This is a genomic window from Streptomyces sp. NPDC048258 (genome assembly GCF_043201995.1).
Lineage (GTDB): Bacteria > Actinomycetota > Actinomycetes > Streptomycetales > Streptomycetaceae > Streptomyces.
Genome location: NZ_JBICZH010000007.1, coordinates 1 through 53,468, shown reverse-complemented (window position 1 = coordinate 53,468; position 53,468 = coordinate 1). Strand labels below are relative to the sequence as shown.

General features: G+C 71.0%; 58 protein-coding genes and 2 pseudogenes (1 of these 60 running past the window's edge). 28 read left to right on the top strand and 32 right to left on the bottom strand.

The features are described 5' to 3' along the window. Together ACGFYQ_RS17900 and ACGFYQ_RS17895 are read right to left on the bottom strand one after the other, a co-directional pair. A protein-coding gene (locus ACGFYQ_RS17900; protein WP_393744841.1) for an STAS domain-containing protein crosses the window boundary here: on the bottom strand, window positions 1-301 show its 5' portion. Its footprint begins 98 nt before the window's first position; the window shows 301 of its 399 coding nt (coding positions 1-301); it begins with the start codon at window positions 299-301; its stop codon lies beyond the left edge, outside the window. 74 nt (window positions 302-375) lie between these two features. After that, window positions 376-1,038 carry an HSP18 transcriptional regulator gene (locus ACGFYQ_RS17895; RefSeq protein WP_393744839.1) on the bottom strand — a complete coding sequence of 221 codons (663 nt, stop codon included), beginning with the start codon at window positions 1,036-1,038 and terminating at the stop codon, window positions 376-378. Between the two features lie 129 nt (window positions 1,039-1,167). Between ACGFYQ_RS17895 and ACGFYQ_RS17890 the strand changes: the two genes are divergently transcribed. From ACGFYQ_RS17890 to ACGFYQ_RS17880, 3 genes are all read left to right on the top strand, one after another. Beyond that, window positions 1,168-1,602 carry an Hsp20/alpha crystallin family protein gene (locus ACGFYQ_RS17890; RefSeq protein ID WP_393744837.1) on the top strand — a complete coding sequence of 145 codons (435 nt, stop codon included), beginning with the start codon at window positions 1,168-1,170 and terminating at the stop codon, window positions 1,600-1,602. Between the two features lie 100 nt (window positions 1,603-1,702). Next, complete coding sequence (locus ACGFYQ_RS17885; protein ID WP_393744835.1) at window positions 1,703-2,098, top strand: DUF2267 domain-containing protein; 396 nt, start codon at window positions 1,703-1,705, stop codon at window positions 2,096-2,098. A 51-nt stretch (window positions 2,099-2,149) separates the two neighbouring features. Beyond that, on the top strand, window positions 2,150-2,593 hold the full coding sequence (locus ACGFYQ_RS17880; RefSeq protein WP_393744833.1) for a DUF2267 domain-containing protein: 444 nt from the start codon (window positions 2,150-2,152) through the stop codon (window positions 2,591-2,593). Between the two features lie 151 nt (window positions 2,594-2,744). Here the strand turns inward: ACGFYQ_RS17880 and ACGFYQ_RS17875 are convergent, their stop codons facing one another. After that, window positions 2,745-3,104: a hypothetical protein gene (locus tag ACGFYQ_RS17875; RefSeq protein ID WP_393744831.1), complete on the bottom strand. Its 360-nt coding sequence runs from the start codon at window positions 3,102-3,104 to the stop codon at window positions 2,745-2,747. A gap of 899 nt (window positions 3,105-4,003) precedes the next feature. Here ACGFYQ_RS17875 and ACGFYQ_RS17870 point away from each other — a divergent pair. The 3 genes and pseudogenes from ACGFYQ_RS17870 (at window position 4,004) to ACGFYQ_RS17860 (ending at window position 5,784) form a co-directional block, all read left to right on the top strand. Next, window positions 4,004-4,345: a MerR family transcriptional regulator gene (locus ACGFYQ_RS17870; RefSeq protein WP_393744829.1), complete on the top strand. Its 342-nt coding sequence runs from the start codon at window positions 4,004-4,006 to the stop codon at window positions 4,343-4,345. A gap of 80 nt (window positions 4,346-4,425) precedes the next feature. After that, window positions 4,426-5,125 (top strand): annotated as a pseudogene (locus ACGFYQ_RS17865) (sensor histidine kinase); the annotation flags it as partial. Next, the gene (locus ACGFYQ_RS17860; protein ID WP_393744827.1) at window positions 5,122-5,784 is read left to right on the top strand and encodes a response regulator; all 663 of its coding nucleotides are present in this window, start codon (window positions 5,122-5,124) and stop codon (window positions 5,782-5,784) included. The pseudogene ACGFYQ_RS17865 and the gene ACGFYQ_RS17860, both read left to right, overlap by 4 nt. Before the next feature lie 85 nt (window positions 5,785-5,869). Here ACGFYQ_RS17860 and ACGFYQ_RS17855 read toward each other — a convergent pair whose 3' ends face one another. From ACGFYQ_RS17855 to ACGFYQ_RS17845, 3 genes are read right to left on the bottom strand one after another with little or no spacing between them, the layout of a single operon-like run. After that, window positions 5,870-6,148: a hypothetical protein gene (locus ACGFYQ_RS17855; RefSeq protein WP_393744825.1), complete on the bottom strand. Its 279-nt coding sequence runs from the start codon at window positions 6,146-6,148 to the stop codon at window positions 5,870-5,872. Continuing rightward, window positions 6,145-6,513 carry a hypothetical protein gene (locus ACGFYQ_RS17850; protein WP_393744823.1) on the bottom strand — a complete coding sequence of 123 codons (369 nt, stop codon included), beginning with the start codon at window positions 6,511-6,513 and terminating at the stop codon, window positions 6,145-6,147. Before ACGFYQ_RS17850 ends, ACGFYQ_RS17855 begins: the two co-directional genes overlap by 4 nt. Next, window positions 6,510-6,776 (bottom strand): hypothetical protein, encoded by a 267-nt coding sequence (locus ACGFYQ_RS17845; RefSeq protein ID WP_393744821.1) that lies wholly within the window; start codon window positions 6,774-6,776, stop codon window positions 6,510-6,512. The genes ACGFYQ_RS17850 and ACGFYQ_RS17845 overlap by 4 nt, the downstream gene beginning before the upstream one ends. Window positions 6,777-7,636: 860 nt before the next feature. On the opposite strand from ACGFYQ_RS17845, the gene ACGFYQ_RS17840 reads away from it, so the two are divergent. Then, the gene (locus ACGFYQ_RS17840) at window positions 7,637-8,194 is read left to right on the top strand and encodes a DUF5994 family protein (RefSeq protein WP_393744819.1); all 558 of its coding nucleotides are present in this window, start codon (window positions 7,637-7,639) and stop codon (window positions 8,192-8,194) included. Between the two features lie 231 nt (window positions 8,195-8,425). Here the strand turns inward: ACGFYQ_RS17840 and ACGFYQ_RS17835 are convergent, their stop codons facing one another. The 3 genes from ACGFYQ_RS17835 to ACGFYQ_RS17825 all read right to left on the bottom strand — a co-directional run bounded on the left by ACGFYQ_RS17835 (window position 8,426) and on the right by ACGFYQ_RS17825 (window position 11,091). Then, window positions 8,426-8,953, bottom strand: a complete 528-nt coding sequence (locus ACGFYQ_RS17835; protein ID WP_393744817.1) for a SixA phosphatase family protein — start codon at window positions 8,951-8,953, stop codon at window positions 8,426-8,428. Continuing rightward, the gene (locus ACGFYQ_RS17830) at window positions 8,950-9,780 is read right to left on the bottom strand and encodes a hypothetical protein (protein WP_393744815.1); all 831 of its coding nucleotides are present in this window, start codon (window positions 9,778-9,780) and stop codon (window positions 8,950-8,952) included. The genes ACGFYQ_RS17835 and ACGFYQ_RS17830 overlap by 4 nt, the downstream gene beginning before the upstream one ends. A gap of 612 nt (window positions 9,781-10,392) precedes the next feature. After that, window positions 10,393-11,091 carry a hypothetical protein gene (locus tag ACGFYQ_RS17825; RefSeq protein ID WP_393744813.1) on the bottom strand — a complete coding sequence of 233 codons (699 nt, stop codon included), beginning with the start codon at window positions 11,089-11,091 and terminating at the stop codon, window positions 10,393-10,395. A 492-nt stretch (window positions 11,092-11,583) separates the two neighbouring features. On the opposite strand from ACGFYQ_RS17825, the gene ACGFYQ_RS17820 reads away from it, so the two are divergent. After that, on the top strand, window positions 11,584-12,246 hold the full coding sequence (locus ACGFYQ_RS17820; protein WP_393744811.1) for a response regulator: 663 nt from the start codon (window positions 11,584-11,586) through the stop codon (window positions 12,244-12,246). Next, on the top strand, window positions 12,243-13,502 hold the full coding sequence (locus ACGFYQ_RS17815) for a sensor histidine kinase (protein ID WP_393744809.1): 1,260 nt from the start codon (window positions 12,243-12,245) through the stop codon (window positions 13,500-13,502). The genes ACGFYQ_RS17820 and ACGFYQ_RS17815 overlap by 4 nt, the downstream gene beginning before the upstream one ends. Here ACGFYQ_RS17815 and ACGFYQ_RS17810 read toward each other — a convergent pair. From ACGFYQ_RS17810 to ACGFYQ_RS17770, 9 genes are all read right to left on the bottom strand, one after another. After that, window positions 13,444-14,502 carry a hypothetical protein gene (locus ACGFYQ_RS17810; protein WP_393744807.1) on the bottom strand — a complete coding sequence of 353 codons (1,059 nt, stop codon included), beginning with the start codon at window positions 14,500-14,502 and terminating at the stop codon, window positions 13,444-13,446. The two genes, ACGFYQ_RS17815 and ACGFYQ_RS17810, sit on opposite strands and share 59 nt — an antisense overlap. Further along, complete coding sequence (locus ACGFYQ_RS17805) at window positions 14,499-15,329, bottom strand: ABC transporter ATP-binding protein (protein WP_393745322.1); 831 nt, start codon at window positions 15,327-15,329, stop codon at window positions 14,499-14,501. The genes ACGFYQ_RS17810 and ACGFYQ_RS17805 overlap by 4 nt, the downstream gene beginning before the upstream one ends. A gap of 83 nt (window positions 15,330-15,412) precedes the next feature. Then, the gene (locus tag ACGFYQ_RS17800) at window positions 15,413-15,691 is read right to left on the bottom strand and encodes a hypothetical protein (RefSeq protein ID WP_393744805.1); all 279 of its coding nucleotides are present in this window, start codon (window positions 15,689-15,691) and stop codon (window positions 15,413-15,415) included. Window positions 15,692-15,756: 65 nt separating this feature from the next. Continuing rightward, on the bottom strand, window positions 15,757-16,182 hold the full coding sequence (locus ACGFYQ_RS17795; protein WP_393744803.1) for a hypothetical protein: 426 nt from the start codon (window positions 16,180-16,182) through the stop codon (window positions 15,757-15,759). Between the two features lie 68 nt (window positions 16,183-16,250). Next, window positions 16,251-16,589 carry a helix-turn-helix transcriptional regulator gene (locus ACGFYQ_RS17790; protein WP_393744801.1) on the bottom strand — a complete coding sequence of 113 codons (339 nt, stop codon included), beginning with the start codon at window positions 16,587-16,589 and terminating at the stop codon, window positions 16,251-16,253. Window positions 16,590-16,914: 325 nt separating this feature from the next. Beyond that, complete coding sequence (locus tag ACGFYQ_RS17785) at window positions 16,915-17,370, bottom strand: iron chaperone (protein WP_393744798.1); 456 nt, start codon at window positions 17,368-17,370, stop codon at window positions 16,915-16,917. Between the two features lie 175 nt (window positions 17,371-17,545). Then, complete coding sequence (locus tag ACGFYQ_RS17780; RefSeq protein ID WP_393744796.1) at window positions 17,546-18,010, bottom strand: helix-turn-helix transcriptional regulator; 465 nt, start codon at window positions 18,008-18,010, stop codon at window positions 17,546-17,548. Window positions 18,011-18,067: 57 nt separating this feature from the next. Then, window positions 18,068-18,478 carry a VOC family protein gene (locus ACGFYQ_RS17775; protein WP_393744794.1) on the bottom strand — a complete coding sequence of 137 codons (411 nt, stop codon included), beginning with the start codon at window positions 18,476-18,478 and terminating at the stop codon, window positions 18,068-18,070. 60 nt (window positions 18,479-18,538) lie between these two features. Beyond that, window positions 18,539-19,384, bottom strand: a complete 846-nt coding sequence (locus ACGFYQ_RS17770) for an SDR family oxidoreductase (RefSeq protein ID WP_393744792.1) — start codon at window positions 19,382-19,384, stop codon at window positions 18,539-18,541. A gap of 80 nt (window positions 19,385-19,464) precedes the next feature. Here ACGFYQ_RS17770 and ACGFYQ_RS17765 point away from each other — a divergent pair, with 80 nt between their 5' ends. After that, window positions 19,465-20,100, top strand: a complete 636-nt coding sequence (locus ACGFYQ_RS17765; protein ID WP_393744790.1) for a TetR/AcrR family transcriptional regulator — start codon at window positions 19,465-19,467, stop codon at window positions 20,098-20,100. Here ACGFYQ_RS17765 and ACGFYQ_RS17760 read toward each other — a convergent pair. Continuing rightward, on the bottom strand, window positions 20,081-20,380 hold the full coding sequence (locus ACGFYQ_RS17760; RefSeq protein ID WP_393744788.1) for a hypothetical protein: 300 nt from the start codon (window positions 20,378-20,380) through the stop codon (window positions 20,081-20,083). The genes ACGFYQ_RS17765 and ACGFYQ_RS17760 overlap by 20 nt on opposite strands. A gap of 136 nt (window positions 20,381-20,516) precedes the next feature. Between ACGFYQ_RS17760 and ACGFYQ_RS17755 the strand changes: the two genes are divergently transcribed. Next, a complete protein-coding gene (locus ACGFYQ_RS17755) occupies window positions 20,517-21,257 on the top strand; it encodes a PP2C family protein-serine/threonine phosphatase (RefSeq protein ID WP_393744786.1) in 741 nt (246 codons plus the stop codon). Between the two features lie 72 nt (window positions 21,258-21,329). Here the strand turns inward: ACGFYQ_RS17755 and ACGFYQ_RS17750 are convergent, their stop codons facing one another. From ACGFYQ_RS17750 to ACGFYQ_RS17720, 7 genes are all read right to left on the bottom strand, one after another. Next, window positions 21,330-22,598 (bottom strand): ATP-grasp domain-containing protein, encoded by a 1,269-nt coding sequence (locus ACGFYQ_RS17750; RefSeq protein ID WP_393744784.1) that lies wholly within the window; start codon window positions 22,596-22,598, stop codon window positions 21,330-21,332. Beyond that, window positions 22,591-23,793: an MFS transporter gene (locus ACGFYQ_RS17745; RefSeq protein ID WP_393744782.1), complete on the bottom strand. Its 1,203-nt coding sequence runs from the start codon at window positions 23,791-23,793 to the stop codon at window positions 22,591-22,593. The genes ACGFYQ_RS17750 and ACGFYQ_RS17745 overlap by 8 nt, the downstream gene beginning before the upstream one ends. A 10-nt stretch (window positions 23,794-23,803) precedes the next feature. Then, entirely contained in the window at window positions 23,804-24,373 is a 570-nt protein-coding gene (locus ACGFYQ_RS17740; RefSeq protein WP_393744780.1) for an RBBP9/YdeN family alpha/beta hydrolase, read from the bottom strand. A 4-nt stretch (window positions 24,374-24,377) separates the two neighbouring features. Then, window positions 24,378-25,175, bottom strand: coding sequence for an arylamine N-acetyltransferase (locus ACGFYQ_RS17735; RefSeq protein ID WP_393744778.1), 798 nt, complete (start codon window positions 25,173-25,175; stop codon window positions 24,378-24,380). A 35-nt stretch (window positions 25,176-25,210) separates the two neighbouring features. After that, entirely contained in the window at window positions 25,211-26,143 is a 933-nt protein-coding gene (locus ACGFYQ_RS17730; RefSeq protein ID WP_393744776.1) for a 2Fe-2S iron-sulfur cluster-binding protein, read from the bottom strand. Then, a complete protein-coding gene (locus ACGFYQ_RS17725; protein WP_393744774.1) occupies window positions 26,140-27,141 on the bottom strand; it encodes a diiron oxygenase in 1,002 nt (333 codons plus the stop codon). The genes ACGFYQ_RS17730 and ACGFYQ_RS17725 overlap by 4 nt, the downstream gene beginning before the upstream one ends. Window positions 27,142-27,414: 273 nt before the next feature. Next, entirely contained in the window at window positions 27,415-28,221 is an 807-nt protein-coding gene (locus tag ACGFYQ_RS17720; protein WP_393744772.1) for a helix-turn-helix domain-containing protein, read from the bottom strand. A gap of 276 nt (window positions 28,222-28,497) precedes the next feature. Here ACGFYQ_RS17720 and ACGFYQ_RS17715 point away from each other — a divergent pair, with 276 nt between their 5' ends. From ACGFYQ_RS17715 to ACGFYQ_RS17705, 3 genes are all read left to right on the top strand, one after another. Continuing rightward, complete coding sequence (locus ACGFYQ_RS17715) at window positions 28,498-29,844, top strand: beta-ketoacyl-[acyl-carrier-protein] synthase family protein (RefSeq protein ID WP_393744770.1); 1,347 nt, start codon at window positions 28,498-28,500, stop codon at window positions 29,842-29,844. Then, complete coding sequence (locus tag ACGFYQ_RS17710; RefSeq protein WP_393744768.1) at window positions 29,841-30,230, top strand: MazG nucleotide pyrophosphohydrolase domain-containing protein; 390 nt, start codon at window positions 29,841-29,843, stop codon at window positions 30,228-30,230. Before ACGFYQ_RS17715 ends, ACGFYQ_RS17710 begins: the two co-directional genes overlap by 4 nt. Window positions 30,231-30,557: 327 nt before the next feature. Continuing rightward, window positions 30,558-32,393, top strand: coding sequence for an ice-binding family protein (locus tag ACGFYQ_RS17705; protein ID WP_393744766.1), 1,836 nt, complete (start codon window positions 30,558-30,560; stop codon window positions 32,391-32,393). 128 nt (window positions 32,394-32,521) lie between these two features. Here the strand turns inward: ACGFYQ_RS17705 and ACGFYQ_RS17700 are convergent. Further along, a pseudogene (locus ACGFYQ_RS17700) lies at window positions 32,522-33,423 on the bottom strand (helix-turn-helix domain-containing protein). A gap of 589 nt (window positions 33,424-34,012) precedes the next feature. On the opposite strand from ACGFYQ_RS17700, the gene ACGFYQ_RS17695 reads away from it, so the two are divergent. The 3 genes from ACGFYQ_RS17695 (at window position 34,013) to ACGFYQ_RS17685 (ending at window position 35,243) form a co-directional block, all read left to right on the top strand. Next, window positions 34,013-34,618 carry a DUF5994 family protein gene (locus ACGFYQ_RS17695; protein ID WP_393744764.1) on the top strand — a complete coding sequence of 202 codons (606 nt, stop codon included), beginning with the start codon at window positions 34,013-34,015 and terminating at the stop codon, window positions 34,616-34,618. 73 nt (window positions 34,619-34,691) lie between these two features. Beyond that, window positions 34,692-34,958: a hypothetical protein gene (locus tag ACGFYQ_RS17690; protein ID WP_393744762.1), complete on the top strand. Its 267-nt coding sequence runs from the start codon at window positions 34,692-34,694 to the stop codon at window positions 34,956-34,958. A 12-nt stretch (window positions 34,959-34,970) separates the two neighbouring features. Further along, window positions 34,971-35,243 carry a hypothetical protein gene (locus ACGFYQ_RS17685; RefSeq protein WP_393744760.1) on the top strand — a complete coding sequence of 91 codons (273 nt, stop codon included), beginning with the start codon at window positions 34,971-34,973 and terminating at the stop codon, window positions 35,241-35,243. A 29-nt stretch (window positions 35,244-35,272) separates the two neighbouring features. On the opposite strand, the gene ACGFYQ_RS17680 is transcribed toward ACGFYQ_RS17685, so the two are convergent. Next, complete coding sequence (locus ACGFYQ_RS17680; RefSeq protein WP_393744758.1) at window positions 35,273-35,662, bottom strand: SHOCT domain-containing protein; 390 nt, start codon at window positions 35,660-35,662, stop codon at window positions 35,273-35,275. A gap of 117 nt (window positions 35,663-35,779) precedes the next feature. Here ACGFYQ_RS17680 and ACGFYQ_RS17675 point away from each other — a divergent pair, with 117 nt between their 5' ends. Genes ACGFYQ_RS17675 through ACGFYQ_RS17665 form a run of 3 tightly spaced genes read left to right on the top strand, consistent with a single transcriptional unit; the run spans window position 35,780 to window position 38,492 of the window. Further along, window positions 35,780-36,478 carry a GAP family protein gene (locus ACGFYQ_RS17675; protein WP_393744756.1) on the top strand — a complete coding sequence of 233 codons (699 nt, stop codon included), beginning with the start codon at window positions 35,780-35,782 and terminating at the stop codon, window positions 36,476-36,478. Window positions 36,479-36,537: 59 nt separating this feature from the next. Next, on the top strand, window positions 36,538-37,158 hold the full coding sequence (locus ACGFYQ_RS17670) for a potassium channel family protein (protein WP_393744754.1): 621 nt from the start codon (window positions 36,538-36,540) through the stop codon (window positions 37,156-37,158). Beyond that, entirely contained in the window at window positions 37,155-38,492 is a 1,338-nt protein-coding gene (locus ACGFYQ_RS17665; protein WP_393744752.1) for a chloride channel protein, read from the top strand. The genes ACGFYQ_RS17670 and ACGFYQ_RS17665 overlap by 4 nt, the downstream gene beginning before the upstream one ends. 24 nt (window positions 38,493-38,516) lie before the next feature. Here ACGFYQ_RS17665 and ACGFYQ_RS17660 read toward each other — a convergent pair whose 3' ends face one another. Further along, complete coding sequence (locus ACGFYQ_RS17660) at window positions 38,517-38,945, bottom strand: type IV pili methyl-accepting chemotaxis transducer N-terminal domain-containing protein (protein WP_393744750.1); 429 nt, start codon at window positions 38,943-38,945, stop codon at window positions 38,517-38,519. A 166-nt stretch (window positions 38,946-39,111) separates the two neighbouring features. On the opposite strand from ACGFYQ_RS17660, the gene ACGFYQ_RS17655 reads away from it, so the two are divergent. Continuing rightward, window positions 39,112-39,471 carry a trypco2 family protein gene (locus tag ACGFYQ_RS17655; protein WP_393744748.1) on the top strand — a complete coding sequence of 120 codons (360 nt, stop codon included), beginning with the start codon at window positions 39,112-39,114 and terminating at the stop codon, window positions 39,469-39,471. A 96-nt stretch (window positions 39,472-39,567) separates the two neighbouring features. Further along, on the top strand, window positions 39,568-42,561 hold the full coding sequence (locus ACGFYQ_RS17650) for a trypsin-like peptidase domain-containing protein (RefSeq protein ID WP_393744746.1): 2,994 nt from the start codon (window positions 39,568-39,570) through the stop codon (window positions 42,559-42,561). Between the two features lie 70 nt (window positions 42,562-42,631). Here ACGFYQ_RS17650 and ACGFYQ_RS17645 read toward each other — a convergent pair whose 3' ends face one another. Further along, window positions 42,632-44,251, bottom strand: a complete 1,620-nt coding sequence (locus ACGFYQ_RS17645) for a PKD domain-containing protein (RefSeq protein WP_393744744.1) — start codon at window positions 44,249-44,251, stop codon at window positions 42,632-42,634. A 518-nt stretch (window positions 44,252-44,769) separates the two neighbouring features. Between ACGFYQ_RS17645 and ACGFYQ_RS17640 the strand changes: the two genes are divergently transcribed. The 6 genes from ACGFYQ_RS17640 to ACGFYQ_RS17615 all read left to right on the top strand — a co-directional run bounded on the left by ACGFYQ_RS17640 (window position 44,770) and on the right by ACGFYQ_RS17615 (window position 51,474). Continuing rightward, a complete protein-coding gene (locus ACGFYQ_RS17640; protein WP_393745320.1) occupies window positions 44,770-45,033 on the top strand; it encodes a MerR family transcriptional regulator in 264 nt (87 codons plus the stop codon). 315 nt (window positions 45,034-45,348) lie between these two features. Then, complete coding sequence (locus tag ACGFYQ_RS17635) at window positions 45,349-45,552, top strand: cold-shock protein (protein ID WP_030011983.1); 204 nt, start codon at window positions 45,349-45,351, stop codon at window positions 45,550-45,552. A gap of 364 nt (window positions 45,553-45,916) precedes the next feature. Continuing rightward, window positions 45,917-47,401, top strand: coding sequence for a DEAD/DEAH box helicase (locus ACGFYQ_RS17630; protein WP_393744742.1), 1,485 nt, complete (start codon window positions 45,917-45,919; stop codon window positions 47,399-47,401). Window positions 47,402-47,468: 67 nt separating this feature from the next. Further along, window positions 47,469-47,777, top strand: coding sequence for an SCO5918 family protein (locus ACGFYQ_RS17625; protein ID WP_393744740.1), 309 nt, complete (start codon window positions 47,469-47,471; stop codon window positions 47,775-47,777). Window positions 47,778-47,799: 22 nt separating this feature from the next. Next, complete coding sequence (locus ACGFYQ_RS17620) at window positions 47,800-48,177, top strand: hypothetical protein (protein ID WP_393744738.1); 378 nt, start codon at window positions 47,800-47,802, stop codon at window positions 48,175-48,177. A gap of 81 nt (window positions 48,178-48,258) precedes the next feature. Beyond that, window positions 48,259-51,474: a BTAD domain-containing putative transcriptional regulator gene (locus ACGFYQ_RS17615; protein WP_393744736.1), complete on the top strand. Its 3,216-nt coding sequence runs from the start codon at window positions 48,259-48,261 to the stop codon at window positions 51,472-51,474. Here the strand turns inward: ACGFYQ_RS17615 and ACGFYQ_RS17610 are convergent. Together ACGFYQ_RS17610 and ACGFYQ_RS17605 are read right to left on the bottom strand one after the other, a co-directional pair. Next, on the bottom strand, window positions 51,458-52,249 hold the full coding sequence (locus ACGFYQ_RS17610; protein WP_393744734.1) for an ABC transporter permease: 792 nt from the start codon (window positions 52,247-52,249) through the stop codon (window positions 51,458-51,460). The two genes, ACGFYQ_RS17615 and ACGFYQ_RS17610, sit on opposite strands and share 17 nt — an antisense overlap. Continuing rightward, window positions 52,246-53,247: an ATP-binding cassette domain-containing protein gene (locus tag ACGFYQ_RS17605; protein ID WP_393744732.1), complete on the bottom strand. Its 1,002-nt coding sequence runs from the start codon at window positions 53,245-53,247 to the stop codon at window positions 52,246-52,248. The genes ACGFYQ_RS17610 and ACGFYQ_RS17605 overlap by 4 nt, the downstream gene beginning before the upstream one ends. Window positions 53,248-53,468: the final 221 nt, after the last annotated feature.

The following is a 53,468-nucleotide window of genomic DNA, read 5'->3' as shown; positions in this document are numbered from 1 at the left end:
GGAGGCGCTGGAGCTGGCGGTTGGGGGCGGCCAAGCGGATGACGGTGCCGGTCTCTTGCGCTGCGCGTCGTGCGGCGAGGAGTGCGTTGAGTGCCGAGGAGTCGCAGAAGGTGAGGCGGCTGCAGTCGACCGCCACCGGCTTGGCCGGTGAGGCGTAGGTGAGAGCTTCGGAGAGGGCGAGCTGCAGGGAGTGCGCCGTCTCGAGGTCGATCTCGCCGGTGGGCCTGACCGCGACGGTGTGGTCCAGGACCTCTACGGCGACGTCGTTACCGTCGGCCGTCCGGGGAGGGTGTTCGACCATGGTGATCACTCCTTGCATCTACGGGCGTGGCCCTCCCGACGCCCGTTGGCCAGTCGATAGTTCGCGGTTCCGTGTCACGTGTTGCGCTGGTCATGGGTGTCCTGGCGGAGCTGGTCCGTGTGCTGGGCCAGGGCGTCGATACGTTCGGCGAGCTCGGCGTCCTCGGGCCGCAGATGGGCCCGGGTGGCGGTCAGAGGGCGAACGAGACGGGCAGCGTCGTTGTCGGCGAGGGCCAGGTTCAGGTCGCCGATGGCGCCCTGGGCGTTGGTGGGGAGGCCGGTGAGGGCGGTGACCTGCCCGGCGAGTCGGCGCAGGTCGGCCGCGTTGTCGCGGGCCCAGGCGGTAACGGTGCGGTCGGCGGCGCGGGTGTCACGGGTGGCCTGGACGCGCTGTTCCCCGGTGGTTCCGGCGGTGCCGGGGCGCAGGCGCAGGTAGCGGCGTTCGGCGGCCTGCCGACTGGCGACCCCGAGCGGTCCCGCGAGATCGGCCCAGCTCGCCCCGTGCCCGCGGGCGGTTTCGATCAGGCCGCTCTCCCAGCCGGCGAGCTGCTCACGGACCTCGCGCAGCCTCAGCAGTGCAGCCAGAGCCGGGTGCGGGCCCGAGTCCGGCGCGGGCGGCGAAGCGGCTGTTCTCGCGAAGGGTTGCTGCGCGTCCTTGACGGCCTGGTTGATGGCCTCCAGTGCCGCGGCGGCAGCCAGGAAGGGGACTGGTGTGGTCGGCTCGGCGGCCTCGTTCATTGCCTTCTCCGTGACTCTGTCATCCTCCAGATGACTCCTTGCTTGTCATCGTTTCGATGACATGTTACAACGGGAGCACGTTGAAGCGCATTGGCAGTTCCTGCCTGAACCAACTGGAGGTGTTTCGCGATGTTGATGCGCACTGACCCGTTCCGCGAGATGGACCGGATCGTTCAGCAGCTCTCGGGTGCGTCGGGCACGTGGTCCAAGCCGTCCGTGATGCCGATGGACGCCTACCGCCAGGGCGACGTGTACGTGATCGCCTTCGACCTCCCCGGCGTGAGCACCGAGGCGATCGACATCGACGTCGAGCGGAACATGCTGACGGTGAAGGCCGAGCGCCGGCCCGCGGAGAAGTCCGACGGCGTGCAGATGGAGCTCTCCGAACGACCCCTCGGCGTCTTCTCCCGCCAGATCGTGCTCGCCGACACCCTCGACACCGAGCACATCGAAGCCGACTACGACGCGGGTGTCCTGACCCTGCGGATCCCGATCGCCGAGCGCGCCAAGCCGCGGAAGATCAGCATCGGCGGCGAATCCGGCCGCAAGCAGATCTCCGGCTGAACAGCCCGGCACCAGCGGCGGAGGACGGGGAACCGATTCCCCCTCCGGCACCCCGTCCTCCGCACCCCTCGCCCCTTCACCCCTATCCGGAGGTGACGTGATGACGATGCGCCGGGAGGCGTTCCTGGACCACGTCCAGGAACGCGGCGAGTATCAGACTCGGGAGGAGGCCGAACGGGCGGCCCGCGTCGTCCTGGCCCTGCTGGGCGCACACCTGGTCGGCACCGTGCGGGCCGAGCTCGCCGCCCGGCTCCCCGAGACGTACGCCCTGATCCTCCTCAACCCCCTGCAGGCCGCCGAACCGCTCTCACCTGAACGCTTCATCCGCGCGACTGCGGCCTGGATCGAAGGCGCCACCGAGAAGACGGCCCTGTGGGACATCGGCGCGGTCCTCTCCACCGTGGCCGCCGCGGCGGGAGACGTCCTCATGCGCGAGGTCCTGCTGCAGCTCCCGCCCGGCTACGACCTCCTCTTCGGCCACCCCCAGCCCACCTGACCGCGGCCGGCATGAAACCGAGCCCTCGAAGAGAAAGGCAACCTCAGCACCATGTACGACCAGCCTCGAGCGAACCCGTCCCTCGCGGCCATGACGTTCGACCAGATGCTGGAACGCGTGCGCTACGAAGGCGCCTATCCCACCCGCGAACGCGCCGAGGAAGCCGTCCGCACTGTCCTCGCCGCCCTCGGCCGGCAGATCACCGGAGACGAACGCGTCGACCTCGCGCAGTGCCTGCCCGTCGAGGCCGCCCTCACCCTGACCGCCCAGATCCCTGACACCGAACAGCTCACCGGCTGGGGCTTCGTCAAAGACCTGGCCGCCCGCACCGGGGGCACCCCGGCCACCGCGCGCTGGGACACCGGCGCCGTGCTCGCCGTCGTCTCCCGCCTCGCAGGCCCCGACCTCCTCGCCCGAATCCTTCACCAGCTCCCCGGCGGCTACGCACTCCTCTTCGGCCAGGCAGAGCTGCGGCAGCCCCAGCCCGCCGCCTGATCCCGCCCCACCCCGTTCCAGGACTTCCGCAACGCCTGACCGCAGGGGCGGGCGCGGCTGTCGGCACACCCGTACAGGAGTGAGGGCCCGACCGGCTCGTCTCGGTCGGGCCCTCACCTCTGTGAGGGCGGGTTCTGGTCGTAGTGGCGGGTCAGTGGTCGGAGTAGCTGAAGTCGCCCACGGTCCAGGCGCTGACATCCTCGATCGAGACGCGGTACATCCCGCCCGTCTCCGGGATACCCACGGTTCCCTGCAAGATCCGCGCCACATGAAAGTGCAGATGCGTGGGCGGCCCCTCCATACGCGGCATGGCGGTGAACACGGCGGAGAACTCGCCCAGACGGGCGGAATCCGTCAGCACCTCCGACACCCGCTGCCTCCACACGGCTTCGGGAGCCAGCCGACCGGTGATGACAGCACCGCCGGTGACCACGGTCAGGGACATCTGGTTGCTCTGCCCGGACTCCACCAGGGCGGCGACGTTCACGAGCAGCTCGTCAGGCTTCGACATAGAAGCCGACTCTATTCTTCGCTCCACCCCCCTGGCGGTCCGGCGCCTACGATCCGCGCACTCGGCCCGCCGAGGCGCCGAGGCTCTGGGACGGCTGGAGGCGGTAGCACCTGCTGGCTGCCAGCGCGCGGATACAGGGTTGTGTTCGACCTCGTTTACCTCCTCGTCGAACACGCGAAAATCTACGATGGCCGCAGTAGACATTCGATTGCGGTGTGGTTATGGTTTCTCTCGTAGCCGAGATCGAGCAAGGCCCGGAGAGACGAACTGCCGGGCATCAGTACACGCAGTGCGCAGGGCGGTGCGGTGGTGGAGTTCCGAAGCCAGGGTTGTTGCAGGACGGCGACGGGACTGACGACCGGACCGGGCGGCCCGCAGTGATCAGGGGCTGCAGTTAACGCAGTGGCAGTTCAGTAAGTGCAGTTCGAAGTACCAGCAGTGCAGTCAGTGAGCGGTACCTCGGTAAAGGCGTCGGCTGCGGGCGCGCGTACCGGGAAGTTCGGCAGTGGGGTTCTAAGCCAGAGCAGACGCAGGATGGGCGACGGGGCTGGCTGCCGGAGAGTGGCGCTACCGCAGGCCACTGAGTAGTTCGCATCAACAGCAGTACGTAGTCCCCCGTTTGGCAAGTGATCGGTCCAGAGGGAAGAACGGAGGAGTTGACCGCCATCAGGATCGCCCGGGTCGAAAGGCTGAGCCCGGGTACCGCAGGACATCGATAGTGAGGTGGTCTCCGGTCAAGCAACCGCGATCCCCGCGCCCCCGGCCGAGTGCAGGTCAGGTCCGCGGAAACAGAAGGCCGACGCAGTACTAGGGTCGGCAGATGGTGTAGCAGTTCCTTCGGGGCCCTGGTGCCGTACGGCACCAGGGCCCCTCCACGCGTTCCACAGAGAGAGGTGCAAATGACAGCACACGACTCGTTCGACGATCGTCTCGACGACGACGACTACCCCGCGTACACCATGGGCCGGGCCGCAGCCATGCTCGGCACCACCCAGAGCTTCCTCCGCGCCATCGGAGAAGCCCGCCTCATCACCCCGCTCCGCTCAGAGGGCGGACACCGCCGCTACTCCCGTTACCAGCTGCGCATCGCCGCCCGCGCGCGGGAGCTCGTCGACCAGGGCACCCCCATCGAGGCCGCTTGTCGCATCGTCATCCTCGAAGACCAGCTCGCGGAAGCCCAGCGCATCAACGCCGAATACCGGCGCAACCCCGAAACACCCAATCCACCAGCCGCAGTGTGACGACTGCGCCTGCGAGGCAAGGGTGCCGTGGGCCGGGGCGTTTCATAGCGGGAGCGACCGAGGCCGTGTGCCGTACCCCGGCCGCCGGGGCCGCCGGCGAGGCGCTGCGGCAGGCCGAGCGGCGGGCGGACGAGGCCGAGCGCACCCGGGAGGAGACCGCGCGGCGCCGCGCCGACGAGGAGCGCCTGCGCATCGCGCGGGAGCTGCACGATTCACTCACCCACCAGATCTCCGTCATCAAGGTGCAGGCCGAAGTCGCCGTGCATGTGGCCCGCAGGCGGGGTGAGGAGGTGCCGGAGGCCCTGCTGGCAATCCTAGACGGCCGGTCGCGAGACGAGCCGGGAGCTGCGCGCAACGCTGGAGGCGCTGCGCGACGACGACACGGCCCCGCCGCGTGGGCTCAACGATGTCCCGGAGCTGGTGGAACAGGCCCGTACCTTCGGTCTGGACGCGACGCTGACGATCGAGGGACGGCGCCACGAGGTGCCGACCGCGGTGGACCGGACCGTCTACCGGATCGTTCAGGAGTCGCTCACCAACATCGCCCGCCACGCGCACGCCGCAACGGCATCGGTAGGGATCGACTGGCGTTCGGATGCGATTGCGGTACGCGTCGATGACGACGGCAAGGCCTCGCCGGGCACGGCTCCCGCTCCCGGCTTCGGGCTGCTCGGCATGCGCGAGCGGGTCACCGCCCTCGGTGGCCGGCTGCGCGCCGAACCGCTCCCGGGCGGCGGTTTCACCGTCCAGGCCGAACTCCCCGTGGACCGGTCGTCGTGATCCGCGTCGTGCTGGTGGACGACCAGCCGCTCATCCGCAGCGGATTCCGCGCCCTCCACGATCTGGAAGACGACATCGAGGTGGTGGCCGAGGCCGGCGACGGACGGGAGGGCCTGGCCCTGGTCAAGGCGCACCTGCCCGACATCGCGCTCATCGACATCCAGATGCCGGTCATGGACGGCATCGAGGCGACCCGGCGTATCGCCGCGGACCCGGTCCTGGCCGGAGTGCACGTCGTCATCCTCACCAACTACGGCTTCGACGAGTACGTTTTCGACGCACTGCGCGTCGGCGCGACCGGATTCCTCGTCAAGGACATCGTGCCGGAGGACTTCCTCCACGCCGTACGCGTCGCCGCGCGCGGGGACGCCCTGCTCGCGCCGTCGATCACCCGCAAACTGATCAACCGGTACGTCGCCCAGCCGCTCGACACCGCTGCCCGCACGGGGCTGGAAGAGCTGACCAACCGGGAACGCGAGGCCGTCGCCCTGGTCGCGCAGGGCCTGTCCAACGACGAGATCGCCGACCGGATGGTGATCAGCCCGATGACCGCGAAGACCCACGTCAACCGGGCCATGACCAAGCTCCACGCCCGCGACCGCGCCCAGCTCGTGATCCTCGCCTACGAATCCGGCCTGGTGATCCCGCGTAACTCCTGACCTTGATGATCCGTGCCGGTCGGCCCTCGTCCAGCTTCGGTGGAGACGCCAGATCTGTGCGCGAAACACTCCGGCAGGAAGACGATCAGAGCATGTGCAGTGGCGGTACGACCAGGACCACGGCGAGGAGGCGTGGCCTCATTCTCGGGAGCGCCTGGGTCTCGAACCATCCGCCGGAGGGGAGCATGTGACGGCGAGCCGTACCGGGGGTGGGATCGCCGAGTTCGGCCGGGTCGATGCCGAGGTTGGCGAGCTCGACGATCTGGTCGACGACGGCCGTCACCTCGTCGCGCACGACCTTCGGGTAGCCGACCTCGTCCTCGGCGTGGAAGGCGTACTCCCACACCCAACGGTCGTCGGTCACTGCGCGGCCTCGCCGACGGTACGGATGCCTGCCTCGGCGGCGGCGGCGTTGCGAATGCGGCTGATCTCGGCAGCGACGTCGCGCGCCTCGCCGAGGTCGCTGACCTCTCCGGCGCGGGCTTCGAGCGCGCGGAGCCGGGCGGCGGTCTCCGGGTGCCGGGCGATGGCCACCTCGACGGCCCACGCCTCCGTGAAGGTGCGGAGGGGAACTGCGGACACCTCGGCGCGCGCGCGGGCGGTGCTGGCCGCGCGGTCGCGGTCGAAGTCGGCGAGCAGGTGCGGGGCAACCTGGGCGAGGGCGGCGCGGATGGCCTCGGGTTGGGCGGGCGGCTGCGGGACGGCGGACGGCTGGGGCGCGGTACTCATGCGGCTTCGGTCCTCTCCTCCTGATCCGGTTCGCCCGCCTGGTAGGCGTTGGCGAGGGTGGTCACATGCTGGCGGGACCATCCGACGCGGCGGCCTACCGCTGCCTTCTGCCCGTAGCGGTCGGCGGAGCCGATGCGGCCTGCCGTGCGGTTGAGATGAGCCTGCGCCCGCGCGAGAGCCTGCTCGGCCCGCCGGACGGCTTTGAGGGCCGCGTCCAGGTCGGTCTTCTCATCGTCGGTCAGGGGGTCACTCATGGCTCGCACAGCCCGAGCATAAACCGTCACCTCTCCCTGACGCTATGAAGCCATCTCGAAAGACATCCAAGCCGAAGGCGCCAGGGCTCCTGGAGACGGCGGGCCGATCCGTGATCCGTGCGGCGCAGCCACCCGCGCAAGGGATTCTCCCTGCCTGACAGGAACGCGTGAAGTCGGCGGCCGTGCCACAACGTGCCGGTAAAGGCGGTAAACAACGGTCAGCAAGGGATCGGACGCGGCAGCCCGACCGGCGCCTTTGGCATCCGTTTCTGCAGGTCAGAGGCCATCCGTGCGCCCAAGTACCGAGTGGTTCCCAAGCTTATAGCGCGGGTTCGATTCCCGTCATCCGCTCTTGAATGAAGGCCCAGGTCAGCGACCTGGGCCTTCTTCGTCGTCAGTGGCGACGTCACGGGAGCGCGGCCACCACACGCCGTCGAGGGCCTCTTCACGTGACTGCGTCGTCTCCAGTCGGACCAGTGCCGTGCCGGGCCTGACCGCTTGGTGGATCTCGTCCGGGAGGCGCTTCGGAGGAGTGGGGCTGTCGGATACGGCCATGGCGGCTTCGCCTGTCTGCGAGGTGCGGCGACACGTCGTCCGATGCCGGCAGCGGCATCGGGATGGCTGTTGACCGGCAAGATGGCGCCGCGGATTCACGGTAGTCCGTGTGCCTGCGGTGATGCTCGTGGCCACACGCCCTGGGACGCCTCGCCGATACCGGAAAATACCTGGTCAGAGGCGGGTTCCGGGGCCGCGGACCGGAGTAGGGTGAAGGAACCGGGAGTATTTCGTACGCCCGTTCCATGCGGACGTCATTTCCGGCGATCAAGGCACCGGGCCGTACTCGGACGGCTCGGGGACAGGTCCGCGCCATGACTCCGACCATTGACCGCGCGGCGTCCCGCGTACTGGCTCCCGCTCTCCCGGCGCGCCTGTCTCTCACGCCGAAGACCGCACTTGCCGGCCAGTTGGACGGCGCCTGGTGGCCACGCTCCCGTGACCTCGACGCCGAGCTTCCGGCGCTGGCCGACGCGCTGGACGAACCCTGGGGACGGATGACTCACGTCACGGTGAACCCCACCCGCTGGCCCGTCATCCCGCACAAGGTTCCCGTCGCCGGGCACACCGTGCACGTGGGCTGGTTCACCGAACAGGATCCCGACAAGCTGATTCTGCTCTCCGGCACCGTCGGACGCTGGGACCTGCTGGTGATCCCGCCCGACACCCAGCCCGCCGCCGCAGCCCGGCTGATGGCCGCCGCCGCGATCCCGGGGAGCGTCCTCACCGCTCGCGCGCTGATGGCAGCCGAAGCCGCCATCGGTGGTGGCATGCGGGACGCGCGAAGCCGCGTAGAGGACTGGGAGAGCGAAGGCGGGGCGTGCATGTCACCCTTCGGCGACCTGCCGGGGCGACGGTCCACCTGGAGGTGAGCACCACGGGCGGGCGCCAGGAGCCCCCGGTCAGCCGGACGACACCAGTCGTCGAGCCCACCGCACGGATGCCGACCGGTGAGGGGCGTGGCTCCCTCCGACCGGGGCAGCGGGCGGGACGCGAAGGCGTCCCGCCCGCCGATTTCTCACCCCGCCCAGGAGGCAGCACGCCGTCTTGAAACACACCCAGACAGACATGCTGCCGTCGGTCGGACACGCCGAGATCCCCCGTCAGGGGTTCGCGCCGCGGGGCACGGCCATGTCGGTCAGCCGGGCGGCACCAGGTTCGACGAACGCCCAGGGCCCCGGCACGCGCAGCACGGCGATCGCGGATGTCGGAAACTTCGCACGGGTCTGCTCCAGCGCGTAGCCGCCCGTCTCACCGGCAAGCAGCAGGACCAGCTCCTGCACGCCGGGGTTGTGCCCGATCAACATCAGCGTCCGTACGTGCGCGGGGATCTCTCGTACGACGTCGAGCAACTCCCCGGCGCTCCCCCCGTAGATGCGCTCCTCGCGGATCACCGCAATGCCGGCGCCGAGCTCGGCCGCGACGAGGTCCCACGTCTGGCGGGTGCGACGGGCGGGGGAACACACGACGAGGTCGGGAACACAGTCGGCCTCGCGCAGCCAGCGGCCGGCCGCCGGGGCGTCGCGGCAGCCGCGCGGGGCGAGCGGCCGCTCGGAGTCCGCCACGTCCTGCGGCCAGGCGGACTTGGCGTGCCGCAGGACGACCAGGCGCCGCAAGGTGCCCGGAGTCATGGCGTCGCCGGGTGCTGGTGGCCGACCTCGCGCGCGAGGTCCAGCCCGAGGACGCGGTCGAGAAAGGCGAACGTCTCGAACTTGGCACCGGTCGGCACGTCGGCGCGCTTCGCCACGCTGTCCAGCACGTCCAGGACAGCGGGGACGCCGAGATCATCGGCGAGCGCGGCATGGGCCTGTCGCAGCACGTCGGCGGGGATCGGCCTGGACGGCTCCTGCGCCCAGTCGGCCACCTGCTGCCGCCAGCGCGTCAGCATCCGCCGGGCCTCGGCGAGCGCGGCGCTGGTGACCGTGACCGGCGTGCGGTAGGCGTGGCCGAGCAACAGCATCCTCACAGCCAGCGGATCGGTCCCCTCTCGGGCGAATGCGTCCGGGAGACCCGAGACGAGAAGGTGGCCAGCGTCCGGGACGCCCCCGTCCGGTGGTACTGCGCCGACCTGGCCCACGTCGATCCGGACCCCGCCGATGGCATCCTGCACGGCGGTGCCGTACGCGAGCACGTGCACGTCGGCAGCAGCGCACATCGTCTCGGTCAGATGGTGAACGCCGACGGTGGCGGGCGGGTGGATGCCGAGAACGGCCATGGCCCGTTCGAGCGTCCGGGCCGGCTCAGGCGGCAGGTCCGGCGTACTGAGGACCGTGACGGACTGCAGCCCGTGCAACTCCGCGGTGCGCGCCAGTACGTCACCGACCAGTGGCGCCCGCACGTGCACCGCGCCGATCCCGGTGTCGATGACCGGCAGGTGGACGCAGATGCGCAGCAGGTGGCGGTGTGCGGAGGGGATCTCCGCGAGGCGGCCGGTGCGGGTGTCGGCGATACGCAGCATGATGCGGAGGCTAGTCGCGGAAACCTCCGGTTCGGGGGAGGACCTGACCCAGGATGCCGACGTTGTGGAATACCGGGCGTCGCACGGTCGTGGGGTCGCAGTCCTGTCGGTCGAGGTGCGCTGACCGTGTCGGCTGTCTGGCCTGTATCGCCGCGAAACGTCACTGGTGCCGGAGAAACGCCAGGGGCATACCATGATGAATGGGTCGGTGCACTCTCACGTGCAGCGCCCGGAAGGGCGGCCCCGGCGTGTGAATGTGCCGGGGCCGTTGTGTCACCCTCGTCGCGTTTGCAGGGAGCGGGGCATGATCCATTCAGCCGATGTCCGCGAGTGGCGCGACTGCGACGTCGTCGACCCGAAAGGACACAGGATCGGCTCGCCTACCAGCCGGGTGCCAGCGGCGAACGGCAACTCGCTCGCCGCTGACCGCCCCGGGCCCCGTGCCGGAGGAGGTGTTCTCCCCATGGCGGTCAGTTCATCGAGGTCGTCCTCGGTACCCGGGTGGATCCGCGGTGGAACCACGGTTGAGGAAGATCGCTTGAGCCGGCATCGGACCACCGCTACTCGGCCTGTGCGCCGGGCGGTGCACAGGCCGAGGCGGTCGGGGCCGGGTCAGGTTCCGGTCTTGCACTTGAGCGTGAAGTTGAGCGAGTCCGTCGCGTCACCCGCGGTGAGGGACACGGTCACGGACGGGGCCGGATTCCCAGGTGCAGCGCGCGGAGCGGCCCTCACGGTGAAGGAAGCGGTCGCGGTCGAGGGCTCGGTGAACTTGACCGTGGGCGTGCTCGTCTTGCCCACGCCCGACCACTTGTACTTCACGTTCCCCGTGCCCGTTCCGGTGATCTTCCCCTGGAAGGTGACGTTCTGCGCCACGGAGCAATCGACGTCCACCGCGGGGGTGGTCGACGCACCCGTGACCTCCACGTCCGATATGTCGGCGGCAGTGGTAGCGGGCGTCCTGGGGGGCTTGCTGCAGCCGACCGCCGGGTTGTTTCCACCACCGGTACCCCTCGCGGTGTAGGAGCCCTTCTTGACGTCCTCCTCCGTGACGGCGCCCTGCTGGTTCGCGGTGCGGGTGAAATTCTCCGGACCCGTGACCCTGACCTGCTGGCCGGCCTTGAAGTCGGTCAGTACGAGGTCGAACTCGACGGGGTTCGTACCCGGGGCCACGACGAGCTTGCAGGTCGCCTGCGGGGCCGCGGCGGGCGCCGCCGGCATGGCATGGGCGGCCATCGCTGGTGTCAGGGCAACCGCGGAAGCAACGAGCGGGGCGAGCGGGGCGAGCAGTGCGTATCGAACGTGCCGATTCATGCGTTCCCTCCTAGCTGGGAAGGCATTGCTGGAAGTTGAGTCGAGCCACAGGGGGCACGGGACGCGTGCGGCGGCCTCGCGGGCCCGCTCCCCGTGCCGGGCGTGCGCGGCCTGCCCCATCGACCTGTCGGCCGGCAACCGGCTTCCTGCCCGTCCGGATTCCTGGGCCATGAACGTCCTTTTCACCGTAGCGCCGCATCCCCACCACGGCGCGCCGAGCGAAACGAACGCCGTAACGGGTGCTGCGTACCGTCGTGGGATGAACGCAAGAGCGAGCGAGACCTGCCGAAGGGACGTGTGATCTCTTCCCGGATGACCCCTGAGCGGCCTGCTCGACGGCCTTCTTCCGGGCAGCCCGCACCATCCGGTTCGATCACGGCTTCGAAGTCCGCGAAGCTGGCGGTGGCGGCTGGATCCCGCTCTGGCGAACGACCGGGACGGACAGGCGTTGTTATGGTCGAAGGGATGGACCGGCCAAAGGGGGATGGTTCAGTGATCCGGGTCCTGATCGTCGACGACGAACGGCTGCTGCGCACCTGTATGCAGCAGATTTTGGAGTCCGAACCGGACATCCAGGTGCCCGCGACCTGTGACGGTCCCGAGGCCCTTTCGGCGGTCGCGGTCCACCGCCCCGACGTGGTGCTGCTCGACCTGCGGATGCCGGGCACCGACGGCCTGGCGGTGCTGGAGGCACTGCGGGCCGAGCAGGCGCCGCCCGCCGTCGCCGTGCTGACCACCTTCTCCGCCGAGGAGGACGTCACACGCGCGCTGAGTGCCGGGGCCTCGGGGTTCCTGCTCAAGGACACCGCGCCCGACGAGCTCATCCACTCGGTGCGGCTGATCGCGGCCGGGGGGACGGTGCTGTCGGCGCCGGTCGCGCGGTCCGTCGTACAGGGCTACCTCGCACAGGGTTCGGCGAGTCCCGGGCCCGCGATGCCGGACTCCCTGACGGCACGCGAGCGCGAGGTCCTGGCGTTACTCGCGGACGGGCTGGCCAATGCCGAGATCGGGCGACGGCTGGGGCTGAGCTCGGCCACGGCGAAGGACCACGTCAGCGCGATCCTCGGCAAGCTCGAGCTGGAGAACCGGGTCCAGGCCGCCGTCTTCGCCCACCGGGCGGGGCTGGCCCGGACGGATCCCCGGCCGGCCGCGTGAGGTTTCCGCCGGTCGCGCAGGCGGCCGTCGTCCTCGCGGTCTCGGGCGCGGAGGTCGTCACGGTGTGGGGCGAGAGCGATCCATCGGACCTGGTGCTGTACGGCTTCACCCTCGCGGCGGTCGCGGTCTGCACGCGGTACCCGGTCCCGGCGCTGCTGGCCACGCTGCCCGTCGCGTACACCGGCTACCTCGTGCTCGCGCCCCTGTTCGCGATGTACCAGGTGGCGGTCGCGGCGCGGTCCCGAAGAGTGATGCTGGCCTGCTCCGGTCTCCTCTTCCTGGCCACCCTCGCCTACTGGCACCCGGCCGAGCTTCCGGAGGGGTGGACACCCGAGTACGGCCTGATGGGGCTGGTCTCCGCCGCGCTGGCCAGTGCCGGCCCGACCGCACTGGGTTCGCTCACGCGGGCGAGGCGGGAATTGTCCCTGCACATCGCCGGGCTGGTCGCGGCGCAGGAGCGCGAGCGGGGACTCCATGCCCGCACCGCGGCCGCCGAGGAACGGGCCCGGCTGGCCCGGGACATGCACGACTCGGTCTCGTACCACGTCAGCCTGATCGTGGTGCGGGCCGGGGCGCTGGAGCGGACCGCCGGTGAACGGGAGAGCCGGGAGGCAGCCGCGTCGATCCGGCAGCTGGGCGCCGCGACGATGACCGAACTACGGCGCGTGGTCGGCCTGTTGAAGGAGGGGCCGGGCGGCGACGGGCCGGAGCTGCGGCAGGTGCCCGCGCTGATCGAGGAGAGCGGGCTGGACGTCTCGGCGGACCTGGAGGACGCGCTGGCGCGCCCGTGGCCCGCGGCCGTGCAGGAGGCGGCGTTCCGGATCGTGCAAGAGGCGCTGACCAACGTACGCAAGCACGCGTCCGGAGCGGCCACGGCGGTACTGGCCGCCCCCGCGCCGGGGCCCGGCCCGGAGGGCCTGCTCGTCGAGATCCGCAGCCGTGCGCCGGCGCGCGCCGCCCGGCCGACGCCGGGGCCGAAGCCGACGCCGACGCCGACCCCGTTGAACGGCGGGGGGCACGGGCTGACCGGGCTGCGCGAGCGGGCTCTGGCCCTCGGCGGCAGCCTGGAGGCCGGCCCTACACCGGACGGCGGCTTCCTGGTCCGCGCGTACCTCCCCGCCCGGGTGCTCTCAACGGAGCCGGAAACAGAGTCGGAACCGGAGTCGGAGCGGCTCGGTGAGGGCGGCGGGACACCCCCTACGGGGCGTCCCGCCTTCGGTAGGCCCAGGCGCCGGCGGCAGCCAGGGCCAGGGTGAACAGGACGTACACCAGCAGTCCGGTCCCGGGGCCGAGGTCGCTGCCGAGCATGGCCTGCGCGAAGGCGGCGTCCCCGTCGTCCTGCGCGTTGTCCGGGGCACCCGACATCGCGGCCCGCGCGGCCGCGAAGGGCAGCCATCCGCCGAGCCCCTCGACGCCGAGGAGCCGTCCGAGGAGCAGGCCCGTCAGCCGCTCGGCGATCAGCGGCCACACCACGAGGACCAGTACGGTTCCCGCCCGGTTGCGCACGAGCGCCGCCACCGAGCCGGCCACCACCGGCCAGCAGGCCATCACCGGCACGAAGCGCAGCAGCGCGGGCAGCGCCTGCCCCCAAGCGGGCTGGGGCAGCCCGGACACGGCGAGGGCCAGTGCCCCGGCAGCCCCGGCGAGCAGGGCGGACGCGGCGGCGACGGCGGCGGCCGACACCGCCGCGACGCCGAGCTTCGCGGCGAACGCCGTCCCCCGGGAGGCGGCGGTCAGCCAGGTCGTACGGGCCGCTCCGCGCGCGAGGTCGGTGCTGACGGAGCCGGTGCCGAGCGCGATGAGCAACAGGGCCAGCATCGGTACCTGGGTGGCGGCCGGAGACCACTGCAAGGCGTCCGCGACCGCCGCGGGCGTGGGGGCCGCGCTCGCGTCGGCGACCAGCAGCAGGGCCACCCCGTTGCCGATGGCCAGGAGGGCCACCACAGCGAGCAGGATCCAGGTGGAGCGCAAGCCGCACAGGTGGTGCCATTCGTAGGCCGCGGCCCGGCGCAGGGCGGTGGCGGCGGACGGCGTCTGCGGCCGGGGGCGCGCCGGGACGGCGTACGCGCCCAGCGCCCCGTCCGCCCGCGCCGTGTGCGCGTGCGCCGCCATCTCCGCCGCCGTCTCCGTCTCCGTCTCCGTCTCCGTCTCCGTCTCCGTCTCCGTCTCCGTCTCCGTCTGCGTCTGCGTCTCCGTCTCCGTCTCCGTCTGCGTCTGCGTCTGCGTCTCTGGAGGGTCCGTCATCGGGGTGCTCATCGGATGTGGAACTCCTCGTGCGCGACGGAGAGGTAGAAGTCCTCGAGGGAAGGCGGTCGTTCGTCCAGCCAGCTGAGCGCCAACGACTCGGCGGCCGCCAGTGCCCCGACCTGGAAGCGGTCCAGTCCGCTGATCGCGATCAGGTCTCCCTCGAGCGGCCTCGTCGTGCCGCCCGCCCTCGCTACGAGCTGCGTCAGCCGATCGGGGTGCGGACTCTGCGCGGTGACGGTCCCGGTCCGGGCGGCGATCTCCCGCACCGTGGTCTGCGCGACCACCCGGCCCCGTGCGAGAACGATCACCCCGTCGGCGAGCTGCTCCATCTCCCCCAGGAGGTGGCTGGAGACAAGGATGGCCCGCCCCTCCGCGGCGAGGCCGCGCAGGAACGTACGCAACCAGCGCAGGGAGTGCGGATCGAGGCCGTTCCCCGGTTCGTCGAGGATGAGTACGGGCGGATCTCCGAGCATCGCCTGGGCGATGCCGACCCGCTGGGCCATGCCCAGGGAGAGGGCCCCCAGCCGCAGCCCGGCAGCCTCGCGCAGGCCGACCAGGTCGAGGACCTCGTCAACCCGTCGGCCCGGCAGGCCCATGCCGGCGGCGACCATCCCCAGGTGGGTACGGACCCGGTGACGGGGGTGGCCGGCGACGCCGCCGAGAACGGCCCCGACCACATGGCCCGGGGAACTCCAGGACGAAAGGGGCCGGCCGAGGAAGAGGGTCTGCCCCTCGCCCCTGAGCAGGCCGAGCACGATCCGGATGGCGGTGCTCTTTCCGGCTCCGTTGGCCCCCAGGAATCCGGTCACCGAACCGGGGGGAACGCGCAACGACACGTCGTGCAGAACGGTTTTCGAGCCGAACGCACGGCTCAGGGAACAAGCGGTCAGGCCACTGTCGGCGGGGGCTCCCGAGGAATTCACCAGGGCCACCCGTGGATGTTCCACGCGATCAGGCCGATGACGGCGGCGCCGACGACGCAGCTCGCCCCGCCCCAGCTCGGGCTCTTCCGGGAAAGGCCGCAATAGAGCAGACCGCCGAGGGTCAGAAGTATCCCCGCCCCGTAAAGCAGCCATCCGACGGTCCGGCCGGTGTCCCCGGACAGGAAGAAGAAAACCGGGAATGTAAGGGCGAGCAGAACCATGGGTGCCGCGAAGAATGAGTCCACCGGAGTGGATCCGGACTTATCTGTGGTCATGCCGCGCCTTCCGTTCGTTGAAGAGGGGCCGCCCCCCTGAGTTGCCCAGGGGGGCGGCCGGAGTTTTAGCCGATCCAGTTCAGCAGCTGCTCGAACACCCAGGTCTGGGTGCCGCCGCTGAGCAGCCACCAGGCGCTCTTGACGGACCAGTGCTGGTCACCCATCCAGTTGTTGAACGCGGCCCGGCCTTCCTTGGCCTTGGAGACGGCCTTCGAGAACAGGCCGCCCGTCCGCTTCAGGAGCTCCATGAAAGCCTTGCCCTTGCCGTTCGCGGCGGCTTCCTGCACGGCGGCCACGTCGGCGGGGCTGGCGGCCGGCGCCTGCGCGCTGCCGCCGAACTGCCCGGCGGTGGTCACCGCGCCGGAGGGCGAGTGGGAGGCGACGGAGACGACCGGGGAGGCGGTCTGGGCGGCGCTGGCAACAGGGGCCGCGACACCGATCGCCAGGGCCGCGACGATCGAAGCGGCGGCTATACGGGCTGACTTCGTCATGCTGTTCTCTCTTTCAGCGACACGATCACTTGACGAAGACAACTCTCGCCAGCCCAACGCCCTTGTTTCTACTGTCCGTTAGGGAGGCCCAGGCTTCTGTGGACCTCGGCATGGCGAAGTATCGACAAGGCCGTCGCATCGCCGCGCGAACGCAACTCGAGCTTCGTGATGATGCTGGACACATGGGCCTTTACGGTGCGTTCGGCGATTCCCATCCGCCGGGCCAGCAGGCGGTTGCTCTCACCCAGTGCGAGCATGTGCAGCACTTCCCTTTCCCGGCGGGTGAGCCGGGATAAATCGGGAGTGGCCACGTTCATCACGTGCGATGCCCCCAAGTCGCAGTCGTGGAAGGGATCGAGCACGTCGTGGGAGGAACAGGGACCAGAACTGCGGGCAGCCTCGAGCATCAGGAATCCCCCGATTCATTCGTGTACAGGACGCTGGTGCAGCCCTCTCGTGGTCAGCGGGAGGACTCCTGGTGGCCATGCTTCCACCCCACCGATCATGAAAGGTCATCCACGGGAAGGACCACGGATCCGCCCTGGCCGCCGTCCGGCGGGGAGGCCGACCCCGCCGGACGGCGGGGTGTGCGGGACGGCGACACCAGTCCCGCCCACGAGGCAGCGGGCCCCCGTGCGGCCGCTTCGCGAACAAGCCCCAGGTCGGCGACCTGGGGCTTGTTCGTTCCGGCCAACTCCTCGGCCTCTGCCTGGAGTTCCCCGGGGACCGGGCTCAGCTCACCGCTTTCTCGACGAGTGCGCCGATGCGCTCCTCATCGGCGGCGGTCAACACCGTCAGGGCGTAGGCGGTGGGCCACATGGCGCCTTCGTCGAGGTGCGCCAGGTCGCTGAAGCCGAGCGTGGCGTATCTCGTCTTGAACTTCTGCGCGCTCTGGAAGAAGCAGACGACCTTGCCGTCCTTGGCGTACGCGGGCATCCCGTACCAGAGCTTCGGCGAGAGGGCCGGAGCTGCGGCCTTCACGATGGCATGGATCCGCTCGGCGAGGACGCGGTCCGCTTCCGGCATCTCGGCGATCTTCGCGAGCACCTCGCTCTCCGCGTCCGCCTTGGCCGCGCGCGGGCTGCGGCGCGTGGACGACTTCAGCTCCTTGGCGCGCTCCTTCATCGCGCCCCGTTCCTCGTCCGTGAATCCGTCGTAGCCCTTGGCGGACGTCTGCGTGTCCTTCATGGCGGGTTTCCCTTCGTGCGAGGCTTGATCGGGGTCATTTCATGCCAGGGATCCGCCCCTGGCGGGTGGCTTTTCCGAAACTGGTCGGATGGCTACCGGCCCTCAGCCGAGCCGGCGGCCGTCGCGCATGAGGGTGCGTCCCTGCAGCTCGTTCGCCTCCCGCCACCCATGACGGTCATGCCGGTTGCGGCTCGGTGACCCGCGCTCGGTGCTCCCTGACCGGTCGGGTCACGTGGTGCGCCACGCACGACGGCATCCCCGCCACGGCGTCCGCCGCGCGCTGCCGGTAGGCGCTGGGCGGCATGCCGACCAGCTCGGTGAAGCGGCTGCTGAAGGTGCCCGGCGACGGGCAGCCGACCGCGAAGCAGACCTCGGTGACGCCGAGGTCGCCACGACGCAGCAGCGCCATCGCGCGCTCGATGCGACGCGTCATCAGATAGGCGTACGGCGAGTCGCCGTAGGCGAGCCGGAACTGGCGGCTGAGGTGCCCGGCCGGCATGTTCGCGCCGCGGGCGAGCGCCTCGACGTCGAGCGGCCGCGCGTACTCCCGGTCGATCCGGTCGCGGATGCGGCGCAGGCGCGCGAGGTCGTTCAGGTGCTGCGCCGCGGTGAGTGCGCGCCCCCACGAGGGATGGCACATGGGAGAGCTCCCTTCATCGATGTCCGCGAGCACGCCGGGGTGTCCGCCGGTCGGCGCTCAGCGGAGCTCCTGGATGCGGATCAGGTTGCCCGCGGGATCGCGGAAGGCGCAGTCGCGGATGCCGTACGGCTGCTCGGTCGGTTCCTGGACGACCTCGGCGTCGCCGGCCTGCAGCTTCTCGAAGGTGTCGTCGAGGTCCCGGGTGGCGAGCAGGATCCAGCCGTACGTGCCCTTGGCCATCATCTCGACGATGGTGCGGCGCTCGTCCTCGGTGATGCCGGGATCGGCGGCCGGCGGCGCCAGCAGGATGGACGTACCGGGCTGGTCGACGGGGCCGACCGTGATCCAGCGCATCTTGCCCTGTCCGACGTCGCTGCGGACCTCGAAGCCGAGGGTGTCGCGGTAGAAGGCCAGGGAGGCGTCCGGGTCTTCGTGCGGGAGGAAGGTCGTGTGAATGCTGATGTCCATGGGCATCACGCTAGCCGCGGCCCGGCGACCGGCGCTTCTCGATTCCTGATCGATCCGGTGCTACCGGAAGGCCGGCAGGTTGCGGGCGACCCACTCGGCGAAGGGCCGGGCCGGACGGAGAAGGACGCTCTCCACGTCGGGGCTGATCTCGCGCTCGGGCGGCAACGGGGCGCCGAGGACGTCCAGGGTCCCGCCGATCACCTCCTCCGGCATGAACCGCGCCATGTGGGCGTGGGCCTCCCCGCGGGACAGTTCCACGAAGGCCACCTCCTCGCCCACGGCCTCGGAGATCACGGCGGCCTGCCGGCGCGGGCTGATCAGCTCGGGGCCGGTCAGCTCGTACGTACGGCCCGCGTGACCGTCCTCGCGCAACGCGGCGGCGGCCACCTCCGCGATGTCCGCCGGGTCGATGACCGGCAGCGCCACATCACCGAACGGGGCGAGGACCGTGCGCCTCGTACGGACCGACTCGGCCCAGGCGAAGGCGTTGGAGGCGAAACCGCCCGGGCGCAGGACGGTGAAGTCCGGTCCGGCCGCCCGCACGGCGGCCTCGAACTCACGCAGGCGGGCGTGCGAGAGGGCTTCCGGGCGGGTGGAGTTGATCTGGGAGGAGAGCAGGACGACCCGCTCGACCCCGGCGGCCCCGGCCGCGTCCAGCAGGGCCTTCGGACTCTCGCCGTGGCCGCCCCGGTCGCCGCCCACCAGGACGAAGAAGGCGTCGGCGCCGTCGAGGAGCGGCCGCATGCTCGCGGCGCTGCCGACGTCGGCCCGGGCGTGCCGGACGCCGGCCGGAAGCCCGTCGGGCCGTGGCCGCCGCGAGACGGCCACGACCTCCTCACCGGCCTCCGCCAGCAGCGGCACCAGCGCCCGCCCGATGTTGCCGGTCGCACCCGTCACCACGATCATCGCGATCCCCCATGTTAGTTAGTTGGCTGACTTGGTTGGACTCTAACCGGGCCTCCGAGGCGCTGTCTATAGTTGGTTGGGTGACTGACTCAGTGAAGCCCCGGGCGGCGCGGGCGGCCGACAAGCGCCGACGGCTCACGGCCGCGGCGGCCCAGGTCCTGCACGAACAGGGGGTCGAGCGGACCACCCTCGCCGACATCGCGCGCGTGGCCGACGTCCCCGTCGGGAACGTCTACTACTACTTCAAGACCAAGGACGAACTGGTCCAGGCCGCGCTGTCCGAGCACAGCGCACACCTGGACGCGCTCACGGGTCGGCTGGACCGGCTGCCCGACCCGCTCGACCGCCTCAAGGGCCTGATCGAAGCCTGGGTCGGCCGGCGGGACACCGCCGCCCGCTACGGCTGCCCCACCGGCACCCTGGCCGTCGAACTCGACAAGCGCGCGGCCGGGACCCTCGACGCGGCGGCCGGCGCGGTGATCCGGCGCCTGCTCGACTGGGCCGGACAGCAGTTCCGCACCCTGGGCCTGCCCGACCCCGACGGCCTCGCCGTCACCCTCGTCTCCGGCTACCAGGGCATGTCACTGCTGGCCAACGCCCTGCGCGACCCGGACGTCATGACCCGCGAGGGAGCCCGCCTCGTCCGCTGGCTCGACTCGCTGAAGGCTCCCCGCCTCCAAGAGGCGGCGGCCGGCGCTACGGCTGCAGACGGCTGAAGCCCACCTCGAAGCGTTCGACCGAGACGATCTGCTGGCCCTCCCGCTGGGCCGTCTCCTCGCGGATCCGGGCGGCCTGGTCCTCGCTCGCCCGCATGGTCTCCTCGTCCTCCCACAAGGTCAGCGACTTGGCCGTGCCCGAGGCCCGGTCGACGAGGTAGTACACGCCCCGGAAGCCGGGAACGTCCTGGACCTGCTGGACGACCGCCTCCGAGCTCGCGCTCACGTCTCCCGTCGCGGGAACCGGTGATCCCTGGTAGGTGCTCAGCCTCGCGAACATCTCGCGCAGTCCTTTCCTCAGGCCCCAGGACCAGCGTGCTCCGGCAGGTCGCGCGCCGCATGCCGAGTGGCGTGACAAGGCGTGACAATGGGATGGGAGTGACGCGTCTGCCGTTGCGGAGAGGCGGGACCTCGTGGTGGCGTACATAGCTGTGACCGCCCTGAGCCATGTCGGGCTGATTCGTGAGCACAACGAGGACAGCCTTGCCGTCGGGCCGTGGACGCTCTGCGGGACCGTGACCCTGAGCCCGCAGACGCTGCTGTTCCCCCTCGGCAGACCACTCGTCGTCGCGGTCGCCGACGGGCTCGGCGGGCAGCCGGCCGGTGAGGTCGCCAGCGAGCTGGTCGTGCGCCAGCTCGCCGCGCTCGGCCCCGCGCTGGACAGCGCGGAAGCGATCAGTGACGCTCTGAACCGCTGCAACGATGCGGTGTACTCGGCCACCGACGGCCGGCCGGACCTGACCGCCATGGGGACCACGGTCGCCGGCGCCCTCGTACTGGCCGAGTCGCTGCTGGCGTTCAACGTCGGTGACAGCAAGGTGTTCCACGCGACCGAGGACGGGCTGCGCCAGGTCAGCGTGGACGACAGCCCGCCGCCCCCGCCGGGCCGTCGCACCACGTCGGCCGTCACACAGACGCTCGGCGGCAGCCCCGGGCGCAGCCCCATCACTCCCCATGTGGCGACCTTCCCGCTGTCCACGGGCGACCGCTACCTGGTGTGCAGCGACGGGCTGACCGACCCCTTGCCCGACGACGTGATCGACGACCTGCTGCGCGTGCACGACGACGGCAAGGCCGCCTTCGAGCTGTGGAAGGCGGCCATCGAAGCCGGAGGCCCGGACAACATCACTCTCGCGCTGGTACGCATCGGCGCCTGAAGCCCGAGCAGCGAACGGCGCAGCCCCAGGTCCGTGACCCGGGGCTGCGTCGTGCCGCGTGCCGTACCGGCGCTACGCGCCCGGAACGACCTCGATGAGCGCTCCCCTCCGGTCCAGGTCGAGGACGTGCTCCATGTCCCGTACGAGCACCTCGGGGTCCGTGTGGGCGAGGACCACACGGCCGTACGAGGTGATCAGGTCGATGGTCTTCTCGACGCGGTCCCCCGGAACCTGCTCACAGGTGTCGAAGAGATAGCTGCTGAGCTCCCCGGTGGCCTCCCGTACCCGGTTCGCGGCGACCACACCCGCCGTCGGCGCGAAGAGGAAGCACTCGACGACGCCCTGCCGCAGCGACGGCCGCACCCGCGTCCGGCGCAGGAACTCGTCCGGCGCCACGCGCGATGCCAGCGTCAGGTCGATCAGGGAGTGCGTGGACGACTCCTCCACCAGCCTCGGGCCCAGGCCGCCGTGCATACGGGCGCCCGTCTCGATGAGGACCGGTCCGTCGGCGGTGAGGACGAGCTCGCTGTGGGCGGGGCCGTTCTCGATCCCCAACGCGGCGAGCACCTGCTCCACATAGGCCACGATGCCGGGGTGGTCGCCGACCTCCACCGACGACATCGCCCGGTACGCGGGGTTCCCCTCGACGGTCTCCTTCGTGTAGCGGAACATGTTGACGACGAAGGCCGAGCCGTCGAGCGACACCGAGTCGACCACGAACTCCGGCCCGACGAGCCGCTCCTGGACCAGGACGTCCGTGATGAGCTCACCGGCGAGGTCGGAGCGTCCGAACAGCTTCTCGCACGCCGCCCGTACCTCGTCCAGGCTCGAACAGAAGAACACGCCGTCGGTGGCGAACGACTTGACCGGCTTCACGACGTACTCGGCCAGTCCGCCGGCGGCGCACCACTCGACGATGGACTCGGTGTCGGACGCCTTGTGGTGCGGGATGTACCGGATGCCCGCGTCGCGCAGCCGGCCCTGCATCAGGAACTTGTCCCGACGGGCCTCGGAGGACCCGGTGTTCGGGCGCATCCCCCAGTGGGCCGCCAGCAGGTCGAACGCCTCGACCCCCGGCTCGGACCCGCAGATGAGGAACTCGGGCCGGCCGCCGCACAGGCTCTCGATGGCGGCGGCCGTCGTCCGGACGTCCGCGAAGCGCAGCTCCGCGACGAAGTCCCCGGCCGGGTACGTCGCCGTGAGAGCGGCCGGCAGGGTCTCCGACGTCAGCACGGCGATGGACTTCAGGCCGTACAGCTCCTGCGCACGGCGGGCCAGTACCGCGCCGCTGGAGTATGGGTCCACCACCACCAGCGTCCCGGTCGTTCCGAGCTCAGGCATTCTCCAGAACCTTCTCTTCGCGCACGGGCCGGGGGCCGGCCTCACCGCTGCGGACCAGGGTCATCGCGAGCGAGCCGACGAGGGCGCAACCCGCCGAGACCCACAGGGCCGCCTGCCACCGGCCGCCGTCGAGCAGATCTCCGTAGACGGCCGCCGCGACGGCTCCGCCCAGGTAGAACGAGGACTGCCGCAGGCCGATCGAGAACATCTGCCGCGCCGGGGCGAAGCCCGACATCGCGACCGTGTCCAGCAGCGGCATCAGGCAGTAGTTGAACAGCAGCCGCAGCAGGTAGAGCACGACGAAGACGATCAGCGGGACGGTCAGGGACTGCAGCAGCAGGCCGAGGACGGCCAGGACCCCGAAGAACGCGGCGGTCGGGCGCAGCGAGAAGCGCTTGACCAGGACGGGCGCGAAGATGGCGCCGAAGATGCTGACGATCTTGTCGGTGCCCAGGATGAGCGAGATGTCGCTCACCGGGATGTCGTAGACCTGGGAGAACAGGACGTTGGCGAACCGGAAGAACAGCGCGATCGAGGCGCCCAGGAATCCGGCCGCCACGAAGAGGGTCACGAAGTTGCGCTTCTCCCCCGGCGCCCGGGTCTCCTCGTGCGAGACCGCCGCGGCGGTCTGCTGGACCGACCGCGCCGACGGGAAGCGCAGCACGAGCATCAGGCAGGCCGACAGGAAGGACAGCAGGAGGAAGAAGCGGTACTTCTCCAGGTCGCTCGTGTGGAGCCAGCCGCTGACCGCGGACACCAGGGCGGAGCCGATGACGCCGGCGCCCAGGTAGCTGATGAAGAACGCGCTGAACAGGCGGGTACGGGCGGCCTCCGGGACCTGCTTGCCCGCGATCGCGTTGCCCACCGAGAGCAGGCCGAGCATGCCGGCGAGGATCAGGCTCAGGACGACGGACGCCGAGGCGACCGAGGCCACGAACGGCAGGCCGGCGAAGGGCACGGTGTACAGCACCGACGCCCCGATGAGGAGGGTCCGCTGCGACACGTACCGCCCCAGGAAGAGGAGCGGGACGACCGCGACCGCCATGGCGCCAGTGGCGATGGCGTAGATCACGCCCGCGTCGCCCTCGTTGATGCCGCGCTCGGCGAGGTAGAAGTTGAACACCACGTCGAAGATGGTGTTGGCGAGCCCCATGAAGAACGAGGCGGCGAGATAGAAGTAGACGGGCCGGGGCACCGACGAGAATTTACTGCGCAAAGCGGACACGTCCATCGGTGGTTTCAAGTGTGTTTCCGGAAAGCTGCCCGATCAGCCGGGCCACGTGGCTCCACTCCCCGTAGCCGTCCCGTGTGGCGAGATGCCCGCCGCCGGGGATGACCTCGACGCTGCTTCCCCACGTCTCCGCCAGCGCGAGGCCCCGTTCCAGCGAGAGGAACGGGTCGTTGTCGGAGACCACGAGGTGCGTCTTGAGCGGCAGCGCGACCGCGGGCAGCGGCGCCTGGCCCTTGATGGCCGGCAGCGTGTCGGCCGCCTCGACATCGGCCGGAGCGACCAGGAGCGCCCCGACGACCCGGCTGTCCCACCGCGTCGCGGCCCATTGGGCGACGGTCACCGATCCGCAGCTGTGCCCGATGAGGAAGACCTCCCCGTCGATGCCGCGCACGGTCTCGTCGAGCGTGGCGACCCAGCGGTCGCGCTCGACGCTCGCCCAGTCGTCCTGGACCACGCGGGAAAAGCCCTCGTACGTGTTCTCCAGATGCGTCTGCCAGTGATCCGGGCCGGAACCGGTATATCCCGGTACGGTCAGAAAATGCATGGTGTTACCTTTCGAGCCCGAGGTCACGCAGGGGGATGGTGAGGCCGAAATACCGGCCGAGCACTTCCTGGAGCTGCGCTTCGTCGTCGACGGGGGAAGTGGAGCTGCTGCCGTCGTGCACGATCGTCACGTGCCCGTCCCGGACGCTCAGCCTGCCGGTGGGGGTGGGGATGCTCGCCACCTTGTGCTTGTTCAGCAGGCTGTTGGGTGACGCCGTCGTGTAGAAGTGCGCCATGTCCAGATCGGCCGCCTCGACCGGAGCGTCGACGAAGCGGTAGATGTCCTGCCATTCGGTCGAGCCGACGGCGTGTTCCTGGATCGACACCGTCCAGACCGGGGCGCCCGGCCCGCGGTCGAGGCCGACCCTCGTGGAGAGGGCGGGGTGGGTCAGTTCCTCCCCGTCCGCCAGCCGGACCGGTCCTCGGGGGCCCCGGGCCCCGTATCCGATGTCGAAGAGCCAGCGCTCGCCGTCGAGCGTCACGACGAAGACCTGATGGGTCGCCGGGCCCTTGGGGTTGACGCTGCCGCCCAGCCGGATCTCGTAGTCGAAGCCGCCCTCGTCGAACAGCCACTGCATCAGCCGCCCCGTCTCGAAGCAGATGCCGCCCCGGCGACGGTCCACGATCACCTCGCGGAGGGCCTCTTCGCCGAGGCCCCGCTCCGCGTTGCCGTGCATGCTGAAATTCTCGAAGGGAACGTTGTAGAGGTGCGCCTCGTGCAGGTGGCGAAGGCACGCGAGGGTCGGCTCCAACGGCACGTGGAATCCGATCCGGCCGGCGTATCCGGCGATGAGCTCGTTCACGGGGGTCTTCCTGGTCGGGGTGGGGGTCGCCGGCATCAGACGTTCAGCACGAGCCGGGTGCTCATCGACTTGCTCACGCACGGGATCATGTAGCTGGACGCGGCCTTCTCCTGATCGGTGAGCACTTCGTCCCGGTGATCGATCTGCCCCGTGCGGACCTCGACCTCGCACGTCCCGCAGATGCCCTGCCGGCACGAGGACGGGACGACCACACCGTTGCGGTTGAGCGCGTCGAGCAGCGGCTGGTGCTGGGCGGCCTCGAAGGTGATGCCGGTCTTGACGCACTCCACTTCGACGGACCGGGGCGTGTCGTCGGCGGATCCGGTCGCCGATCCGTCGGTGACCAGGTGCCGTGACCCCGCGGCCCGGTCGACGGCGGCGCGCACCGCCGCGACCATCGCGTCCGGGCCGCACAGGCCGATGGTGCTGCCGACCGGGATGCCGGCGACGACCTCGGACCAGTCGGGGCGGCCCTGCGTCCCGGTGTCGACGGTGACGACACCGCCGTCCTGTTCCCTCGCCAGCTCCTGGATCCGGCCGAGGAACGGGAACTCCTCCGCGCCCCGGTCGACGTAGACGAGCCGCCAGCCACGCAGCCGCCCACTGGCCAGGACCGCCAGGATCGGGTTGATCCCCACGCCGCCGGCCACGAAGTGGGTGAAGGGGGTGGAGGCCTCGGCGGTGAAGTGCCCTCCCGGCGCGGAGACCCTGACGGGTGCTCCGACGTGCAGGCGGGGCGAGAGCAGATCGCGCTGGTCGCCTCGCCGGCGGTTGCGCACGGCCAGCTCGTAGCCCTCGTCGTCGGCGGCCACGACCGTGAAGGTCTTGAACCGCGGCCCCACGCGCAGCGTGACGTGCTGACCGGGCACGGCGGCCGGCAGGCACGGGCGGCCCACCGGATGGGTGAGCCAGTACTGGGTGACCGTCGGGGTCAGGGCGCGCGCGGCCTGAACGATCGCCGCCTTCACGCGATCAGCCCCGATTCCTGGAAGGCTTCGAGGGTGGCGCTGTGCTTCAGGGCCCCGGCCTCGACGAAGTACTGAAGGGTGGGCGCGGCCCCGCGGCGCACGTCGTCCACGACCTTGTCGCGCGAGTAGACGTCGCTCATGATCTGTTCCACTTCTCGGCTTCCCAGGCCGGCGGCCCCCAGTCCCAGAGCCGTGCTCGTGTAGTCGGGCTCCAGGAACGCGAATATCAGCTGCGGTATGTACGGGCCGGCCAGCTCCTGTTCCTTCTTCGTCATCGCGGGCCACAGGAAGCGGAGCAGCGTCGAGAAGTAGGAGTGGTGCTTGGCCTCGTCGACCGCGTGGTCGGCCACCATGTCGCGGACACCTTCGGGGAGCCGCTTGTCCTGGGGCAGTTCGTCGAGGATCGAGGAGATGAGGGTCTCGCTGACGATGGCGAACAGCATCTCGTCCAGGCCGCGGATCTCGCTCGGCAGCTCTTCGTGGATCCTCGCCAGCTCGGCGGTGAACGTCGGGGTGTCCGGGAGGGCCGGAGCGATCCGGGTGCGGTCGCGGACCCCGCGCAGGATCTCGTACGTGAACTGCGCGTGCCAGGCCTCGTCCGTCACGATCTTGAAGGCGTCCAGGCGCATGGGCTCGGGCAGGTCGAGTCCGGACATGCCCCGGCTGATGTGCCCGGTGACCGGGATGACCGCGCTCTGCTCCAGGTCGATCGTGAACTTGAGGTACTCGTAGAGACGATGGACCAGCACGGTCTCTCGGATGTGCGGCTCGGCCTGCTCGAGGAGCGGGTGCGACAGGGCGGGCACGAGTTCGGGGCTGAAGAACAGTTCACCATCGGTGTCCAGCACCCTCATCGGGCTGTTCCGGACGGTGGCGACCCGTTCCCAGGTACGGAAGCGGCTGCGGTAGTCGGCTTCGACGAAAGCCCGATCGAGGCGATTCTGGTGCCGGCGGGCGAGAACGGTCCTATTCGCCGTACTCGCAAATTGCAGTGCCATGGTTTAAACCTTCATGTGACTGCCCAGGCCTTCGTGTGACCTGTGTGTGGTGGTGTCGTTTTCGGTGGGACGAGGATGTCCATCCACACAACTGCCCGTCAAGCGGCAGAAGTTTGCCGCTGTACGGAGTTGTCCGGTTCGTCGGCATCGAAGATCGGCGAAACGGAACAAATGAAAGGCGACCGGCAAATGTTTGCCGGTCGCCGTCGAAGAGAGCGCGTGCGCGGCAAAAGTTTGCCGCTCAAGGCCGCACGTGAACGTGTAATGTGCTGGCTATTGCACCGAACTACGGTTCTGTTGCGCCGGGATGACGACGCGTGAGGGCAGGACGGGTTTCTGCGGCAGCAGCATGACGCAGCGCAGTCCGTGCTGGTAGGCGGGAAGGAGCACCTGGGAGGTAACGCTGATCTGCTCGGGCGAGACGTGCGGAAGGACCAGCCGGTAGCGGTGCCCCTGGCGGAAGGCGATGACCTTCGGCCCCTGCGCCCAGAGCCGGCGGCACTCGGCATCCTGCAGGACGTGCTGGAGAAGCTTGTCGAGCGGTGCCTTGTGGGAGCTCGTGGCCAGGGCGAACCGCAGCATGGCCAGGTAGATCTCCGCGTGCTGGCGCCAGTCCAGCATCTGTTCACGGGCCGCGTGGTCGGTCAGCGCCCAGCGCATGAGATTGGCACCCGGTGCGAGCACCCAGGGGAACCAGTCGGCCATCAGGGTGTTGTAGCCCAGGATGTTCCAGCAGCCGTCCGTGAGATAGGCGGGGAACTGGGTCTGCGCCGTGACCAGTTGCAGGAGGGCGAGCTGCTCCTCGGCCGCGCCTTCCTCGTCCGCGAGGGCGAGCCCGGCACCGTCGAGTGCGCGGCTGTAGAGGACCATGCGCTCGTCAGGCCCCAGAACCAATACCTCGGAAAGCCGGCCCAATATGTCACTGGAAAGCGAGACGGAATCCCCGGATTCCAGGCTGCGATACCAGCGCTCGCTCACGCCCATGAGTTCGGCGACTTCCTTCTGCGGAATTGCCTTGTCCCGTCGCAGCTTGACGCCCGCGTCGACTCGCCAGACACGCAGGAGCTGCGACAGCTCCATGGCCTGAGGGGCGGGATCGGGCGCGAAAGCGGAATTATGAACGCCAGATGTCCCCATCGTAAAACTCCCCCTGCGATGGCACGTAATCGACGCTTGACCTGGTGTCGAAGTGTAGCGTTCCCCCGTGATTGTCCGTCGCCTCCTCCTCACCAATGCGGGTGGCAAGTGACGAGCGTCTCAGACGCCTTGTGCGAACACCTGAGAAACGGCTTCCATGCAACCAACTGTCGGGCGATCCTCGGCAGTTGAGAGCCAGAAACAGGAAAGCGGAACCCTATGCACCAGCCGCTCACACCCACCGGCCGGCCTGTCGGAGTGACCCGGGCAACACAACGCCGGGTCGTCGTCACCGGTATGGGTGCGATCACCCCCCTCGGTGTCGGCGTTCCGGCCCTGTGGCAAGGGCTCCTCGAAGGGCGGAGCGGCGTACGGCCGCTGGAGGGTGAGGAGTTCGCCGGTCAACCCGTGCGCATCGGCGGGACCGTTACGGCGGACCCCGGCGAGCTGCTGCCCAAGGCCCAGGCGCGACGGATGAACCGCGCGGCCCAGTTCGCGGTGATCGCCGCTCGCGAGGCATGGCGGGACGCGGGCCTCGACGCCTCCGGAACCGTCGGGAGCGGCGTCGACCCGAGCAGGACCGGAGTGTGCGTCGGCACCATCATCGGCGGCGCCCCCGTCCTGGTCGACGGTGACCGCCGGCTGCGCGACAAGGGCCCGCGGGGCGTTTCGCCGCTCACCGCCGCGATGACCGTTCCCTCTCAGGCAGCGGCCCAGATATCCATCGATCTGCACGTCACCGGCGAGGCCCGCACCGTCGTGAGCGCCTGTGCCTCGGGCACCGAGGCCATCGGGCAGGCCATCGACCGGATCCGCCACGGGCACGTCGACATCGTCCTGGCAGGGGGAGCGGAAGCCGCCATCACCCCGTCCGTGATGGCCGCGTTCTCCGCCATGCGCGCCCTGTCCACGCGCAACGACGAGCCCGAACGGGCCTCCCGTCCGTTCGCCAAGGACCGTGACGGTTTCGTCCACGGCGAGGGTGCCGGGCTGCTCGTCCTGGAGGCCGAGGAGCACGCGCTGGCGCGTGGCGCCCGTATCTACTGCGAAGCGGCCGGCTGGGGCCTCTCGGCGGACGCCCACCACATCGTCGCGCCCGACCCTTCGGGCGACGGCATCGTCCTCGCACTGCGCCGGGCCCTCGCCGATGCCGGAGCCGTCCCCGCCGACGTCGTCCATGTCAACGCGCACGCCACCGCCACCGTGGAGGGGGACCTCGCCGAGGCCACGGCGCTGCGCCGCCTCCTGGACGAGCGCGGCGCCGGGGCGCCCAGCGTTCCGGTGACCGCCGTGAAGGGCAATCTGGGCCATCTGCAAGGCGCCACGGGTGCGGTGGAAGCCGTCGTGGCCGCCCTCACGCTCCACCACGGCCTCGTTCCGCCTACGATCGGCTGTGACGATCTCGACGACGCCTGCGAGCTGGACGTGGTCACCCATGTGCCGCGTTTCCTGCCGCCCGCGGGCGGCGTCGTCCTGAGCAATTCCTTCGGCTTCGGCGGTCACAACGCGGTCCTCGCCCTGCGCCGAGACCGGTCGGGCCGCGCGACAGAGGGTAGGGCCGTATGACCGCCACCACTTCCCAGGACCTGGTCCGCGAGTTCCACCGGGCCTTCGGTCTCGACGTGGGGTCCAGCCCGGCCAACGTCACGCCGGAACTGGCCCGGCACCGCCAGGTCCTCCTGGAGGAGGAAGTGGCCGAGCTCGCCGAGGCGACGGAGTCCGGCCGCCTGGCGCACATCGCGCACGAGCTGGCCGACGTGGTCTACATCGCGTACGGGACCGCCGCCGTGCACGGCATCGACCTCGACGCGGTACTGGCCGAGATCCACCGCGCCAACATGTCCAAGCTAGGCCCGGACGGCCGTCCTTCGTACCGGGAGGACGGGAAGGTGCTCAAGGGCGCTTCGTACCGTCCGCCGAACGTGGCCGACGTCCTGCGCGAACAGGCCTGACGGACGCCGGAGAGCAGTACCAGGTCGTTGCCGTGTGGCGGGCCGCCGTGGCGACGGCAGGCGCCGTGGTGGGTACTCCCCGCTGTGACGACGCAACGAATACGCACAGACGTGCGACGCATCCATATACCTGACGCTACATCACTCTTGCAGACGCTTTTTCTGATTTGCGGTCTATCGCTCTGGAATATGCGGGAATGCTTCCGCGTGACGACCCGTCACCAGCTCTGGCCGGGAGCAGATCTGCATCCCCTCCTCGGGGTGAGCCTGCGTGTCGGCGCAGGCAGCGGGCCGGCGGCCCTGACCAGCGACAAGAAAGGCCCTGCTATGGCATTGGATGTCATCCGGTCGGCTCCACCCGACACGAGCCCTCAACGCAATCTGCTCAAACGGGGAGCCTTCACCCTGCTCCCCACAGCGCTCCTGGCGGCGGCCGCCCTGGTCCCGACCCTCGCCCACGCCGCAGAAGCCCCCGTGTTGCTGGGGACCACCGCCAGTTACGGGGTCCTGGCCGGTTCGACGGTCACCAACACGAACGACACCGTCATCAACGGCGACCTGGGGCTCTATCCGGGCACATCGGTGACCGGCTTCCCGCCCGGCATCGTCAACGGAGTGACGCGCGTAGCCCCCAACGCCGCCGCCGCTCAGGCGAAGTCCGACCTCGTCGTCGCCTATGACGACGCGGCAGGCCGGGGGCCCGGGACCATTCTCGCAGATGACGAGATCGGCGGACTGACGCTGGCGCCCGGCGTCTACACGGCCCCGGCGTCGCCGCCGTCCCTGCAACTCACCGGGACGGTCACCCTCGACGGCGAGGGCGACCCCAACTCCGTCTTCATCTTCCGGATCCCCTCGACCCTGACCACGGCTTCGTCGAGTTCCGTGGCCTTCATCAACGGAGCAAATGCCTGCAACGTGTTCTGGCAAGTGGGCAGCTCCGCCACCCTCGGCACGGACACCGACTTCAAGGGCACCATCCTGGCCATGCAGTCCATCACGCTGAACCACGGCGCCGATATCGAAGGCCGCGCCCTGGCGCGTGAGGCCGCGGTCACGATGGACGAGAACACCATTACGAGGCCGACCTGCGCCGTCGGCCCGCCTGGACCGCCTGGACCTCCCGGGCCGACCGGGTCTCCCGGCCCGACGGGTTCGCCTGGTCCGACGGGTGCGCCCGGCCCGACGGGCGCACCCGGCCCCGACGGCAGCCCCGGCGCCCCCGGCCCCGACGGCGCACCCGGACCCACCGGTAGCCCCGGCGCACCCGGCGCCCCCGGACCCGACGGCGCACCCGGCCCCACCGGCAGCCCCGGCGCACCCGGACCCGACGGCTCACCCGGAGCCCCCGGACCCGCCGGCTCACCCGGACCCGCCGGTAGCCCCGGCGCACCCGGCCCCGCCGGCTCACCCGGACCCGCCGGTAGCCCCGGCGCACCCGGCCCCGACGGCTCACCCGGACCCGCCGGCTCACCCGGACCCACCGGTAGCCCCGGCGCACCCGGCCCCGACGGCTCACCCGGACCCGCCGGCTCACCCGGACCCGCCGGTAGCCCCGGCGCACCCGGACCCGACGGCTCACCCGGACCCGCCGGCTCACCCGGACCCGCCGGACCCGCCGGACCCGCCGGACCCAAGGGGCCCAAGGGGCCTCGCGGCGACAAGGGCGAAGAGGGCGACTCGGGCGACTCGGGCGATCACGACAACGGCCACCACGATGGCGACGAGGGCGACGAGGGCGACGAGGGCGAGCACGGTCGCGACGACCACGACGACGAGGGCGAGCAGGGTCACGGTCACGACGGCCACCACCAGGGCAAGCCCCCCCACGGTCACGACAACCCCGACCAGGGCAAGCCCCCCCACGGTCACGACAACCCCGACCAGGGCAAGCCCCCGTGGGCCGACTTCCTGCCGGGCGGCCTCGACGATGCTCTGGGCCACGTGCTTCCCGGCCACACGGCCAAGACCGTCAACTTCGCCCCGGTGAGTGCCACCACCGGCCGGCAGCCGAAGGCAGCGTCGCCCGACCTCGCCGCCACCGGCACGAGCAGCGAGACCGGCATCATGGCCGCCTCCGCGGCCGCGCTGGTATTCGTCGGAGGCTCGGCCCTCTTCGCGATGAAGAGAACCCGCCGAGGTACGGCGACTCGACAGGACTAGCCGGAACACGGCAGGCGTGACAGCCTCACGCCTCTGACCGATCGGTCTCGACAGGGCCCGAAGCCGAGCCCCTGGACACGTCGTCCAGGGGCTCGGTTCTCGATGTCAGGATGCGTACCGCACGGCGCTCATGGGTTCGACGGGGACGGAGTACCGACGTCTGGCCAGAATTCCGTGCCGACGTACGCCTTGATGGCTTCGTTGATGTAATACCGGGTACTGTCCGGGCTCAGCGCCTGGGCCTGCAGGTGCGCGTACATATCGCTGTAGATCCTGATGTCGGATCGTTTCTCCAGATAGAGATCGCTGGTGAACCTTTCCAAATACACCACGCTCACGTCGGCTGCGTCGGCGAATTCGAGCAGCGCGAACTGTCCCGAGACACCAGGGTGCGCCCCCACGTCGTGGGGGAGAACCTGCACGGTGATGTGCGGCTGGGCTCCGAGTGGGTCAGATGCTCCAGCTGCTCGCGCATGACCTCGCGGCTGCCCACGACGCGCCGCAAGGCCGATTCGTCCAGTACGGCCCATAAGCGCAGCGGGTTGCCCAGGGCGCCCAGCCGGTGCTGGCGCCGCAGTCGTACCTGGAGGCGTGTGGCGGCTTGTTCGGCGGCGACCTGAGGGATCGTTTTTGCAATGACCGCCCGGGCATAGGCGGGGGTCTGCAGCAGGCCGGGGATCACCAGGGGCTCGTAGCATCGGATCGCCGCGGCCTCGGCCTCCAGGCCGATGTAGGCGCCGTACGGGATGTCACCGTAGGCGTTCCACCAGCCCTGCTGCCCCGATTCCCTGGCCAGCTGCATCAGATGATCAACGAGCCGCCGGTCCTGGACTCCGTACAGCCCGCAGAGATCGCGCACGTCACGCGGCTTGATGCGGCGGTGGCCGTTCTCCATGAGACTGACCTTGGGCTGGGAGATCAGCAGGCTCTCCGCCACCTGCGGCGTCGTCATGCCCCTGATCTCCCGGAGCCGACGGAGCTCCGATCCCAGCCGGCGCCTGCTGACGGTGGGATTGGCATTGACACCCACGGGCCGTTCACCTCCATTCAAAAGACCTTGCGATGGCCAGCAGATTGTCACGGCCAGGGCCGGCTGAGTCCGCCCTTTCGCCGTGTCGCGCACGGCGATGCGCGCCGAGTGAAGAACGACCTGGACTTCGTAATACTTCTCGCCTTCACTGCCTAAAGGAATTCACACTGACCATATTTTCCACTGCGGATAAACCGCTTGCCGGTGCAAGTTTCTGCACAATATGCCGGGCCATGGAGATACGGTCGCCCCGAGTGCGGCCGGCTGCCGCGCAGTGTCCCTGATGCCGCAGACGCGCCATGGGCATAGCATGACAAGTGGGTCATTGCACTCTCACGTGCGGCGGCCCGGAAGGGCGGCCCCGGCGAGTGAATGTGCCGGGGTCGTTGTCGTTGTCGTTGTCGTTGTCGTTGTCGTGCCGCCCGCCGGAGCCGGCGGAAAGTGCCTGGTCAGAACCGGCTTCCGGGACCGCGAACCGGAGTACCGTGGAGGTACCGGGAGTATTTCGCACACCCGCTCCCACGCGGACGTCATTTCCGGCGATCATTGCACCGGGCCGTTCGCGAACGCCCGGGGACGGGTCCGCGACATGACCACGATCCTTGACCGCGCTGCGACCCACGTCGTCGCTCCGCCGCTTCCGGCGCGCGTCTCCCTTACACCGAAGACCGTTCTCGCAGGCCAGCTGGACGGTGCCTGGTGGCCCCGCTCCCGTGACCTCGAAGCCGAACTCCCGGCTCTCGCCGCCGCCCTGGACGATCCATGGGGGCGCGTCACCCGTGTCTCCGTGAACCCCGCCCGTTGGCCCGTCATCCCGCACACGGTCGCCGTGGACGGGCGCACGGTGCACGTGGGCTGGTTCACCGAGCAGGACCCCGACAAGCTGATCCTGCTCTCCTACACCGTCGGCCGCTGGGACCTGCTGGTGATCCCGCCCGAGACCGAGCCCGCGGCCGCGGCCCGGCTGATGGCCGCCGCCGCGATCCCGGGCAGCGTCCTCGCCGCCGGTGTCCTGATGGCCAACGAAACCGTCATCGGGCGCGGCGTCCAGGACGCCCGACGCCGGGAAGCCGCCTGGGAGAGCGAAGGCGGGGCCTGCATGTCCCCCTTCGGCCTACCGGTCAGCCGGGCGACACCCGTAGTCGTCGAGCCCACCGCGAGGGTGTCGTCCGGTGAGGAACAGGCCTCCTCCTGACCGGGGGCACGGGCGGGGTGCCACGGCACCCCGCCCGTCGGCTTCTCGGGCCCACTCGAAGGGAACGCGCAACGTGAAGCACATCGAGACCCAGCCACCGGCGTCGTTCGGACACGCCGAGGTCCGGATCATCGCTGACACGCCCGAAGCCGCCCGGGCGGTCGCGGAAGTCCTCCGCCGCTGCTTCGCCGGCACGGAACAGCGCAGCTACCCAGCCCTCGACGGCGGTACCCGCCTCCACCTCACGGTGGACACCGCGACACCGGCCGGCCCCGCCCGGTCCTGGCTGACCGCCAGCAGGACGCCCGCCGGCGCCGGCACCCACTCCGACGAGACCTGAGAGGCCGCGGTCATGGCCACGCTCGGCGAACGCAAGAGCTACCGCGAACAGGTGCTCCGGCTCCTGTACGAAGCCGTCGAAGGCAACCGCCTCCTCGGGGTCACCGGAGCGCAGCTGCGGCGCGACCTCCAGGTACCCGATCAGGATCTGGCCGCCGCCTGCACCTACCTGGCGGGCGAAGGGCTGATCACCGTCGACTGGGAGCCGGGCAACGCCCCCGCGATGGTGACACTCACCCACGAGGGAATCCGGCGCATGGAGGCCGAGGAGGAGGAGCGCGGCTGAATCCGGGGGCCGAGGCCGGGCGTCGCCGCTCACGCCAGGAGCTTGGCCTTGGCGCGGTCGTATTCCTCCTGCGTGATGTCGCCCTTGTTCTTGAGCGCGGCGAGTTTGCCCAGCTGGTCCGCCGAACCGCCCCCGGATCCCGCCGCCTCCTGGACGTAGCTGCGGAAGGCCGCCTCGCTCTCCTTCATCTGCTTCGCGTCCCGCCGACCCATGCCGGGCCCGCGGGCGATGAGGTAGACGAGTACGCCGAGGTACGGCAGCACGATCACGAAGATGAGCCACCCCGCCTTCGCCCAGCCACCGAGGCTGTGGTCACGGAAGATGTCCGAGATGACCTTGAAGAGGAGGAAGAACCACAGAACCCACAGGAAGACCAACAGCATCGTCCAGAAGAGGTTGAGAAGCGGATAGTCGTCCATGCTCGCTCCGATCGCATGCGGGTACTTCATTGATACAGCCGGTACTCACCATCCGCATTTCAGAGCACATTTCACATCTTTTGCACCCGACTACGAGGCCGGGCAACCATGGACACCATGCTGCTTGACCTGCTCGTCATCGGCCTCGCCATCACCATCTATCCCCTGCCCGTCATGGCCTTCGTGCTGGTGCTGTCCGCGCCCAGGGGCGTGTGGAAGGGGCTCGCCTTCATCCTCGCCTGGCTCGCCTGCCTCGTCGCCGTCATCGCCCTCGTCCTCCTCCTCACCGGCGGCGAGCCGCCCGCACCCAAATCGCCGCCTTCCACCGCCGCGCTGGCGGGAAAACTGGCCATCGGCATCGGGCTGGTCCTCTACAGCGAACACAGGCGTCGCCGCCGGCGCCGCGGTGGACCGGACTCGGCACCGGCCTCATCGGGCTCCGCACCGGGCTCCGGATCCGACTCCTCCCGGAGTTCGCTCACGTCCCGGATGGACCAGGCCACCGGGTGGTCGGCGGCCGGGCTCGCCGTGCTCCTGCAGCCCTGGGGCATGGTCGGTGCGGCAGCCGCCACCGTCGTGGAGGCGGACCTCAGCCACAGCGAGTCGTTCCTGTCCCTGCTCGCCTTCTGCCTCCTCGCCACGTCCAGCCTCCTGGCCATGGAGCTGTACATGGTGTTCGCGCCCGAGAAGGCCGGGGAGGCGCTGACCGGCCTGCGGGCGTGGCTGTCGGACCACAAGGACCCTGCCATCGTGGTGACTTGCCTCGTCCTCGGCCTGTGGCTGGTGGGCAGGAGTCTGTACGAACTCACGCGCTGAAGCGGACACGCGGGCCGCTCCGGTCGCGCGATGCGCTCCGTCCCCTTCTCCTGGAACCCATGGAACGCAACGCATCCGGGCGATGGGTTCGTGTCACCCCGGCGTCCCGGCGGCGCCGGCGCGTGCTGGCAGGCCACCTGGCCCGCTCGCTGGGCTTGGCCGGCCTGCTCACGGCGCTGTACTACCTGGCCCCTCTGCAAGGCGGGCTCGACGCTCCCCTCTTCGTCACGCTCTCGCTCGGCCTGGCACTCTTCGGCGGGCTCATCGCCTGGCAGATCATCACCATCACCCGTTCGGAGTATCCGCGGTTGCGCGCCATCGAAGCGCTCGCCACCGCCGTGCCGCTGTTCCTGCTGCTCTTCTCCGCGGCGTACTACGTGCTCGAAGAGGAGGTTCCCCGGTCCTTCTCGGAGCCCCTGAACCGGACGGACGCGCTGTACTTCACGGTCACGGTGTTCGCGACCGTCGGCTTCGGTGACATCACGGCCGTCACCCAGGCCTCCCGCATCATGGTCACCGCGCAGATGGCGGTCGACCTGATCCTGGTGGGGGTGATCGCCAAGGTCCTCTTCAGCGCCGTCAGGATCGGAATCCGGCGGCGGGACACGGCAGTCCCGGCCCCCGGAGGCGAAGGGGACCCCCCGGACGGACCATCTAGGGGGAAGGGAAGTGACCCATGACGGAGCCGCGACCTCGATCCGACCCGCCCGTCAGCGGTACGCAGCCGCAAGAGGCGGACGTCCTGCGCAACATACTCCGCCGCGCCGGCTACCTGAAAGCGCTCGCCTTCTCCGCCCTGGTCGGCATCCTGGTGTCCCTCGCCGCCTTCTGGTTCCTCGCCGCGCTGCACGAACTGGAGCACGTGCTGTGGACGGACCTCCCGCAAGCCATGGGCCGGGACACCCCGCCCTGGTGGTGGCCGCTCCCCCTGTTGCTGTTCGCCGGAATCACGGTGGGCCTGATCGCCACGCACCTGCCCGGCGCGGGCGGGCACGTACCCGCGTCCGGACTCCACACGGTGGGCGCCACGCCGCCGGAGCTGCCCGGGGTCGTGCTCGCGGCGGCGGCCAGCCTGCCGTTCGGCGCCGTGCTGGGACCGGAGGCCCCGCTGATCGCCCTGGGCGGCGGGCTGGCCTTGCTGTTCCGGGACCTCGCGCAGGCGCCCGCGACCCCGCAGAGCAACGCACTGCTGGGCGCGGCCGGAGCCGCCGCAGCCGTCTCCGCCATCTTCGGCAACCCGCTGATCGCGGCGGTGCTGCTTATCGAGGTGGCGGGCGTGGGCGGGCCGCAGCTGTTCGCGGTCATGCTGCCCGCCCTGCTGTCCAGCGGAGTCGGGGCCCTCGTGTTCACGGGACTCGGACGCTGGACCGGGCTGGAGACGGGGGACCTGACCCTGAAGCTGTTCACCCCGGCCCCCCGCCTGGACGTGGCGGACGTGCTCTGGGCGCTGGTCATCGCCGTGGCCCTCGCCGCCGCACTCCATCCCCTGCTGGCCGGGGCCCGGCGGATCGCCACGTACGTCAAGTCGGCGCGCCCCCTCGTACGGACCGTCCAGTGCGCCCTGGGCGCCGCGGTCTGCGCCTGCCTCTACGCACTGATCACCGGCCGCTCACCCGGCGAGGTCGCCTCGTCCGGCCAGGCGACGCTCGCCGCGCTGGCCGCCGACCCGCACGCCTGGGGTGTCGGCGCCCTGCTCGCCGTCGTGCTGTTCAAGGGCGCCGCCTACGCACTCTGCCTCGGCAGCCTGCGCGGCGGCCCCGTGTTCCCCGCGCTGTTCATAGGAGCCGCGGTGGGCGTCCTGCTCGCTCCCCTGCCGGGCCTGGGGGTCGTGCCCGCGATGGCGGTGGGCATGGCGGCGGCCGCGGCCGCCACCCTGCGGCTGCCGGTGAGCAGCGCGGTGCTCGTGATCCTGCTGCTCGGCAGCTCCGCGATGATGCCGGTGGTGATCCTGGCGGCCGTGGTCGCCTTCGTGGTCACCGAACTGCTGCCTCCCGGGCATGCGGAACCGTCTTAGGCCCTTTCAGCCGTTCCAGCCGTTTCAACGGCACCGGAGACCGGTGGTAGCGGCCGTCGTGGCCTCGTCCAGCTTGTCGATCTGCGGCTGGAGCTGGGTGCGCGCGTCCTTGCCCGTCGTGTCCCCCGGCAGGCCCTCGTACGCCTTCTTGAGGTCCTCGGCGGCGTCCTGGACCGCGGCCCGCTCCGCTTCCTTCAGCTTGCCGGCGTTCTCCTTGACGTTGTCCCAGTCCTTTTGGACGGCTTCGTACGCGTCCTTGATCTGGTCCTTCGTCGCGGTGGCCGGATTCAGGGCCTTCAGCTTGGCGTTGTCGGCCTTGAGCGAGGTCAGGTCGGTGCAGAGATCTGCCGCGGCCTCGGTGGCCTCTTCGGCGGGCGAACTGTCGTCGGAACACGCGGCGAGACCGAAGACCGCGCTGACGCAGAGCACACCGATCACCGGGAAACGCTTCATGGGGACCTTCCTCAACGAGACGGATCGGGCGGAGGGGATCTTTCGCCCCATACGCCAAAATATGCACAACCGGCTACGTTCCGCATCCGCACCGTCACGTGCGAGTACACCGCGCCCTCCCGACCCGGGGTGGACGGGACAGGGGACCGATGCGTGATGATGTGGCGTGCCCGAGTGGGCAGTTGACCAGAAGAGCCGGTTGGGGGCCCTGCTTGTGAATGATGCGGTCGAGTTGGCGGACATGATCGCGCAACTGCGCCAGGAGCTGAGCCGGGCGATGTCGGCCGGCGAGGATTCCGACCTGCGGTTCAAGGCGGAACGGGTGGAGCTGGAGCTGACCGTCGGGGTGGAGCGGACGAACGAACCGGGGGTGAAGGTCAGGTTCTGGGTGTTCGATGCCGGCGCCACGGCGAAGCGGTCCCACACGGTCACCCAGAAGCTCACGCTGACCTTGCAGCCGGTACGGGCGGACGCGCCGGACCAGATGGCGCTGATCTCCGGAGACGAGCTGCTCGGTGAGGACTGACGGGGTGAGGGTCGCCGGGGTGAGGGTCGCCGGGGTGAGGACCGACGGGGTGGGGACCGACGGTGAGGGCCGACGGTGACGACTGACGGTTCGCACGTGAGCGGCGGACTGGACCCGCACCGCATCGCGGAGGTCATCGTCACCACCGCCGGCGGCGGCGGGCGGCGCGGCTCCGGGTACCGGGTCGGCGACGCGGTGGTGCTGACCGCGTACCACGTGGTGGCCGAGGCCGCCGGCGTACAGGTGCGCTTCGACGCCGGCCGGCCGGGGCAGTGGGTGGCGGAGGCGACGGTGGCCTGGTCGGACGCCGGCACCGATGTGGCCGTACTGGCGTTCGCACCCCAGCCGGGTGCCGCGCCCGTCCCGCCCGCCCGGTTCGGGCGCGTCGGCGACGACCGGCACGCCGTCATCGGCGTGCACGCCGCGGGATTCCCGCTGTGGAAGCGGCGACGCACCCCCGACGGACGGCAGTTCCGGGAACTGCACCAGGCGGACGGGACCGTGGCGGCGCTGTCCAACCTGCGCACCGGCACCCTGGAGATCACCGTCCCGGTGGCGGCCGCCGACCCCGACCCCAAGGTGTCGCCGTGGTCGGGGATGTCGGGCGCCGCCGTATGGGCCGGGTCCCACATCGTCGGGGTCGTCGCCGAACACCACCGCTGGGAAGGGCTCGGCCGGCTGGCGGCGGCCCGTATCGACCACACCCTGCACCGGGTCGGCGAGCAGCGCCGGGCCGAGCTGGCCGAGCTGCTGGCGATCGGCGACCCGCAGGCCCTGCCGGACGTGGTTCCCGGGCCGCAATCCGCGGATTCCCCTCCCCGCCGGGCGGGTTCGAAGGTCATCGGGCTGCCGGTCACGCACGGGCTGGAGCTGTTCAAGGACCGGACCGAGGTCCGCGATACGATCGGCCGCCACCTCTCGGACCCCGCCATCCGCATGGTGACCGTCACCGGCCGCCGCGGCATGGGCAAGAGCGCCGTCGCGGCCAAGGTCATGGAGCTGCTGGAGCGGGGCGAGTGGCCGGGCCACTCCCGGGCGCACGCCCCGTCGGGGCTGGTAAACCTGAGCACCCGTACGTCGGGCATCTCCCTGGAGCGCCTCTACTTCGACTGCGCCCGCGCGCTCGGCTCCGACGACGAGGCACGGCTGCTGGACGTCTGGGCCACGGACCGCCCCGTACAGGACAAGATCGGCGAGCTGTTCGCCGCGATGGGGGACCGGCTCTTCGTCATCCTGATGGACAACCTGGAGGACCGGCTCCAGGACGACGGCACGCTCGACGAGGCCGACGGGGAACTCGCGGTCTTCTTCGACTGCCTCTTCCGGGCGAGGTCCACGCCCCGGCTGCTGGTCACCTCCCAGATACCGTTGCGCCTCGCCCCCGAGTTGCGCCGCTTCGCCGCGGAGGTCGAGCTGTCCGACGGCCTGCCGCCCGGCGAGTCCGTCGCCCTGCTGCGCGAACTCGACCAGGACGGCAGCCTCGGTGTGGCGCAGCTGTCCGACGAGCAGCTGCTGCGGGCCGCGGTCCACGTCCACGGGGTGCCGCGCGCGCTGGAGCTGCTGGTGGGCGCCATGGCCGACGACACCCTCGCCTTGCCGACGCTGCAGGAGGTCCTGGAGGACTTCACCCTGCGGGGCGACGTGGTCGCCGGCCTCGCCCAGGACCGGTACCAGCGGCTCGGCCCCGAGGGCCGCGGAGTGCTGAACGTCCTCGCGGTGCTGCGCACGCCCGTACCGCGCGAGGCGGTCGAGTGGATCGTGAGCGGCCTCGGTACCGGCTCCGGCACCGGCCTCGGCACCGGCCCGGGTCCCCGCCCCGCCGTCGCGCCGGTCCTGTCCGACCTGCTGCGGATGCGCATGCTCTCGGTGGACCGGGCCACCCGCACCCTCGCCCTGCACCCGATGGACGCCGACCTCGCGTACGGCGCCATGCCCCGGGAGGGCGCCCTGGGACGGCGGTCCCTGGAGCGGCGGGCGGCCGACTGGTACGCGAGCATCGCCCCGCCCCGCCCGGAGTGGCGCGGCCTGGACGACGTACAGGCCTACCGGCGCGAATTCGACCACCGGGTGCGCGCCGGTGACCTGGACGACGCCGCGCTGGTCCTCGGCGCGATCAGCCCGTGGATGGTCTGGCACGGATCGGTGCTCGCGGCCATCTCGATGCACCTGACACTGGAGGGACAGTTGACCGACGACCGGGCACGTCTTGCCCATCTCATCAGCTTCGGACACGCCCGGTTGAGCGGAGGCCCGCTGGCACACGCGGCCGAACTGTTCACCGAGGCGGCCGACCTGGCCGAGCGCCTCGACGACCGCAAGGCGCTGCAGAACGCCATGTTCGGCCTGGGCGACACCCACCGCCAGCTGGGCCGCCTCGACTCCGCCATGGGCCCGCTGGCCCGGGCCGGCGACCTCGCCCACGAGAACGGCGACGCCGAAGCCGAGGTGCACGCCCTGCTGGGCCTCAGCCTCGCCCACAGCACCCTGGGCGACGGGGAGGCGGCCCTGGCCGGCGCCGACCGGCTGAGCGAGCTCGCCCGTACGTCGGGGGACCCGCTCACCGAGGCCCGTTCGTGGAACGCCCGCTTCACGGCCCTGCTCACCCTGGGCCGTTGGGAGGAGACCATCGCGGCGGGCGACAGGGCCGTCGCCGCCTACCGCGACGCGGGCATCCAGGAGGCGACGGACTACGCGCTGAACGCCAAGGGCGTGGCGCTCCTCGCACTGGGCCGGGTCACGGAAGCCCTGGCGGCGCTGGAGGCGGCGCTCGCCGCGGCGTCGGCGATGGAGAACCCGCGCACCGAGGGCGTCTGCCTCTACAACACGGCGTGGGCGTACTGGACGGGCGGCCGGTACGCGCAGGCGGCCGAGGCGGCCGACCGCGCGGCCGCCTCGCTGCAGCTCGCCGGGGCGGCGGAGGCCGCGGCGGCAGGGGCGCTCGCCGAGGCGGCCCGCGCCCGGGCGGTGCCCGGCCCCCGGGCGGCCGCCGACGCGCTGGTGCGGGCCGCCGACGGCACCGGACGCAACGTCGAGATGGTCCGCCCGGCCTGGCTCACCGAGGAGGCGGCGCGGCTGCGCGCCGAAGCCTGACGCCCTGAGGTGACGGCACAGCGCCCCGGGAGCGGCCGTCAGGGCCGGTCCCGGGGCGCCGGACCGCCGGTTACTTGGTGTCGTAGTAGCCGAAGAGGTCGACGACGAGGTCGATGTCGTCCCAGCCCCGGTTCCAGAAGTCGACGATGCCGTTGGCACCGGTGCTCGCCTGGACCAGGTTCGGGACGGTCCGGCCCTTCGTCCAGTTCAGGTTGGAGGAGTTGGGCGGCGTCGGCCAGACCTCCGCGCCGTTCACGTACTGGTCCCACGTGTTCGGGTCCGGGGAAACCGTGAGGTACCCGTCGCCGTTCGTGTTGGTGACGGTGGTGTTCAGCACGAAGCCCGAGCGGCTGGGCTCCGTGTCGGAGAACGGCACGTAGATGTAGCTCTGGCCCTCCAGCGGCCCGTACACCACGCTCTCGGGGTCACGGGTGTCGAGCACGCGCTCCGGCGCCAGCGGCAGGTAGGCGCCCTTGCTCTCGGGGCTGTAGTAGCCGACGACGTCGACGATGACGTCGGTCCCGGCCCACGCTCCGTTGCGGACGCTGATCTTGCCGTCGGGGCCGACGGGCACGATCACCGAGTTGGCGATCGTCAGGCCGGCGGTGAAGTTCACGCTGGACGTGGACGGAGCCGCCTGACCGCTCGGGAAGACGGTCAGGTGACCGGCCTCCTTCGGGTTGGTGACCGTCACGTTCAGCGCGACGGCCTTGGCGCCCTGGGGGACGCCGCGCAGGCCGCTGATCTGCGTGCCGAAGGTCGCCTGGCCGGCGACCTGGCCCTTCGCGGTGCCGAGGCCCTCGCGGGTGTCGACGAAGCGCGCCGGGGCCATCGGGGTGTAGCCGCTGGACGCGGTCCGGGTGAAGTAGCCGGTGACGTCCGCGAGCAGGTCGACCGACTCCCAGCCGGCGTTGTACAGCTCCACGTAGCCGTCCGCGCTGACCGGCACGATCACCAGGTTCGGGACCGTCTGGCCCGCCGAGAAGTTGACGTTCGACGAGGTCGGCCGCTGGGTGCCCTTGGCGTAGGCGGTGATGTGCCCGCCGCTGGTGGTGTTGGTGACGGTGACGTTGAGGACCACGGCGGTCACGTTGTCCGGGATCGAGCCGCTGCCCTCGACCTTGACGCGGGTCGTGCCGTACGCGGGCACCTTGCCCTTCGGCGCGCCGATGCCCGACCGGGTGTCCAGGAGGCGGGTCGGGGTGTACGGGGTGAAGTCGGAGCCCGGCGTGGTGATGTAGAGGTCGTTCTCAGCGGTGACGTTGTTCGCGGCGTCGGTCACGGTGACCTTGATCGCGTACTCGCCGACCTCGGCGTAGGTGTGCTGCTTGAGCAGTTCGGTGGAGCCGGCGGCGTCGGCCGTGTCCGTGGTCCCGTCGCCCCAGATGATGGTGACCTTGAGCGAGGCGGGCGCGCTCGTGATGGTGGTCTTCAGCTCCAGCCCGTACGCGGTGTGGCTCGTGGCGCCGAGGGCGACCGCGAGGTCCGGGTTGGCCGCGACGGCACCCTCCGCCATCGGGGCCGCGGCCGCCTTGTTCCCGGCGGTGGGCAGGGTCTTGCGCACCGAACGGTCGGCGGGGCTGGTGTACGTCTTGAAGTTGGCCGCCGCGGCCTCGTCCAGGTCGACGTCGGGCGCCGACACCCCGGGCGCGCCGGACGTACCGGACGCGGCGGGGTCGGCCTGGGCCATGCCCGGTATGAGACCGACACCGGCCGCGACAAACGCGGCGGAGAGAACGAGTCGGCGGTTGCGCACCGGACCCCCATTTGTGCTGGTTTTGAACATGCTCAGGACGGAAAATCCCGCTCAGCGTACAGAGCCCCCCGCGGGCCCCTCCGGGGGGTGCCCGTTCAGCGTTCCAGCTGGTCGGCGAAGCGCTGGAGCGCCCTCGCACCCAGCCCGGCAGCGTCCTGCCGTCGCGCGTGGTCCGGCGGCAGGCGCGAGCGACCGCGGACCCCGTTCACCACCGACGGCCCACACTCGGTGACGGCCGTGATGCCTTACGGGGCGGGCGGCCGGGGCACGGTACGCGCGCGGCCGGGAAAACATCCCTCGCGGGGAGCAGAACTCCTCGGGCAAATCCTGGAGGAAATCTGCCCTGGTCAGAGTAGACATGGTCTGGCATCGGGGCTAGCGTCTCTTGCGTGACCCCTGAGAAGTCCCCGCTCGCCGGCAGCCTCGACGACGAGGACTACCCCGCCTACACGATGGGCCGGGCCGCGGAGATGCTCGGTGCCACTCCCGCCTTCCTCCGCGCCATCGGCGAGGCCCGCCTCATCACCCCGCTCCGCTCGTCCGGCGGACACCGACGCTACTCCCGCTACCAGTTGCGCGTCGCCGCCCGCGCCCGGGAACTCGTCGACGCCGGTACGCCCGTGGAGGCGGCCTGCCGCATCGTCGCGCTGGAGGACCAGCTCGAGGAAGCCCTCCGGCTGAACGAGCAGATGCGCCGCGGGCGCGAAAATTCCTGAGGCCACCGGCAGCGTTTTATATGACTTCCGCACGCGGATATCTGTTACTGCCAGTGCAGAATTACGAGTATGCGCCGGGAGGTTTAAAACCGCACCGACCCCGTTTGGCGGAAATTTCCACGCCCTGACCTTCGCCCTGTGCTACTGTGATGTCAGTTGCAGTTGTGGTTCCCAAAAAACTTACAAGTGCTCTCACCGAATCATTTCGGCGGGCGCATTTTTTATTTCCGGTGAAGTTTCCGGCGGGGCAATCATCGCGGCGACTCCGGAGCTCGCACAGTGCGATCCCGGGCACTGCCCCAAAGGAGATTCAATATGGCATCTGGCACCGTGAAGTGGTTCAACGCGGAAAAGGGTTTTGGCTTCATCGAGCAGGAGGGTGGCGGCGCTGACGTGTTCGCCCACTACTCGAACATCGCCTCCTCTGGCTTCCGTGAGCTTCAGGAAGGCCAGAAGGTTACCTTCGACGTCACGCAGGGCCAGAAGGGCCCGCAGGCCGAGAACATCGTTCCCGCCTAATCGCTGACGTATACGCAGCTGGGGCCCGCACCTTGGGGTGCGGGCCCCAGCTCGTTGCTTTTCCCCTGCCCACGCCCCGTCGGCTGCCGACGGCCCCGCGTGAGCGGCGGGTGACGGCGCCCTGCGCCGGCCCGCCTCACAGTCCGGCCGGACGGACGCGGTTCCACCCACGCGCCGCCTCGCCCCCTGCCCCGTCTGCCGTCCGCCGTTCACCCGGCTTTCCGACGCACAGCGCGGCGCTCTTTCCCCCGCAGGTCTGCCTGTTCTTTCCGGCACGGCTCTGCGTCGTCTTTTCTTCGGCACGTTCTCGCGAATCCCCCTGCCGGGAATTCCTCGATACGCGCCGCATCGAGGAAGGTTCTGCATGAACCGCACCACTCGCACGAACGACCGCTACTCCCGTACCCGTACGGGCGGCGGCTCCGGCCAGGGCGGCAGCAGCCGTTCCGGCTTCCCCGCCCGCTCCGGCGGCTCCCCCGCCCGGTCGGGTTACGGCGGCGGCGGCCGCCGCCCCGTCGCCCAGCGGGAATTCGCCCTCCCCGTGACGGTCACCCCCGCGCTCCCCGCCGTCGAGGCCTTCGCCGATCTCGACATGCCCGAGCAGCTGCTCGCCGCGCTCGGCTCCGAGGGCGTGAGCGTGCCCTTCCCGATCCAGGCCGCGACCCTGCCGAACTCCCTCGCGGGCCGCGACGTCCTGGGCCGCGGGCGTACCGGCTCCGGCAAGACCCTCGCCTTCGGCCTCGCGCTGCTGGCCCGTACGGCCGGCCTGCGCGCCGAACCGCGCCAGCCGCTGGCCCTGGTCCTCGTACCCACCCGCGAGCTGGCCCAGCAGGTCACCGACGCGCTCACCCCCTACGCCCGCGCGCTGAAGCTGCGTACGGCCACCGTCGTGGGCGGCATGCCCATCGGCCGCCAGGCCGGCGCGCTGCGCGGCGGCGCCGAGGTCGTCGTGGCCACGCCCGGACGGCTCAAGGACCTCATCGAGCGCGGCGACTGCCGGCTGAACCAGGTCGCCATCACCGTGCTGGACGAGGCCGACCAGATGGCCGACATGGGCTTCATGCCGCAGGTCACCGCCCTGCTCGACCAGGTGCGCCCCGAGGGCCAGCGGATGCTGTTCTCCGCCACCCTCGACCGCAACGTCGACCTGCTCGTACGCCGCTACCTCAGCGATCCCGTCGTGCACTCCGTCGACCCCTCGGCCGGCGCGGTCACGACGATGGAGCACCACGTGCTGCACGTCCACGGCGCCGACAAGAACGCCGCCACCACCGAGATCGCGGCCCGCGACGGCCGGGTGATCATGTTCCTGGACACCAAGCACGCCGTCGACCGGCTGACCGAGCACCTGCTGAGCAGCGGTGTACGGGCCGCCGCACTGCACGGCGGGAAGTCGCAGCCGCAGCGCACCCGGACCCTGACGCAGTTCAAGACCGGGCACGTCACCGTGCTGGTGGCGACCAATGTGGCGGCGCGCGGGATCCACGTCGACAACCTCGACCTCGTCGTGAACGTCGACCCGCCCACCGACCCCAAGGACTACCTGCACCGGGGCGGCCGTACCGCGCGCGCCGGCGAGTCCGGCAGCGTCGTCACGCTGGTCACGCCGAACCAGCGCCGCGACATGACGCGGCTGATGGCGGCCGCGGGCATCACCCCGCAGACCACCCAGGTCCGCTCGGGCGAGGAGGCGCTGAGCCGGATCACCGGCGCGCAGGCGCCCTCCGGCATCCCCGTCACCATCACCGCGCCCAAGCAGGACCGGCCGGAGCGCAGCGCGCGCTCTTCCCGCGGCCGGCGCAGCCGCCCCGCCCAGGAGCGGCGCCGCGCCATGGGCATGGCCGCCTGACCCCCGGGTCCCAGCTCCCCGCCCGTCCCGCTCGTTCCCGCGTACCCCTTCCCGTCTGTGAGGCATCATGCGCTTCGTCATCGCCCGGTACCCCTTCGACCTCGAGAAGACCGAGGTGGAGGAGAAGATGAAGGGCGTCAAGGCCGAGCCCGTCACGGGAGCGTCCGTGATCATCAGCCGCCGCACGTACCCCGTCAAGCAGGTCGGCGAGGTCATCACCCGGCAGGACCGCCGCGACTTCACGGCCGCCGAGGTCATCCGGGCGCTGACCCGCCTCGGCTTCACCTGCCGCGACGTTTCGGCGCCCGTGCCCGCGCCCGCGCTCACCCCGCTGGAGACGGCCTCGGCACTGCTCGGAACCCCGGCCGGAGCCTGACCGCTTGCTAGAGTCCGTGCCCATGTCGATCCCTGATGACCTGCTCATCGATCTCGCAGCCATGGTCGAGTCGGAGCAAACCAATCAGATGTCCCTCACCGTCGTGGTCCACGGCGCCGTCATCACCGGCCGTCTCGCCCCCGAGAGCGTCTGGCGTCAGCGCGTCGCCGAGGTCCTGCAGGACTCCGACCAGCTGGCCCCGTTCGCCGAGGTCTTCAGAGCCTCCGGACAGGCCGGCCGGTCCGAGCCGGCCGCCGGGGCGCCCTCGCACCTGCACTTCCACGTGGCGCGCATCCTCCAGGGCACCCTGGGCATCCCCGAAACCGGCGGGATGTACCGGATCGCCCTCAAGGACGTCAGTGCCTGGACCGTCGGGGACTTCAGCTACTCGGACAAATAGCCTCCCTCCTCCCGCCTGCGCGGCCAACTCCCGCCGCCCCACCGCGTTTCCGGACCTCAGGGCCTCCCGCAGAATGGCGTCATGCGCTTTTCGATGCTGGGGGCCCTTGAGGTACGGGGCGAGGACGGGGCCGGCGTCGGGGTCGGCGGCGCGCGGCTGCGGACCCTGCTGATCCTGCTCGCGCTGGAACCGGGCCGGCTGGTGGCCTCCGAGCTGCTGATCGACGGGATCTGGGAGAACGATCCGCCGATGGGCGCCGCGAACGCCCTGCAGGCACTGGTGTCCCGGCTGCGCCGGGCACTGCCGGGCGTGGAGGTCGAGTCGCATCCCGCCGGGTACCGGCTCGTCGTCGAACCGGACGACGTGGACGTGACCCGCTTCGAGCGGCTGGCCGCGGCCGGGCGCGGCGCGCTGGCCGAGGACCCCGGCGAGGCCGCGCGACTGCTGCGGCGGGCGCTGGGGATGTGGCGCGGTCCGGCGCTGCTGGACGTGGCCGGCTCCGACTTCTTCCGGGCGCCGGTGACCCGGCTCACCGAGCTGCGGATGGCGGTCCTGGAGGACCGGATCGAGGCCGATCTACGGGTCGGCCGCGGCCGGGAACTGACCGGCGAGCTGACCTCCCTGGTCGCCGAACACCCCTTGCGCGAAGGCCTCGTCGGGGCCCTGATGCGGGCGTCCGTCGCGGCCGGGCGGCCCGCCGAGGCTCTGGCGGCGTACAGCAGGGCGCGCGAGGTACTCGCCGAGGAGCTCGGCGCCGACCCGTCACCGGAGTTGTCGGCGCTGCACACCGCCGTACTGCGCGGTGAGCCGGCCGCGCCCGCCGTCCCCGCGCCCGACCCGGCGCCGCCGCAGCTCCCCGACGCCCCGCCGCCGACCAACCTGCGGGCCCCGCTGGCCAGTTTCGTCGGCCGGAACGAGGACCTCGCCGCCGTGGACGGGCTGCTCGGCCGGTTCCGGCTCACCACGCTCACCGGGCCGGGCGGCGCCGGCAAGACACGGCTGGCCGTCCAGGCCGCGCGTCCGCTGCTCGGCCGGTTCCCCGACGGCGTCTGGCTGGTGCAGCTGGCCCCGCTGAGCGCGGACGGCGACGTACCCCAGGCCGTGCTGAGCGCGCTGGGCCTGCGGGAACACGGGCCCGCGGCGGGCGACCCGCTGGACCGGCTCGTCGCGGCGCTGCGCACCCGGACCGCCCTGCTGGTGCTGGACAACTGCGAGCACCTCGTCGAGGCGGCCGCGGAGACGGCCGACCGGCTGCTCGGCGAATGCCCCGGGCTCCGCGTCCTCGCGACCAGCCGGGAGCCGCTCGGCCTCACCGGCGAGGCCCTGTGGCCGGTGCGCCCGCTGGCCCTGCCGCCCCAGGACGCGGACGCCGCGCAGGCCCTCTCGTACGCGGCGGTCCGGCTGCTGGGCGACCGTGCGGCGGCGGCCCGTTCGGACTTCACGGTCACCGAGGGGACGGCCACGGAGATGGTCCGGATCTGCCGCGCGCTGGACGGGATGCCGCTGGCCATCGAACTGGCGGCGGCCCGGCTGCGCACGATGAGCGCCGAGCAGCTGGCTGCCCGGCTGGACGACCGGTTCCGGCTGCTGACCGGCGGTGCGCGCACGGCTCCCCGTCAGCACCAGACCCTGCGGGCGGTGGTCGACTGGAGCTGGGAGCTGCTCACGGAGGCGGAACGGGCACTGCTGCGGCGGCTGGCCGCCTTCCCGGGCGGCGCCACGGTCGAAGCCGCCGAGGGGGTGTGCGCGGGCGGCCCGGTCGAGGCGTACGAGGTGCTGGACCTGCTCACCTCGCTCGCCGACAAGTCCCTGCTGGTGACGGCGGGCGACGGGCGCTACCGGATGCTGGAGACGATCCGGGCGTACGGCCTCGAGCGGCTCGCGGAGGCCGGGGAGCGGGAGCCGGTCCGCCGCGCGCACGCCGCGTACTTCACGCAGCTGGCGTGGACGGCGGACCCGTACCTGCGCCGGGCCGAGCAGCTGGAGTGGCTCGCGCGGCTCACCGTGGAGCACGACAACCTGGGCGCGGCGCTGCGCGGGGCGATCGCGGCGGGCGACGCGCGGACGGCCGTACGGCTGGTGGCGGCGGCCGGGTGGTACTGGTGGCTCAGCGGCCGCAAGGCGGAGGGCGCCGAACTTGCGGCGCAGGCCCTGGCGTTGCCGGTGCCCGACGGGCCGGAGGAGGACGAGCCGCGCGCCCTGGCCTGCACGCTGGCCGTGCTGTTCGCGACGGCCGGCCTCGGCGACGACCGGCAGACCACGGAACTGCTGAGCCAGGGTGTGCTGCTCGCCGAGCGGACGGGGAGCCGGCATCCGGTGGTGCGGTTCCTGGAGCCGCTGGACCGGCTGATGCGCGGCGACGGCGAGGGCGGGGCGCCCCAGGCGGACGCGTGGGAGGGGCTGCTGGCCGACGAGGACCCCTGGGTACGGGCGCAGGCCCGGCTGGGCGGCGCCCGGACCCTGCTCGCGGCGGGCGGCCGGGCCGTCGAGGCGGAGGCAGCGATCCGGGAGGCGGTGGCCGGGTTCCGCGGGCTCGGGGAGCGGTGGGGGATCTCCTTCGCCCTGACGGTGCTGGCCGAACTGGTCGCGCAGCGCGGTGACTTCGGGGCGGCGCTCGGCCACTTCGAGGAGGCCATCGCGGTGACCGGCGAGATGGGGGTCCTGGAGGACCAGATGTACGCACGGGTCAAGCAGGCCCAGTTGTACTGGAGGGCCGGGGACCCGGCGGCCGGGGCGGCGGCCATGGCGCGGGCGGAGCGGGACGCCCGGGCCGCGGGCTGGCCGGAGTCACTGGCCACGGTGGCGCACGGCAGGGCGGATCTGGCGCGCTGGAGCGGGGAGCGGGAGCAGGCTCGGGCCGATCTGGCGCGGGCCCGGACGGCGATCCGGGAGGTCTCCGTCCATCCGGTGTTCCACGCGCTGCTGCTCGACAGCCTCGGTCACCTGGACGCCGCGGCCGGCGAGCTGGACGCGGCCCGGGACCACCGGGCCGAGGCCCTCGACCTGGCGGCGGCCTCGCTGCACGCGCCCACGGTGGCCCAGATCCTGGTCGGCATCGCGGACCAGGCGGTACGGCTGGACCGGCCACGGGAGGCGGCGCGGCTGCTGGCGGCGGCGGTGGCGGTGCGCGGCGGGCCGGACCACTCGCGTGCCGACGCCGAGCGGGTGGAGAACGCGGCGCGCGCCGCGCTCGGGGAGAAGTACGAGGAGTACTTCGCCGAGGCGGCGCATCGCGGAGGCGGGGTGGCGGCCATGGAGGACGTACGGGAGCTGGCGCGGGTCACGCTGGGCGGTTGAACAGCTTGTTCGCCCAGAGGCAGGCGGCCACGGCGATGCCGAGGCACCAGGCGACGGCGGCGATCCCGTCGCTGCCGGCCGGGGTGCCCATGAGCAGGGCCCGGATCGTCTCGATGACCGGGGTGAAGGGCTGGTACTCGGCGAAGAGGCGCACCACGGTGGGCATGGAGTCGGTGGGGACGAAGGCGCTGCCGATGAAGGGCAGGAGGGCGAGCGGCAGGACGATGTTGCTGGCGCCTTCGGGGGTCTTGCTGAGCGTGCCGAGCGCGACGGCCAGCCAGGTCACCGCGAAGGTGAGCAGGAGGATGAGGCCCAGCGCCGCGAGCCAGCCGGTGGGGCCCGCGTCCGGGCGGAAACCCATCAGCAGCGCGAGCCCGATCACGAGACCGACGTTGATCATGGTCTGGATCACGCTGCCGATCACGTGCCCGACGAGGATCGACGAGCGGGAGATCGCCATGGTGCGGAAGCGGGCGATGATGCCTTCGGTGAGGTCGGTGCAGACGGACACCGCGGTGGTGGTGGAGGCCGCGGTCACCGTCATCAGCAGGATGCCCGGGGCGAGGTAGTTGATGTAGTCGGTGCCCGTGCCGATGCCGGCGGCCAGGGGGCGGCCGAGGACGTAGACGAAGAGCAGCAGGAAGATGACCGGCACGGCCATGGCGCCCAGGGAGAGTCCGGGGTAGCGGAGGGCGTGCTTCAGCTGGCGGCGCAGCATGGTGGCGGAGTCGCGCAGCAGGTGCGAGGCGGGGGCGGTGGCGGTGGCCGTGTTCATCGGACGGACTCCTTCTGGGCCTGGTTCTGGGTCGGGGTCTGGGTCGGGACGGTCTGGCCGGTCAGGGCGAGGAAGACGTCGTCGAGGTCGGGGGTGTGCACGGTGAGGCCGGCGACCTCGATCGCCTGGGCGTCGAGCCGGTCCATCAGGGAGCGCAGCGAGCGCACGCCACCGTCGCTGGGGACGCGGAGGGTGAGGGTGTCCTCGTCGCGGGACACCTCGCCGAGGGTGCGGGCGGCGCGTTCGAAGGCGGCCGGGTCGGTGAACTCCAAGCGGATGTGCCCACCCGGGACCAGCCGCTTCAGCTCGTGCGCGGTGCCCTCCGCGACCAGCCTGCCGCCGTCCAGGACCGCGATCCGGTCGGCGAGCTGGTCGGCCTCCGCCAGGTACTGGGTGGTCAGGAAGATGGTGACCCCGTCCTCGGCGACGAGATCGCGGATGATCTGCCACATCGCGCGGCGGCTGCGCGGGTCGAGGCCGGTGGTCGGCTCGTCGAGGAAGATGATCTGCGGGCCGCCCATCAGGGTCATCGCCAGGTCGAGGCGGCGCAGCATGCCGCCCGAGAAGGTCATGGACACCTTCCGGGCCACGTCGGCCAGGTCGAAGGCCTCCAGCAGCTCGGCGGTGCGGCGTCGGCCCCGGGCCTTGCCCAGGTGGCGCAGGTCCGCCATCAGGCGGAGGTTCTCCTCGGCGGTGAGCAGCTTGTCGACCGCCGAGAACTGGCCGGTGACGCCGATCGCGGACCGTACGGCGTCGGGCGAGGTGGCCAGGTCGTGCCCGGCGATCCGCACCTGGCCGGCGTCGGCGCCGGTCAGGGTGGAGAGGATCTGCACGGTGGTGGTCTTGCCGGCGCCGTTCGGGCCGAGGAGCGAGAAGATCGTGCCGGCCGGGACGTGCAGGTCGACGCCGTCGAGGACGGTCTTGTCGCCGTAGGACTTGCGGAGCCCGGTGGCGGTGATGGCCGCCGGCCGGGCCGCGCGGGTCGGGATCTCTGTCATGGTGTCAGCTCGTTTCGCGGTCGCTCCGTTGTGATGTCGTCACCTTGGCCGGGGGCCCTGACATCGCCCGGAGAGACCGCTGACAGATCGCTGACGGCTCCCGACCGGCCCTGGGGAGTGTCCCTGGTGCTGTGGCCGGAAAGGTTTGCCGGGGCGCGGCTCCCCCAGCTACCTCCCCCAGACTCCGTCCGGGGGGACCCCCAGGGAGGTGCCCCCAGGTG

Bases quoted from the DNA above. Each gene is read 5' to 3' on its own strand.
- ACGFYQ_RS17895 (WP_393744839.1), bottom strand. From the start codon at position 1,038: ATGAACGAGGCCGCCGAGCCGACCACACCAGTCCCCTTCCTGGCTGCC.
- ACGFYQ_RS17890 (WP_393744837.1), top strand. From the start codon at position 1,168: ATGTTGATGCGCACTGACCCGTTCCGCGAGATGGACCGGATCGTTCAG.
- ACGFYQ_RS17885 (WP_393744835.1), top strand. From the start codon at position 1,703: ATGACGATGCGCCGGGAGGCGTTCCTGGACCACGTCCAGGAACGCGGC.
- ACGFYQ_RS17880 (WP_393744833.1), top strand. From the start codon at position 2,150: ATGTACGACCAGCCTCGAGCGAACCCGTCCCTCGCGGCCATGACGTTC.
- ACGFYQ_RS17875 (WP_393744831.1), bottom strand. From the start codon at position 3,104: ATGTCGAAGCCTGACGAGCTGCTCGTGAACGTCGCCGCCCTGGTGGAG.
- ACGFYQ_RS17870 (WP_393744829.1), top strand. From the start codon at position 4,004: ATGACAGCACACGACTCGTTCGACGATCGTCTCGACGACGACGACTAC.
- ACGFYQ_RS17850 (WP_393744823.1), bottom strand. From the start codon at position 6,513: ATGAGTACCGCGCCCCAGCCGTCCGCCGTCCCGCAGCCGCCCGCCCAA.
- ACGFYQ_RS17840 (WP_393744819.1), top strand. From the start codon at position 7,637: ATGACTCCGACCATTGACCGCGCGGCGTCCCGCGTACTGGCTCCCGCT.
- ACGFYQ_RS17835 (WP_393744817.1), bottom strand. From the start codon at position 8,953: ATGACTCCGGGCACCTTGCGGCGCCTGGTCGTCCTGCGGCACGCCAAG.
- ACGFYQ_RS17830 (WP_393744815.1), bottom strand. From the start codon at position 9,780: ATGCTGCGTATCGCCGACACCCGCACCGGCCGCCTCGCGGAGATCCCC.
- ACGFYQ_RS17825 (WP_393744813.1), bottom strand. From the start codon at position 11,091: ATGAATCGGCACGTTCGATACGCACTGCTCGCCCCGCTCGCCCCGCTC.
- ACGFYQ_RS17810 (WP_393744807.1), bottom strand. From the start codon at position 14,502: ATGAGCACCCCGATGACGGACCCTCCAGAGACGCAGACGCAGACGCAG.
- ACGFYQ_RS17800 (WP_393744805.1), bottom strand. From the start codon at position 15,691: ATGACCACAGATAAGTCCGGATCCACTCCGGTGGACTCATTCTTCGCG.
- ACGFYQ_RS17795 (WP_393744803.1), bottom strand. From the start codon at position 16,182: ATGACGAAGTCAGCCCGTATAGCCGCCGCTTCGATCGTCGCGGCCCTG.
- ACGFYQ_RS17790 (WP_393744801.1), bottom strand. From the start codon at position 16,589: ATGCTCGAGGCTGCCCGCAGTTCTGGTCCCTGTTCCTCCCACGACGTG.
- ACGFYQ_RS17785 (WP_393744798.1), bottom strand. From the start codon at position 17,370: ATGAAGGACACGCAGACGTCCGCCAAGGGCTACGACGGATTCACGGAC.
- ACGFYQ_RS17780 (WP_393744796.1), bottom strand. From the start codon at position 18,010: ATGTGCCATCCCTCGTGGGGGCGCGCACTCACCGCGGCGCAGCACCTG.
- ACGFYQ_RS17775 (WP_393744794.1), bottom strand. From the start codon at position 18,478: ATGGACATCAGCATTCACACGACCTTCCTCCCGCACGAAGACCCGGAC.
- ACGFYQ_RS17770 (WP_393744792.1), bottom strand. From the start codon at position 19,384: ATGATCGTGGTGACGGGTGCGACCGGCAACATCGGGCGGGCGCTGGTG.
- ACGFYQ_RS17760 (WP_393744788.1), bottom strand. From the start codon at position 20,380: ATGTTCGCGAGGCTGAGCACCTACCAGGGATCACCGGTTCCCGCGACG.
- ACGFYQ_RS17750 (WP_393744784.1), bottom strand. From the start codon at position 22,598: ATGCCTGAGCTCGGAACGACCGGGACGCTGGTGGTGGTGGACCCATAC.
- ACGFYQ_RS17740 (WP_393744780.1), bottom strand. From the start codon at position 24,373: ATGCATTTTCTGACCGTACCGGGATATACCGGTTCCGGCCCGGATCAC.
- ACGFYQ_RS17725 (WP_393744774.1), bottom strand. From the start codon at position 27,141: ATGGCACTGCAATTTGCGAGTACGGCGAATAGGACCGTTCTCGCCCGC.
- ACGFYQ_RS17720 (WP_393744772.1), bottom strand. From the start codon at position 28,221: ATGGAGCTGTCGCAGCTCCTGCGTGTCTGGCGAGTCGACGCGGGCGTC.
- ACGFYQ_RS17715 (WP_393744770.1), top strand. From the start codon at position 28,498: ATGCACCAGCCGCTCACACCCACCGGCCGGCCTGTCGGAGTGACCCGG.
- ACGFYQ_RS17710 (WP_393744768.1), top strand. From the start codon at position 29,841: ATGACCGCCACCACTTCCCAGGACCTGGTCCGCGAGTTCCACCGGGCC.
- ACGFYQ_RS17705 (WP_393744766.1), top strand. From the start codon at position 30,558: ATGGCATTGGATGTCATCCGGTCGGCTCCACCCGACACGAGCCCTCAA.
- ACGFYQ_RS17695 (WP_393744764.1), top strand. From the start codon at position 34,013: ATGACCACGATCCTTGACCGCGCTGCGACCCACGTCGTCGCTCCGCCG.
- ACGFYQ_RS17685 (WP_393744760.1), top strand. From the start codon at position 34,971: ATGGCCACGCTCGGCGAACGCAAGAGCTACCGCGAACAGGTGCTCCGG.
- ACGFYQ_RS17680 (WP_393744758.1), bottom strand. From the start codon at position 35,662: ATGGACGACTATCCGCTTCTCAACCTCTTCTGGACGATGCTGTTGGTC.
- ACGFYQ_RS17675 (WP_393744756.1), top strand. From the start codon at position 35,780: ATGCTGCTTGACCTGCTCGTCATCGGCCTCGCCATCACCATCTATCCC.
- ACGFYQ_RS17670 (WP_393744754.1), top strand. From the start codon at position 36,538: ATGGAACGCAACGCATCCGGGCGATGGGTTCGTGTCACCCCGGCGTCC.
- ACGFYQ_RS17665 (WP_393744752.1), top strand. From the start codon at position 37,155: ATGACGGAGCCGCGACCTCGATCCGACCCGCCCGTCAGCGGTACGCAG.
- ACGFYQ_RS17660 (WP_393744750.1), bottom strand. From the start codon at position 38,945: ATGAAGCGTTTCCCGGTGATCGGTGTGCTCTGCGTCAGCGCGGTCTTC.
- ACGFYQ_RS17645 (WP_393744744.1), bottom strand. From the start codon at position 44,251: ATGGCCCAGGCCGACCCCGCCGCGTCCGGTACGTCCGGCGCGCCCGGG.
- ACGFYQ_RS17640 (WP_393745320.1), top strand. From the start codon at position 44,770: ATGGGCCGGGCCGCGGAGATGCTCGGTGCCACTCCCGCCTTCCTCCGC.
- ACGFYQ_RS17635 (WP_030011983.1), top strand. From the start codon at position 45,349: ATGGCATCTGGCACCGTGAAGTGGTTCAACGCGGAAAAGGGTTTTGGC.
- ACGFYQ_RS17630 (WP_393744742.1), top strand. From the start codon at position 45,917: ATGAACCGCACCACTCGCACGAACGACCGCTACTCCCGTACCCGTACG.
- ACGFYQ_RS17625 (WP_393744740.1), top strand. From the start codon at position 47,469: ATGCGCTTCGTCATCGCCCGGTACCCCTTCGACCTCGAGAAGACCGAG.
- ACGFYQ_RS17620 (WP_393744738.1), top strand. From the start codon at position 47,800: ATGTCGATCCCTGATGACCTGCTCATCGATCTCGCAGCCATGGTCGAG.
- ACGFYQ_RS17615 (WP_393744736.1), top strand. From the start codon at position 48,259: ATGCGCTTTTCGATGCTGGGGGCCCTTGAGGTACGGGGCGAGGACGGG.
- ACGFYQ_RS17610 (WP_393744734.1), bottom strand. From the start codon at position 52,249: ATGAACACGGCCACCGCCACCGCCCCCGCCTCGCACCTGCTGCGCGAC.
- ACGFYQ_RS17605 (WP_393744732.1), bottom strand. From the start codon at position 53,247: ATGACAGAGATCCCGACCCGCGCGGCCCGGCCGGCGGCCATCACCGCC.